Source organism: Bifidobacterium oedipodis (assembly GCF_012932425.1).
GTDB lineage: Bacteria > Actinomycetota > Actinomycetes > Actinomycetales > Bifidobacteriaceae > Bifidobacterium > Bifidobacterium oedipodis.
The window spans coordinates 115,344-173,014 of the sequence record NZ_JAAIII010000006.1 but is presented as its reverse complement, the minus strand read 5'-3'; the positions used below and the strand labels follow the sequence as shown (position 1 = coordinate 173,014).

General features: G+C 58.5%; 49 protein-coding genes and 1 tRNA gene (2 of these 50 cut by a window edge). 35 read left to right on the top strand and 15 right to left on the bottom strand.

Annotation, left to right across the window (positions count from 1 at the left end; all coding sequences use genetic code 11):
• Window positions 1–1,400: the 5' end (the start) of a beta-glucosidase gene (locus tag G1C95_RS10185; RefSeq protein WP_169172830.1), read on the bottom strand. Its footprint begins 1,483 nt before the window's first position; only the first 1,400 of its 2,883 coding nucleotides appear in the window; it begins with the start codon at window positions 1,398–1,400; the stop codon falls past the left edge of the window.
• Between the two features lie 315 nt (window positions 1,401–1,715).
• Here G1C95_RS10185 and G1C95_RS10180 point away from each other — a divergent pair, with 315 nt between their 5' ends.
• Window positions 1,716–2,432: a LytR/AlgR family response regulator transcription factor gene (locus G1C95_RS10180; RefSeq protein WP_169172829.1), complete on the top strand. Its 717-nt coding sequence runs from the start codon at window positions 1,716–1,718 to the stop codon at window positions 2,430–2,432.
• Window positions 2,429–3,766: a sensor histidine kinase gene (locus G1C95_RS10175; RefSeq protein WP_169172828.1), complete on the top strand. Its 1,338-nt coding sequence runs from the start codon at window positions 2,429–2,431 to the stop codon at window positions 3,764–3,766. Before G1C95_RS10180 ends, G1C95_RS10175 begins: the two co-directional genes overlap by 4 nt.
• Here G1C95_RS10175 and G1C95_RS10170 read toward each other — a convergent pair.
• Window positions 3,763–4,983 (bottom strand): MFS transporter, encoded by a 1,221-nt coding sequence (locus G1C95_RS10170; protein WP_169172827.1) that lies wholly within the window; start codon window positions 4,981–4,983, stop codon window positions 3,763–3,765. The two genes, G1C95_RS10175 and G1C95_RS10170, sit on opposite strands and share 4 nt — an antisense overlap.
• Before the next feature lie 167 nt (window positions 4,984–5,150).
• Here G1C95_RS10170 and G1C95_RS10165 point away from each other — a divergent pair, with 167 nt between their 5' ends.
• The 7 genes from G1C95_RS10165 to G1C95_RS10135 all read left to right on the top strand — a co-directional run bounded on the left by G1C95_RS10165 (window position 5,151) and on the right by G1C95_RS10135 (window position 13,354).
• Window positions 5,151–7,406: a serine/threonine-protein kinase gene (locus G1C95_RS10165; RefSeq protein ID WP_169172826.1), complete on the top strand. Its 2,256-nt coding sequence runs from the start codon at window positions 5,151–5,153 to the stop codon at window positions 7,404–7,406.
• A 167-nt stretch (window positions 7,407–7,573) separates the two neighbouring features.
• Complete coding sequence (locus tag G1C95_RS10160; protein WP_169172825.1) at window positions 7,574–8,542, top strand: DsbA family protein; 969 nt, start codon at window positions 7,574–7,576, stop codon at window positions 8,540–8,542.
• A gap of 203 nt (window positions 8,543–8,745) precedes the next feature.
• Window positions 8,746–8,819, top strand: a tRNA-Thr gene (locus tag G1C95_RS10155).
• Window positions 8,820–9,156: 337 nt separating this feature from the next.
• Window positions 9,157–10,692: an aggregation-promoting factor C-terminal-like domain-containing protein gene (locus G1C95_RS10150; protein WP_169172824.1), complete on the top strand. Its 1,536-nt coding sequence runs from the start codon at window positions 9,157–9,159 to the stop codon at window positions 10,690–10,692.
• Window positions 10,693–10,752: 60 nt separating this feature from the next.
• Complete coding sequence (gene rsmA, locus G1C95_RS10145; protein ID WP_169172823.1) at window positions 10,753–11,748, top strand: 16S rRNA (adenine(1518)-N(6)/adenine(1519)-N(6))-dimethyltransferase RsmA; 996 nt, start codon at window positions 10,753–10,755, stop codon at window positions 11,746–11,748.
• A gap of 17 nt (window positions 11,749–11,765) precedes the next feature.
• Entirely contained in the window at window positions 11,766–12,683 is a 918-nt protein-coding gene (locus G1C95_RS10140) for a 4-(cytidine 5'-diphospho)-2-C-methyl-D-erythritol kinase (protein ID WP_417852272.1), read from the top strand.
• A 41-nt stretch (window positions 12,684–12,724) separates the two neighbouring features.
• A complete protein-coding gene (locus G1C95_RS10135) occupies window positions 12,725–13,354 on the top strand; it encodes a LytR C-terminal domain-containing protein (RefSeq protein ID WP_169172821.1) in 630 nt (209 codons plus the stop codon).
• 158 nt (window positions 13,355–13,512) lie between these two features.
• Here the strand turns inward: G1C95_RS10135 and G1C95_RS10130 are convergent, their stop codons facing one another.
• The gene (locus G1C95_RS10130) at window positions 13,513–14,934 is read right to left on the bottom strand and encodes a CCA tRNA nucleotidyltransferase (RefSeq protein WP_169172820.1); all 1,422 of its coding nucleotides are present in this window, start codon (window positions 14,932–14,934) and stop codon (window positions 13,513–13,515) included.
• Window positions 14,935–15,021: 87 nt separating this feature from the next.
• Between G1C95_RS10130 and G1C95_RS10125 the strand changes: the two genes are divergently transcribed.
• The 5 genes from G1C95_RS10125 (at window position 15,022) to G1C95_RS10105 (ending at window position 23,303) form a co-directional block, all read left to right on the top strand.
• Entirely contained in the window at window positions 15,022–16,056 is a 1,035-nt protein-coding gene (locus tag G1C95_RS10125) for an NUDIX domain-containing protein (RefSeq protein WP_169172819.1), read from the top strand.
• A 65-nt stretch (window positions 16,057–16,121) separates the two neighbouring features.
• Window positions 16,122–18,326, top strand: a complete 2,205-nt coding sequence (locus tag G1C95_RS10120) for a DUF6049 family protein (protein WP_169172880.1) — start codon at window positions 16,122–16,124, stop codon at window positions 18,324–18,326.
• Window positions 18,323–19,981, top strand: a complete 1,659-nt coding sequence (gene murJ, locus G1C95_RS10115) for a murein biosynthesis integral membrane protein MurJ (RefSeq protein WP_240947532.1) — start codon at window positions 18,323–18,325, stop codon at window positions 19,979–19,981. Before G1C95_RS10120 ends, murJ begins: the two co-directional genes overlap by 4 nt.
• Before the next feature lie 143 nt (window positions 19,982–20,124).
• The gene (locus tag G1C95_RS10110; protein ID WP_169172818.1) at window positions 20,125–22,179 is read left to right on the top strand and encodes a protein kinase family protein; all 2,055 of its coding nucleotides are present in this window, start codon (window positions 20,125–20,127) and stop codon (window positions 22,177–22,179) included.
• Window positions 22,180–22,301: 122 nt separating this feature from the next.
• Complete coding sequence (locus tag G1C95_RS10105; protein WP_169172817.1) at window positions 22,302–23,303, top strand: NAD(P)/FAD-dependent oxidoreductase; 1,002 nt, start codon at window positions 22,302–22,304, stop codon at window positions 23,301–23,303.
• 127 nt (window positions 23,304–23,430) lie between these two features.
• Here G1C95_RS10105 and G1C95_RS10100 read toward each other — a convergent pair whose 3' ends face one another.
• The 8 genes from G1C95_RS10100 to rpmH form a co-directional block, all read right to left on the bottom strand.
• The gene (locus G1C95_RS10100; protein ID WP_169172816.1) at window positions 23,431–24,822 is read right to left on the bottom strand and encodes a ParB/RepB/Spo0J family partition protein; all 1,392 of its coding nucleotides are present in this window, start codon (window positions 24,820–24,822) and stop codon (window positions 23,431–23,433) included.
• Window positions 24,822–25,796 (bottom strand): ParA family protein, encoded by a 975-nt coding sequence (locus G1C95_RS10095; RefSeq protein ID WP_169172815.1) that lies wholly within the window; start codon window positions 25,794–25,796, stop codon window positions 24,822–24,824. Before G1C95_RS10095 ends, G1C95_RS10100 begins: the two co-directional genes overlap by 1 nt.
• 269 nt (window positions 25,797–26,065) lie before the next feature.
• A complete protein-coding gene (rsmG, locus tag G1C95_RS10090) occupies window positions 26,066–26,731 on the bottom strand; it encodes a 16S rRNA (guanine(527)-N(7))-methyltransferase RsmG (protein ID WP_169172814.1) in 666 nt (221 codons plus the stop codon).
• 141 nt (window positions 26,732–26,872) lie between these two features.
• Window positions 26,873–27,412, bottom strand: a complete 540-nt coding sequence (locus G1C95_RS10085) for a Jag family protein (protein WP_169172813.1) — start codon at window positions 27,410–27,412, stop codon at window positions 26,873–26,875.
• A gap of 128 nt (window positions 27,413–27,540) precedes the next feature.
• The gene (gene yidC / locus G1C95_RS10080) at window positions 27,541–28,551 is read right to left on the bottom strand and encodes a membrane protein insertase YidC (protein ID WP_169172812.1); all 1,011 of its coding nucleotides are present in this window, start codon (window positions 28,549–28,551) and stop codon (window positions 27,541–27,543) included.
• A complete protein-coding gene (gene yidD / locus G1C95_RS10075; protein WP_169172811.1) occupies window positions 28,548–28,865 on the bottom strand; it encodes a membrane protein insertion efficiency factor YidD in 318 nt (105 codons plus the stop codon). The genes yidC and yidD overlap by 4 nt, the downstream gene beginning before the upstream one ends.
• Window positions 28,862–29,215: a ribonuclease P protein component gene (gene rnpA / locus G1C95_RS10070; RefSeq protein WP_169172810.1), complete on the bottom strand. Its 354-nt coding sequence runs from the start codon at window positions 29,213–29,215 to the stop codon at window positions 28,862–28,864. Before rnpA ends, yidD begins: the two co-directional genes overlap by 4 nt.
• 31 nt (window positions 29,216–29,246) lie before the next feature.
• Window positions 29,247–29,381 (bottom strand): 50S ribosomal protein L34, encoded by a 135-nt coding sequence (gene rpmH / locus G1C95_RS10065; protein ID WP_007054596.1) that lies wholly within the window; start codon window positions 29,379–29,381, stop codon window positions 29,247–29,249.
• A gap of 311 nt (window positions 29,382–29,692) precedes the next feature.
• Here rpmH and dnaA point away from each other — a divergent pair, with 311 nt between their 5' ends.
• From dnaA to ureC, 16 genes are all read left to right on the top strand, one after another.
• Window positions 29,693–31,201 (top strand): chromosomal replication initiator protein DnaA, encoded by a 1,509-nt coding sequence (dnaA, locus tag G1C95_RS10060; protein ID WP_169172809.1) that lies wholly within the window; start codon window positions 29,693–29,695, stop codon window positions 31,199–31,201.
• 549 nt (window positions 31,202–31,750) lie between these two features.
• Window positions 31,751–32,875 (top strand): DNA polymerase III subunit beta, encoded by a 1,125-nt coding sequence (gene dnaN / locus G1C95_RS10055; protein ID WP_169172808.1) that lies wholly within the window; start codon window positions 31,751–31,753, stop codon window positions 32,873–32,875.
• Window positions 32,876–32,988: 113 nt separating this feature from the next.
• Window positions 32,989–34,128: a DNA replication/repair protein RecF gene (recF, locus tag G1C95_RS10050; protein WP_169172807.1), complete on the top strand. Its 1,140-nt coding sequence runs from the start codon at window positions 32,989–32,991 to the stop codon at window positions 34,126–34,128.
• Window positions 34,125–34,598, top strand: a complete 474-nt coding sequence (locus G1C95_RS10045) for a DciA family protein (protein WP_169172806.1) — start codon at window positions 34,125–34,127, stop codon at window positions 34,596–34,598. The genes recF and G1C95_RS10045 overlap by 4 nt, the downstream gene beginning before the upstream one ends.
• A 153-nt stretch (window positions 34,599–34,751) precedes the next feature.
• Window positions 34,752–36,842 (top strand): DNA topoisomerase (ATP-hydrolyzing) subunit B, encoded by a 2,091-nt coding sequence (gene gyrB, locus G1C95_RS10040; RefSeq protein ID WP_169172805.1) that lies wholly within the window; start codon window positions 34,752–34,754, stop codon window positions 36,840–36,842.
• Window positions 36,843–36,934: 92 nt separating this feature from the next.
• Window positions 36,935–39,637, top strand: a complete 2,703-nt coding sequence (gyrA, locus tag G1C95_RS10035) for a DNA gyrase subunit A (RefSeq protein ID WP_169172878.1) — start codon at window positions 36,935–36,937, stop codon at window positions 39,635–39,637.
• Between the two features lie 71 nt (window positions 39,638–39,708).
• A complete protein-coding gene (locus tag G1C95_RS10030) occupies window positions 39,709–40,281 on the top strand; it encodes a DUF3566 domain-containing protein (RefSeq protein WP_169172804.1) in 573 nt (190 codons plus the stop codon).
• A gap of 274 nt (window positions 40,282–40,555) precedes the next feature.
• On the top strand, window positions 40,556–41,848 hold the full coding sequence (gene urtA / locus G1C95_RS10025; protein WP_205832807.1) for an urea ABC transporter substrate-binding protein: 1,293 nt from the start codon (window positions 40,556–40,558) through the stop codon (window positions 41,846–41,848).
• 21 nt (window positions 41,849–41,869) lie between these two features.
• Complete coding sequence (urtB, locus tag G1C95_RS10020) at window positions 41,870–42,754, top strand: urea ABC transporter permease subunit UrtB (protein ID WP_169172803.1); 885 nt, start codon at window positions 41,870–41,872, stop codon at window positions 42,752–42,754.
• 12 nt (window positions 42,755–42,766) lie between these two features.
• Entirely contained in the window at window positions 42,767–43,894 is a 1,128-nt protein-coding gene (gene urtC / locus G1C95_RS10015; protein WP_169172802.1) for an urea ABC transporter permease subunit UrtC, read from the top strand.
• The gene (urtD, locus tag G1C95_RS10010; protein WP_240947531.1) at window positions 43,891–44,814 is read left to right on the top strand and encodes an urea ABC transporter ATP-binding protein UrtD; all 924 of its coding nucleotides are present in this window, start codon (window positions 43,891–43,893) and stop codon (window positions 44,812–44,814) included. Before urtC ends, urtD begins: the two co-directional genes overlap by 4 nt.
• Window positions 44,811–45,527 (top strand): ATP-binding cassette domain-containing protein, encoded by a 717-nt coding sequence (locus tag G1C95_RS10005; protein WP_240947530.1) that lies wholly within the window; start codon window positions 44,811–44,813, stop codon window positions 45,525–45,527. Before urtD ends, G1C95_RS10005 begins: the two co-directional genes overlap by 4 nt.
• A gap of 207 nt (window positions 45,528–45,734) precedes the next feature.
• Window positions 45,735–46,952 carry a DNA cytosine methyltransferase gene (locus G1C95_RS10000; protein WP_205832806.1) on the top strand — a complete coding sequence of 406 codons (1,218 nt, stop codon included), beginning with the start codon at window positions 45,735–45,737 and terminating at the stop codon, window positions 46,950–46,952.
• Window positions 46,939–47,577 (top strand): Eco29kI family restriction endonuclease, encoded by a 639-nt coding sequence (locus tag G1C95_RS09995; RefSeq protein WP_169172801.1) that lies wholly within the window; start codon window positions 46,939–46,941, stop codon window positions 47,575–47,577. Before G1C95_RS10000 ends, G1C95_RS09995 begins: the two co-directional genes overlap by 14 nt.
• A 331-nt stretch (window positions 47,578–47,908) precedes the next feature.
• Window positions 47,909–48,628 carry an urease subunit gamma gene (ureA, locus tag G1C95_RS09990; RefSeq protein WP_169172800.1) on the top strand — a complete coding sequence of 240 codons (720 nt, stop codon included), beginning with the start codon at window positions 47,909–47,911 and terminating at the stop codon, window positions 48,626–48,628.
• Window positions 48,625–50,346, top strand: coding sequence for an urease subunit alpha (gene ureC / locus G1C95_RS09985; RefSeq protein ID WP_169172799.1), 1,722 nt, complete (start codon window positions 48,625–48,627; stop codon window positions 50,344–50,346). The genes ureA and ureC overlap by 4 nt, the downstream gene beginning before the upstream one ends.
• 109 nt (window positions 50,347–50,455) lie before the next feature.
• Here ureC and G1C95_RS09980 read toward each other — a convergent pair whose 3' ends face one another.
• The 4 genes from G1C95_RS09980 to G1C95_RS09965 all read right to left on the bottom strand — a co-directional run bounded on the left by G1C95_RS09980 (window position 50,456) and on the right by G1C95_RS09965 (window position 53,797).
• Entirely contained in the window at window positions 50,456–51,415 is a 960-nt protein-coding gene (locus G1C95_RS09980; RefSeq protein WP_169172798.1) for an urease accessory protein UreD, read from the bottom strand.
• A gap of 14 nt (window positions 51,416–51,429) precedes the next feature.
• On the bottom strand, window positions 51,430–52,038 hold the full coding sequence (ureG, locus tag G1C95_RS09975) for an urease accessory protein UreG (protein WP_169172797.1): 609 nt from the start codon (window positions 52,036–52,038) through the stop codon (window positions 51,430–51,432).
• A gap of 125 nt (window positions 52,039–52,163) precedes the next feature.
• A complete protein-coding gene (locus G1C95_RS09970; RefSeq protein ID WP_169172796.1) occupies window positions 52,164–53,051 on the bottom strand; it encodes an urease accessory protein UreF in 888 nt (295 codons plus the stop codon).
• 44 nt (window positions 53,052–53,095) lie between these two features.
• The gene (locus tag G1C95_RS09965) at window positions 53,096–53,797 is read right to left on the bottom strand and encodes an urease accessory protein UreE (RefSeq protein WP_169172795.1); all 702 of its coding nucleotides are present in this window, start codon (window positions 53,795–53,797) and stop codon (window positions 53,096–53,098) included.
• Window positions 53,798–54,172: 375 nt separating this feature from the next.
• Between G1C95_RS09965 and G1C95_RS09960 the strand changes: the two genes are divergently transcribed.
• The 5 genes from G1C95_RS09960 to G1C95_RS09940 all read left to right on the top strand — a co-directional run.
• Window positions 54,173–54,583, top strand: coding sequence for a hypothetical protein (locus G1C95_RS09960; RefSeq protein ID WP_169172794.1), 411 nt, complete (start codon window positions 54,173–54,175; stop codon window positions 54,581–54,583).
• Between the two features lie 43 nt (window positions 54,584–54,626).
• Window positions 54,627–54,935 (top strand): hypothetical protein, encoded by a 309-nt coding sequence (locus G1C95_RS09955; RefSeq protein WP_169172793.1) that lies wholly within the window; start codon window positions 54,627–54,629, stop codon window positions 54,933–54,935.
• Between the two features lie 154 nt (window positions 54,936–55,089).
• Entirely contained in the window at window positions 55,090–55,539 is a 450-nt protein-coding gene (locus tag G1C95_RS09950) for a MarR family winged helix-turn-helix transcriptional regulator (protein WP_169172792.1), read from the top strand.
• Window positions 55,540–55,689: 150 nt separating this feature from the next.
• Window positions 55,690–57,531: an ABC transporter ATP-binding protein gene (locus G1C95_RS09945; RefSeq protein WP_169172791.1), complete on the top strand. Its 1,842-nt coding sequence runs from the start codon at window positions 55,690–55,692 to the stop codon at window positions 57,529–57,531.
• Window positions 57,531–57,671, top strand: the 5' portion of a protein-coding gene (locus tag G1C95_RS09940; RefSeq protein WP_169172790.1) for an ABC transporter ATP-binding protein. 1,728 nt of this gene lie beyond the right edge of the window; only the first 141 of its 1,869 coding nucleotides appear in the window; its start codon is at window positions 57,531–57,533; its stop codon lies beyond the right edge, outside the window. The genes G1C95_RS09945 and G1C95_RS09940 overlap by 1 nt, the downstream gene beginning before the upstream one ends.

Sequence of the window (57,671 nt, the reverse complement as noted above, 5' to 3'; positions counted from 1 at the left end):
ACCAGGTTGGCGGAGGCCTTCTCGATGCCACCGTTGGTGTACGGCGGGTTAACGTAGGTCTCGACGACGTCCTTGCCGGCCACGTCACCGGTGTTGGTGACGGTCACGTCGAAGGAGATCTTGCCGTCCGCATAGGTCACGTCGCCCATCTCCTGGGAGAAGGTGGTGTAGGACAGGCCGTAGCCGAACGGATACTGTACGACGGCGTCGTAGTCGATCGCACCCTCGTCGGCGGCGGTCTCGTAGTACTTGTAGCCCACGTAGATGCCTTCGACGTAGTTGACGAACGCCGGGGTGGTCTCGCCTTCCTCGAAGTTCTCGGTCGGGAACTCGGTCATGTTGTCGTACAGGAAGTCACCGAAGTTGTTGTAGCTCGGTGCCTGGGTCAGATCCTTGATGAAGGTGTCGGAGGTCTTGCCGCTCGGGTTGGTCTCGCCGGCGAGCACGTCGCCCAGGGCGGAGAAGCCGGTCTGGCCTGCGGGCGGACACCACAGCACGGACTTGATCTGCGGGTATTCGTCAACGAAACCGAGCTCGAAGGTGTTCGCGCCGTTGTAGACCACGGTGACCTTGTCGAAGTTGTCGGTCACCAGCTTGATCATGTCCTTCTCGGTCTGGGAGAGCTCCAGGAAGCTTTCGCCGTCCTTGAAGTCCTCATAGTCCTCGGAGTTGTTGGTGTAGGTGATGCCGTCGGCCTTCATGTTCATCGGCAGGTCGGCGCCTTCGCCGCCCACGCGGGTGATAACGACCATGGCCTCGTCGGAGAAGGACTTGGCGTCGGCGATCAGGGAGTCGGAATACTGGCTGGCCGGAACCTCGGGCAGGGTCCAATCCTGCTCGGCCATGGCCACGACCGGGCGATCGGCGCGGTAGTCGGTGTACAGCTTGCTCAGGTCGGCGTTGGTTTCGATGCCAGCTTCCTTCAGGCCGTCGAGAATCGAAGTGGTCTCATAGTTCTGATTCATCGAGCCGGAGCCGGTGCCGCCGTAGACTGGGTTGGTGGAGCCCCAGCCGAACACGTTGAGCTTCTTGTTGGCCAACGGCAGGTTGGCATCATCGTTCTTCAGCAGGGTGATGGCTTCCGACTGGATCTCCTTGGCCAGATCGCTGGCGTTGGAGATGGTGGTTTCGGACAGCGTGTACTTGACGGCCGTGGCACTGTTGAGCAGCGAGGCCAGCGGGCCGAACAGCATCATCGAAACGGCGACGACGGCGGCCACCAAGGCCACCAGCCACGACTCGGAATGGACCAGCTTGCGGACGGCGACGTCCTTCACGGTCTTCTTGTTGATGCCGATCGTCAGTGCGAGCGCAAGCACCAGTACCACGGCGATGGCGATCAGTTGCGGGGCAACCGACTGGATAACGGCGATAACATCGCCCCAGTTAATACCTAACATAGGTTGTCTCCTCCATTTCTCATTGCATTGCAAGGGCAGAAGGAAGCTGCATCTTCGCTTGTCTCTCATGGAAGTCAATGACGACACATCCTTATGCCTTGGTTTGATTCAAACAGATATCGTCCGGATATCGCGACCGGCACGCCCAACCTGTCGGTTCTCGTGCATAATCTGTCGTGAAAACGACCGTTCGTGTCATTTCACCGCGTGTTCGCACAACGTTGTGCTAGAGCAGCGCTACCACGTTCCGCAATCGTTGACGCCTATACTTGACACGGCATGGCTTAGGCTTGTGGTGTTGTCGAAAGGAATGCTATGCGCGCGATACGAATTGGTGTGGTCGAGGATGATCCCACGCATTGTCAGCGTCTGTTGGATTATCTCAACCGCTATCAGAGCGAATCCGGCGAACAGTTTGCGGTGACGGTGTTCGACGATGGTGCGGCAATCGTCGAGAATTACACGCCCACCTACGATATTTTGCTCATGGATATCCAAATGAAGCAGATGGATGGTATCGACGCCGCCCGTGAGATTCGCAAGCGCGACGATTCCGTAGTGATTGTGTTCATCACTTCCGCAGCCCAGTACGCCATCAACGGCTATGAGGTGGGTGCGTTGAGCTTCCTGTTAAAGCCCGTGCCGTGGTTCGGCTTCCAGCAGGAGCTGAAGCGTTCGATTGCGCAGGTCAAGCGCAATACCGACGATTCCATGCTGGTGGATACCGGCAGTTCATCGATGCGATTGGCACTCTCCGACATCTTGTATTGCGAATCGATTCGTCACACCATTGTGATTCACACTTTGAATGGCAAACTCTCCATCACCTCCAGCCTGAAAAAGCTGGAAGAGCAATTACAGGGGCACCATTTCTTCCGCTCGAACTCCTGTTATCTGGTCAATCTGGACCATGTGACGGCCGTACAGGATTCCGATTGCGTGATGTCGAATGGTGAGGCGCTGCGCATCAGCCGCCCACGCAAGAAGGATTTTCTTACCGCGCTGACCAATGTCATGGGAGCCGGCCGATGAGCGGACAGATCACCAACGCCCTGCCCGATATCCCCCGCGTCTATACGGCAATCTGCGAATGGCTGGCCTGCATGATGTATGTGGCGGCCGTGCCGCGCACGGTGCCGCTGCCGCGCACCTTGGGCGTGGGTGCCGCAGGATTGGTGGCCGTGGTGGCCCTGCAGTATCTTGCTGGCACGTTGCCGTTAACGTTCTGGATTCTCGGCATGTGCCTGGCGTTCGGAGCGATGTGGCTGATCATTCTGTTCGCATCGGGCAACGGCAAACGCACTGCCCTATTTTTGACGGCGCGCGCTTTTGTGCTGGCTGAATTGGTCGCATCCTTGCACTGGCAGATCGACTCATTCATCAGACCGGATGATGCGCCGCGCTTCGGCGTGTGGCCGATTCTCGTGCTGGTGGTGATTTATGGCGTCTGTTTCGCCGTTATCTGGCTTGCGGAACGCCATAATTTCAGCGGCGGCGAGCTGGTGGCACCCACCGCGCGCGAGGCGCTGACCACCATCATCATTACGTTGATCACCTTCGCGATGAGCAATCTGAGCTTCATCTCCACCAACACCCCGTTCTCCGGCACCGTGGGCCAGGAAGTGTTCTATATCCGCACGTTGGTGGATTTGTGCGGCTTCGTGATGCTGTACGCACAGCAGGAGCAGATTCGCCAGACGCGCGCCTCTCTGGAGCTCGCGTCGATTAACGCAAGCCTGCAAAGCCAGCATGCGGAATACCTGCAATCCAAGGAAAACATCGAGGCGATGGGGCGCCTGGCGCACGATCTCAAGCATCAGATCGTGGCCTTGCGCGCCGAACTTGACCCGCAGCAGGCGTCGGCGCAGTTCGAGCGGCTTGAGGCTTCGGTGAACGAATACAGCGCCCAGCAGCATTCCGGCAACCCGGTGCTCGACGTGATCCTGACCACCAAAACCCGCACCTGCAACGATCGGGGCATCACCTTCACCATGGTGGCCGACGGCAAACTGCTTGACGGCATGGATTCCATGGATATCGCCACCCTGTTCGGCAACGCGCTGGACAATGCCATTGAGGCGACGAGCCGCCTGGCCGACCCTGAGCAGCGTCTGATCAAGCTGGCGTTGCACCGCCATGGGCAGTTCGCAGTGGTGCGTGTGGAGAATTACTACGATTCCACGCTGCGCCACGCGGCAGACGGCTCCCTGCGCACCACCAAGCGCGACACTCGCTCGCACGGCTTCGGCGTCAAATCAATCCGTCATATCGCCAGACAATACGGCGGCGAAGTGACCATCGACCCCCACGATCACTGGTTCGACCTGCACATCCTCCTGCCCCTCCCCCTCACCAAAGTGGATTAGGCATCTTGCCGGGACAGGTCTGCGTTTCCTGTAGTGATTACCGCACGATCTTCCGCCAACGTCAATGGCACCACGCATACTCCGGCCACAGCCATAACAATGGCCGAAACCGCCATCACCACTGGCATAGAGGACCGCACCAGCAATCCATACAGCGCATAGGCAAACGGTATGCATCCGAAGCTCAAAGCGTAATCGATGGATGACACACGGCCCATATGCGCCTGATCCACGCGCGACTGGAGCACGGAACCCCATAACGCTCCCGATATTTCCAAACCCATGCCGGCCAGAAAGGTGACGATAATCCAGACGACATAGTTGTTCCACAGTGCCACTACCACCAACTGCACTGCAGCAAGCAGTGACCACAGCACTGAGCCTGTGAGCAACCAGCGTTTCATTCCATATCGCAGCACCACGATGCTGCCCGTAATATATCCCAATGACAGCACGGCAGTCATTAGCGACCATGCCGCCTTGCCATGTCCATCAACGACGTACAGCGGCAGCAGGACGTCGGCGGCACCGGACTGTACGCCCAAGAACAGCGCCCAAAACACCACCCCAACCGCCAGCCAATGGTAGGTGGCAAACACCTGCGGGATGGCCAGCAAGCTGCTGCCGATACTTTCCTCCGACCCATCGTGCTCATCAACACGCTCGTCACGCATACGTAGTCCAAGCAGACAAAGCGCGGCAGCGGCTTCAACCGCTCCCGAACAAAGGAACAGCGCCGCGCTCGACAGCCAATTGGCAATACCGGCGGCCAACAACGGGCCAATAATCGAACCAGCATTTCGCAACGTACGCACCACACCGTTGCCATGCACAATATCATCAGCATCAACGATGGATGGCAGTAGCGCATATAATGCCGGAGCACCAAGCGCGGAGGCAAATCCCGCCAATAACGACAATGCTTGGACTTGCCACCCTAATCCATATGGACCAATCAGCAGCGCGTCGACAACATACGTACAGGCTACACATGCCAAAGAGACAATGGCGATATGCTTACGCGACCATCTATCCGCAAACACGCCTCCCACAAACGCCAAAATCATGGTAGGCAAAGTGCGCAAGGCCAAGGTAATAGCCAGCCCCATTCCATCCGATTGTTCAGCACCGGCAAATACCAATCCGACTGCGAACATGGACGAGGCCAAGGCCATTGCCCCTTGCGCCGCGGCAAGATACCCCAGTCCCCTTGACATGCTTTTGCTTCATTCCCCTACTGTTTGAACTACACAAACTTTGCTTCTGGTTGTTCATGTTTGAGGACTGCGTGTCAAATATTGAGACGACGAGATTCCGCGATGACTGACGACAAGCTTTGCTTGATATGTAATCACAGCATTTCCGTCACGGATCGATAGCTAGGATGGGAGGCATGAGTGATCTGAGCACGTTGAATCTTGAGCCGGGCGAAGTGGTGGGTGGCTACACGCTGATCTCGCGGCTCGGCTCGGGGGCCATGGGATCGGTGTGGCGCGTGCGCGACGACGGCGGGCAATCCTATGCGATGAAGATTCTGCGTGATTCGCTGGCCGACGACACGGATTCATCGGCCGGCAACCAGGGGGCTGCCGCAGACCCGGATCTGAAAGAGAATGTGACACCGCGCGAGCGACTGCGCCGCGAGGCCTTGGCATTGAAGAAAATCAACCATCCCGGCGTATGCGGCATTGTGGATATGGAGCTCGACGATTCGCTGGCGTTCATCGTCACCGAACTGATCGACGGCAAGAATCTGCGCGACGATGTGGCAGCTAACGGGCGATATACGGGCGACGATCTGGAGCGTTTGGCCCGCAAACTCATCGAAGCGGTGCGGGCCGTGCATGCGGCCGGCATTGTGCACCGCGACATCAAACCCACCAATGTGATGGTGAGCGCCTCCGGGCCGGTGCTGGTGGATTTCGGCATCGCCATGGGCGAGGGCGAAAGCCATGTGACCCGCACCGGGCTGGTGATGGGCACACCAGGGTTCATCGCCCCGGAAATCATCGAGGGTGCCGAATCCGATGAGACAACCGACTGGTGGTCGGTGGCCTCGGTTCTGGCGTTCGCGGCTACCGGCGCACCCGTATTCGGCACGAAGCCGATGATGGCGGTGTTGGAACGCGAGGCCCGCGGCAACGCGAATCTCACCGGTCTGCCAGCCGGCACGATGGCCGCCTTCCGTTCGGCGCTCAGCCCTGATCGCACCCAACGCTGTTCGCCGGATCAGCTTTTGCAGGCCATCGCATTCGACGCATGGCACAGCCAATCCAATCCGTTGGGTGGTGCTGCCGCCGGCGCGCCCACTATTGCGACCCTAAGCGCGGCCAATGGGGAAACAGAGGCGATGCCCCCTTTTGGTTTGGCCGGTTCAGCCGGTTCCGCTGACACTGTCAGGTCCGCTGGCACTGTCGGTTCCGCTGACACAACCGGTACTGCCAATATCGTCGATATCGACAATCCACGAACCCTATGGCGTGCGTCTGATGCACTGCACGGCACCGGCGCGCCTGTGTCAACGCTTGACGCAGGACCAACGCAGGTGCTCGCCGACGTCACAACACCGCTGGCTGATACCACCACACCAATGGCTGGCACTACCTCCTCCCCCGATGCCACCACACCATTAGCTGACGCCACCGCACCGCTAACCGGCGCTACCACACCCCTGACCAGTGCCACCACACCACTGGCCGAGCGCACAGCAGTAATGCCATCCTTCACGCCGCAACCAGCCCAACCCGCTATGTCACAGGCCACACTGCCGCTCAACCCGCAGCAACCGTACCCCGGTTTCCCCGGTGCCCCGCAGCCACCCGCCGTAGCGCCTCAGGTGCGCCCGGCATTGCAGAACATCATCGACCACACCGCCCAAGTGGCACCCACCGAGGCGATGATCCAGCAATCCGCGCCCAACCCCGCCGATCTGAAACGCGGCTCATATCTTCAACGCGCCACGCTGCCGATACTGCTGCTGGCTCTTCCCCTGGCCATTCTTGCGGCCATCATGCCACTGGCCGCCGTTACGGCATCCGCTGCAATAACCTGGCTGCTACTCACGCTGGGATGCAATGCCGAATCCCAGCTGGAGAGAGAATCGCGCCGTGGCGGCACGCGCAAATCCGACACCTGGATTCGCGCGGCATCACTGCCTTGGCATGTGGTCAAAGCCCTGCTGATGACGATTCCGCGCACACTACTGGCAGTCATCATCGCACTGCTCTGCGCGGCGGCCGGCACACTGGTGCTGAACCTGCCCACACAAATCCTGCTGTGGCCCATCAATCCCAGCGGCAGCTGGACGATTCCCCTCCCTCTGCTTACCGATATATCCAACTCTTTTTCGGGCATAACCCTAGGTTGTGCGATGGCCGTCGGCTGGCTGGTCTCCTCATTCGGCCCGCAATCGATGCTGCTGCGTCTGGGCGCAGGCGTGATGCGAGGACTCGCGCGCAAACAGCCGGCGGATAATCCTTCACCGCTCACCTTCGACGGCGCTCCCGCACCAACGCCCCAACCCACACCCCGACATAGCGGCCGCAGCGCCATGCTGCTGACACTGTGGGCTATCGTTACAGCGCTGCTGGGTGCGATGATACTGCTGGGAACATCAATCAGCTGGGCCCCTTTGATCTGACTCCTGCGGCCTGACTTCCCCGCGAACCGGCTCCCCTAGCCTGACGTCACCTCGACTGTATCCTGACTTTTACATGGAATTCACGTTCAATCCGCTCTGAGCAGACCTAGGCTCAGGGCTGGTCGTTATTATTGGGCCACAGCATATTGCTTACCAAAGGGGATCACATGGCAGATCAGAAACGCCAAGTCAAGAGAACCACGCGCGCCGAACGCCGCGAGGCCGAAGCCGCCGCGGCACGCGCACGTGCCGAGCAGGCCGCCAAGGAGCGCAAGCAGCAGACCATCATCGGCTGCATTGTGGTGGCGTTGATTGTGGTGCTGGTGGCCATCGCCGGATTCTTCGTATGGCGGGCCATACAGCCAAGCGGCGACGATCAGTCCAGCGCACAAAGCGTCGACGAGGCATACACCGCCATGCAGCAGGTTGAGCTCAAACCAGCCAAGGCCAATGACAAGGCGGGATTCGTCATTTCCAAGAACGGCTACGACGACAAGGTGAAGGACGCTCCCACCGTTGCCATCTATATGGAACCGTTGTGCCCCGGCTGCGCCAGCATCAACCGTCAGCTCGACCCCACGCTGATCAAACTCATGCAGGCCGGCCAGCTCAATATTGAACTGCACTTCCTGAACTTCCAGAACAACAAGAGTTCCGACGACTATTCCAACCGTGCGTTCAACGGTGCCATCTACATCGCCGAGCATGACGACGACCCGGAGCATCTGCTGGAATACATCGCCAATATCTACGCCGAGGACTTCCAGCCCGGCGAGCTGTCCAATTACACGCCCACCGACAACACCAAGCTTGAGGAGCAGGCCGTTAAGGCCGGCGTCAGCGAGGAAGTGGCTGCCCAGGCCTTCAGCGGCGACAACGAGTACGTGGAATGGCTCACCGCCTCGAACAACTACACGATTCGTCGCCCTGAGCTGTTCAATTCCAGCGGCAACTTCTCCTCGCCCACCCTGACCATCAACGATCAGTATTGGAAGACCACGGACGTGTCGTTGGCGGATATGACCTTGGTGGATGGCTTCCTCAAGTCCATTGGTCTGGATGCTGACCAGGTCGGCAAGGAAGGTGCTATGCCCTCGATCGGTGCGGATGGCAAGCCGATCTCACTGACCGAATAGCACTTACCAATAACCTCCAAACAACCAACGGACACAAAAGAATCTATGTGCTTTATCGCACCCAGTGGTCATTCAGCGACCATTATTGGCGTGATAAGGCACACCGTGTGGTCAGTTGAATTGACCAACCGCAACCAGCTGGTAAGCTGGTCATGTTTGAAAACAGCGCATCATTATCATGATTACGCTGTGAGAACAAACAAGCCTCTTTAGCTCAGATGGCCAGAGCGGCCGCCTTGTAAGCGGCAGGTCGTCGGTTCGATCCCGACAAGAGGCTCGTCGCGCATGAAAAGGGCGTATTATGTGTGATACGTAGCTTTTCTACGCAAGAGTCTTACCTTGGGTAAGTACTCCAGGAGCCTTCCCCCCAACTACGGGCTTCCTGGAATGAGGGCGGAGCGTCCCCCAACCAGCTCCGCGCCTAAGGGGGCGGGAACATCCCCTTCTCTCCCGCCCCCTTTTTCTTTACCTTGTTGAAGGGTATAGACCATCTTGCAGGTGTTGGTGTGGTGATGGTGGCGAGAGGGAAAACCACTATTCCTCCTGAGCCGATACGATGGAGCCTTAGCATATTGGCAATTCAGACTCTATAACAGCCCAATCAGGGAGGGACTATGACAAGGCGTTGGACACCGCAGCGGTTCGCGATGTTGCGGCGCATTCGCGTAGCCGCGTGCGTGATTAGTCTGAGCGCGGCAATGATCGGCAGTTTCGCCTTTACCGCCCGCAAAACCGTGGCGTTAACCGTCAATGGCGAAACCACCACTGTCAGTACCTATGCGATGACTGCCACCCGCTTGTTGCAAGAGCAGGGCATCGACGTCAAAACACATGATCTGGTCGAAACCTCGTCCGGCGACCATTTGGCCAACCATGCCGTGGTTACCGTGCGTTCCGCTTATCAGACCACCATCACCATCGACGGCGTTCAGGTGCCGTTCTGGACCGTGGCCACCAGCGTCGACCAGCTGCTTGGTTTCTTTGAAGAGAACGAAACCAACGCCGCCTCCATCACCGTGGATATCGATAACGTCTACAATCAGCTCACCGGCGGCCTGGTGATTAACGCCAACGGACCGGTTACCGTCATTGCCGACGGCAAAAGTTCCGTGGCCCCCAACGGCAAGCTGCCCGCAGCCTCGATTCTTGATTCCAAAGGCATCACGTTGAACAAGGAGGATCGCGTCAGCGTCGAAAAAGATAATGGCACCACGATTCTGCGCGTGCAACGCGTCACCCATGGCCAAGAAACACGCACGGTTTCCGTGCCGTTCTCCACACAGACGATTGTCGACTCGAGCTTGGCGGCAGGTCAGGTGGAGATTCGCCAGCAGGGTGTTAACGGCGAGAAAACCCAAACGCTGAACGTCACCTATGTGGATGGTGTGGCGGAATCCGAAACAGTGGAGTCCGAAACCGTCACCACCATGCCCGTCGATCAGATCGTCGCCGTGGGGCCGTCTACATCGGGCAGCACCGGTAATTCCGGCACATCCGGCAGCCAGTCCGGCAGCGCTTCGGGTAATGGATCCACCGCAGGTTCGTCCGGTACCACCTCAGGCAACAGCAGCACCTCCGGCAATTCCGCTGGAGGCACGACGGGCGGGTCCACTACCTCGCCCAATGCATCCGGCAATACCGGCAATAGCAATACCGGCAACAGCGGCAATAGCAATACCGGCAACAGCGGCAACGATAATACCAGCGATAACAACGCAACAGATACGCCGTCCGACACCCCCAACGCCGATACCAACGACACTCCATCAGACAATACCGGATCCGGCGACACCGGCGGCAGCACCGGCAATACCACAACACCTTCCGGCCGCCTCTGGCATCCGACACCGGCCCAAGCGCAGGCCTATGCGGCAGGAGCGGCGGCCCAGCGCGGCTGGACCGGCAACGAATGGGATTGCCTGCTTAAACTCTGGATGCGCGAATCCAGCTGGCTGTGGTACGCGGAAAACGCCAGTTCCGGCGCCTACGGCATTCCTCAGGCGTTGCCGGCCGACAAAATGGCCGCCTTCGGCGCGAACTACCGGGACGACGCCGCCGTGCAAATCGACTGGGGATTGTCGTATATAGCCCAGCGGTACGGCAGCCCATCCGAAGCATGGCGTCATTCCGAAGAGGTCGGCTGGTATTAGCGCGACGCCGCCGCACAAGACAGCACAACACAGGTCATTGAAGAGAAGTTGAGGATAGTCATGGTCACCGATACTGCCGAACAGGTCGCCGTTCCAGCCTCCGGTCAGCCGCGAGAGACCGCACACCTGCTGGGTGCGGCGGATATTCGCCGTATCGCAGCCGATGCGGGCATCAGCCCCACCAAGAAATTCGGGCAGAACTTCGTCATCGATCCTGGTACCGTGCGCCGTATCGTGCGCGAAGCCGGTGTCACAGCCGACGATCATGTGATGGAAGTGGGGCCGGGCCTGGGCTCGCTCACCCTGGCGATTCTCGAAACCGGTGCCACGATGACCGCCGTGGAAATCGATCCGCCGCTGGCCGAACGCCTGCCGGGCACCATCGCCGAGTTCATGCCCGATGCTTCGGATCGTTTCACTGTGGTCAATCGCGATGCCCTGACCGTCTCCCCGGCCAATCTGCCTGATTTCAACGATGATGACTCGTTCACGCTGGTGGCCAATCTGCCGTACAACGTGGCCACGCCAATCCTGCTCACATTGCTGGAACGCTTCGATAATCTCGGCTCGTTCCTGGTGATGGTGCAAAAGGAGGTGGCCGACCGTCTGGCCGCCAAGCCCGGCTCCAAAATCTACGGCACCCCAAGCGTCAAACTCGCTTGGTACGGCACCGCGGAGCGCGTGGGCACCATCGGGCGCAACGTATTCTGGCCGGCACCGAATGTAGATTCCGCTCTGGTCAAATTCACCCGCTACACCGCCGATGATGCGCAAGCACCCTGCAATGGCCCCGATGCGCCCGATCGTGAACTGGTGTTCCGCTTGATCGATGCCGCCTTTGGCCAGCGACGCAAAACCCTGCATGCGGCACTGAAAACCATAGTGAGCGCCGAAGCCTTCGAATCGGCCGGAATCGACCCGACCCGACGCGGCGAGACGCTGACCATCGACGAATTCGCAGCATTGGCCCACGCCGTCGCCGCACATACCACGGCGTCGGCAGACACTGCAGATACTGCCGACACATCCGAAGCCGACGGCGAGGTGGCCCGATGACTCCCGTAGCCACCCGCATGCGTCCCCTGCCTGTTCAGGAACAAAGCAGCCAATCGCACACCACTGCCACAGTGAGCGTCGATTGCCCTGCCAAAACCAATCTGACGCTGCATGTGGGCCCCACCCACGACGAGTGGGGCGGCAGACATGAACTCGATACCATCTACTGTGCCGTGGGCGTCTATGACACCGTAACAGCCACCGCCAAAATGCCGGGCGCTGGTTTTTCGCTGGAATTGGAAGGCGCGCATCTGGGTGATTTGGCCTCATCCAGCAGTGATATGCGCCGCAATCATGCGGTGCTGGCCCTATTCGCCATGGCGCAGGCCGCCGGCCGCGATCCGGATGTGGCCCTGACCATCACCAAGCGCATCCCCGTAGGTGCCGGCTTGGGTGGTGGATCGGCCGATGCCGCCGCCACGCTGCTGGCCGTCAATCAGTTATGGGGACTGAACTGGACCATCGAACAGTTGCGCCCCATCGCCGCCACCCTAGGTGCCGATATGCCGTTCTGCTTAAGCGGCGGCTACGCCCAGGGCACTGGCTTTGGCGAACGCATCACAGCAATCGACCCACAGCAGCTCATCGACCAGGGGTTCGCCGGTGATGTGCTGGTGGGTGCCTATCAGTCGCAGCTGAGCACCCCTGAGGTGTATCGCACCTTTGATGTGGTGGGTGCGGGAGCAGACGACCGCAATCATCTGCAGGCGGCCGCAATCAGCTTGCACCCACGCTCCGGTCATGCCATCGACGCCGCCCGTGAGGCGGGCGCACGACATGCGTTTATCTCCGGTTCCGGCCCTTCGGTGGTGGCATTCGTTCCGGATGACGCCACAGCGCAACGTGTTATCGAAGCCTGGCGAACAGCCGAGCTGGTGGATCGCATCATTCGCGCCAAGGCCCCCGCACACCCCATTATCGGCGTCACGCAGTGACGCTAAGGTAACAGCAAGCCCACAATCGAAGGGAAACAACGATGATGCAGGTTGATGAACGCGAGGCGCGCAAGGCGTATGTTCGCCGCAAGCAGACAATCGTATTCTCCATCAGCGGTGCCGTAATGGCGGTGGTGTTCGTCATCGCCTTGTTGTTCAACATGCACGTGTTCGGACTGGGATTGGTGTCCACGCCTGTCGCCGAACCGAACTACGGCAACACCGCACCCTGCGCGGTCAAGGGAGAAGACGGCAAGGCCAGGTATGTGGCCAACGGTTCCGTAGGCGTGCGCGTGCGCAACGGCACCAATCGCTCCCAGTTCGCCAAGGCGGTGAGCGAGGCGCTGGCCAACCGCGGTTTCACCATCACCGTGGTCGATAGCTACTCCTCCACCACCGTAGAACGCACCATCATCTATTTCGGCAAGAACGCCATCAATCAGGCCTACACGTTGGCCGGCAACTTCACCGATGCCACGATGGTGATGACGGCGCGCGAGGATCAGCTGATCGACGTGGTGCTGGGTGCCACATTCAGCGATTTGAAGGAATTGTCGTCCTCGCCGCAGGAAGGCAAGGAAATCACCGAGATCAGCAACTGCGTGGCTGCCGATTCGATGACCGATCTGCCGGCTGACGATGAGCACGACGTGTATCCTGCCGCTCAGTAAGTAAGACACAGCCATACATACAACCAACCATACCTGTGTACGAAAAGCCGGGGATTCTTGTTCAGGAATCCCCGGCTTTTCGCATGTATCCCACGTTGGTTATTGCATGATTATGGTTCCGCGGACCGGCTCGCGCAAGCTCGCACCATCACGCACCATCACGCCGGTTGCTGCTCGGCATACCAACGTTTAAGCTCGGCCACCGCCACATCATGCTCTACCGGCCCATTATCCAGACGGTATTCCAGCATGTGCTTATAGGCGCGCCCGACCATGGGACCGGGCTCCAGACCCAATAGTTCCATGATTTCATTGCCGTCCACATCAGGGCGAATCGCGTCGAAGTCTTCCTTCTTCTTCAGTTCGCGAACGCGCTCCTCCATCTCATCCATGGCCTGGGAGAACACCAGTGCCTTGCGCTTGTTCTGGGTGGTGGCGTCCGCGCGGGTCAGGCGGTTGAGCCGCTCATAGAGGTGGCCGGCGTCCTTGACGTAGCGCCGCACGGCCGAGTCGGTCCACGGCTCATCCACATAGCCGTGGAAGCGCAGATGCAAATCCACCAGTTCGGACACATCCTCGATGAGATGGTGGTCGAAGCGCAGGGCGCGCAGACGCTTGCGGGTCATTTTGGCGCCCACCGCGTCATGATGGTGGAAGCTCACCTTGCCGCCCGGCTCGAAACGTCGCGTTTTCGGCTTGCCAATGTCGTGCATGACAGCCGCCAGACGCAGCGTCAGGTCAGGGGCCGGCACCGGGCCGTCCGGACCGGTTTCCAGCGCGATGGCGCGTTCCAGCACAATCATCGTGTGCTCGAATACGTCCTTATGACGATGGTGCTCGTCGATTTGCAGCTGCAGCGCCGGGATTTCCGGGAAGACAATATCCGCCAAGCCGGATTCGACCAACGCCTCCAGTCCGGCGCGCGGACGGTCGGAAAGCAGCAGTTTGGTCAGTTCGTCGCGTACGCGTTCGGCGGAGACGATATCGATGCGATCCTTCATCTCGCTGATGGCAGCGGCAGTGTCGGGCACGATGGTGAAGCCAAGCTGGGCCACAAAACGCACCGCACGCATCATGCGCAGCGGATCATCGTCGAACGACTGATAAGGGTCGACCGGGGTGCGCAACACACCCTTGGCCAGATCGCTGGCACCGCCGAAAGGATCCACGAATTCCAGGTCGGGCACGCGCAGGGCCATCGCGTTGACGGTGAAGTCGCGGCGTGACAGGTCGCCTTCCAGCGTGTCGCCGTAATTGACCTCGGGTTTGCGTGAATCGGGATCATAGGTATCCGAACGGTAGGTGGTCACCTCCACCTTGACCTCGGTGCCATCCTTGCGCCGGCGCATGGCACCCAGCGTGCCGAATTTACGGCCCATGTCCCAAAAACCGTCATGCCCCCAACGGCGCAGAATCGGTTCGAATTGTTCGGGTCTGGCGGATGAGCAGAAGTCCAGGTCGTGACTGGGCCGGTGCAGGAGCAAATCCCTGACCGGACCGCCGACCAATGCCAGCTCATAGCCCTGTTCGGCGAACATTCGGCCAAGTTCGATGGCTTCGGGCCATACTTCGAAAACCAAGGCACACCTTTCCGTCATAATACGTTTTTCTGCCCTACCAGCATACCGTTACCCCACCTGCACACAGAATTGAGTAAGGTGGAGAGCATGATTACACCCGCCGACCTTGCCCGCATGCTGGGGCAAACTGCCAACTCGGCGGATAACCATACCCAAGCCCAGTTGTTCTATACCTCGGAAACACCGCGGAAATCCGCCGATTCTGAGCCTATTGACGCTGCTGGGAGCGCACATCGAGACAGCACTGAAAGCGATGAGCAAGACGCCCACACTGCCGCGCCGGCATCTTATGCGCATGATCAAGAAGAGCTTTCTGAGGCTGTTCAGCACTCGGCGACGCGCCCGGCGCACCCGACTCCGGCAACCGTATTCGGGATGCGGGCCACGGTGACCATCGCCACCGCCAGCGAAACCATCGAGGGACAAAGCGATGACATCGCCGCCGAAGCGGATGCCGATACGGTCGCAATCGCAGTATCGGCCGCGATCGAAACCTCCATCACGCAACCGGTCGAACAACAATCCTCACCGGCACATCCGACTCCGGCGACGGTGTTTGGCAGGCGTTCGCAGCATACACTCACACGTCGCACGCCACGTGGCCCTTCCCCCGCCATGATGCCGCAGCGCCGCAAGTCGGATAATCCCACCACGTTCGCCTCGCTGGATGCGCAGGAACTGCCCGTGGTGCGCGAATATTCGGCTGGCGGGCTGATTTTCGATGATCAGAATCGTGTGGCGATTATTGCCCGGCACTCACGCTCCGGGCATTTGGAATGGTGTTTGCCCAAGGGCCATATTGAACGCGGAGAGACGCCCCAGCAAACCGCTGTGCGCGAAGTGCATGAGGAAACCGGCATTCTGGGCGAGGTCATCGATTCGATAGCCACCATTGACTATTGGTTCACCGGCAGCACGCAGCGCGTGCACAAGCTGGTGCATCATTACGCGCTTCGGCAGATCGGCGGCTCGCTGACTGTGGAGGGCGATCCCGATCATGAAGCAGAAGACGCCATCTGGGTGCGTTTTGAAGATCTTGACGACGTGTTGAGCTACCCGAACGAACGCAAAATCGCATGGCTTTACGCCAAAAAGAAGAAGAACAGGCAGGCAAACGAGTGAATCTACCCGCACGCCACGGTATTCGCATCATGCGCGCCCTTGCGGCGGGCCTCGCCCTTGTGGCGATGCTGGCTGCCCCCTTAAGCGCCCGCGCCGAAGATGCCAACGGCACAGACACGCAAACCGCAACCTCCGAATCCCAGTCTTCAACGCAGGCTGCAACACTGACCATCACGCAGACCACGCCTGTGGTCACCAGCACGTCGGGGTTCCATATCAAGGTTTCCATAACCAATAACAGCAACGAAACCACACCTGCAGGCACATTGAAGGTCAGCACCAATACGCTGTTCACCTTCGTGTCCCGCTCCGACATCCAAAACTGGGCCGAAGGCAACGCACCCATCCCCACCCCTGATGAACTGGGTTCCGCAAGCGTGCCGGCCATGCCGGCCGGTGATTCGGTTACCGTCAGCGTAGATGTGGACAGCAACCAGCACACGCTGGCTTCCATCCCCTCATGGGGCCCAAAGCCGCTGCTGGTGTCTTATAGCACCACAAACGAGCCACAAGGCGAACAACAAGCGGAGACACAAGCCGAAACACACAGCTTCCTAACCCGCTCAGGCGACGGTCTGACCACCGCCAAAACCCCGGATATGAACCTCACCGTGGCTTTGCCGCTTACCGCAGACAGTTGGCAGGTCGACGGCACGGTGATCAACGAACTGGTCGCCGATACCGACGAAGGCACCACTTCGGCACTGGTCGCCGACGCTGGCGATCATTCCCGCACCCAAACGCTGTCCAAACATCAGCAGCTGCAGGTGGTGGCCGATCCCAGCTATCTGGAGGCCATACAAACATCTCAGACGCAGGCGACGCAGACAACAAACGCGCACAATGCCAAGGAATCTGTAAACTTTGCCGGTTATGCCGGCATCATGCAGCCCTCTGATTTCGACATCACCACCTATGGTTCGCTGAACGACGCTGAGGCTTATGAGAGCGCCGGCATCTACACGGATCAGTGGTCCGCCAAACAGGCGTTGAGCAGCTACCGTTCCGCCATAGGCGACAATCAGGCTTCGACCGACACCTACGCTTGGCAGGGCGATTCCGGCTGGTCAATGGAAGCGCTAACAGCGGCGCGTGAGCAAGGCTATAGCACAGTGATCGCCGATTCGTCCTTTGATGAGGAGCGCACGGCCACCGTGCATACCGGCACCTATGTGGTCAACACCGAGGCGGGCGACGTCACCGTGCTCAAGGAGCAGCATGAGCTCAGCACGCTGACCCACGGCCAGGCCACCAGCGATGATGCCACAGCGGAAACCAGCGATGCCGGCCGACTGGCACGTCTGCTTGCGCAAAGCGCGTTCTATCAGATGGAGCAGCCCTACACCGAACGCTATCTGCTCACCACCTTCGACCGCAACGCTTCCGCCGAATGGATCGAGCAGGTGATGAGCGCGCTGGAACAGGCCGACTGGCTCAACCTCACCGATTTGCACACCATGGCGCAGGCTGATCCCTACAGCGTAAGTGACAGCGTGAATCTCGCGCAGGATGATCAGGATGCGCAAAGCGAAAGCTCCGAGGATACCGAAAACGCCCGTTCCGATGTCGGTGACACGCGCTCCGCACTGAAGCAGCTGACCGCCAGCCGTCACGACATTATGCGCATGGCTACCTCCGTGCTGAAAAACGGTGTGGATGTGGATGCCTTGTCCGATCCGCAGGCATTGGCACGTCAGGATGCCAGCAGCACCGCCCAGCATGACACCGACCCCACCGCATGGATAGGCTCTCTGCTGGCCGCGCACGATGCCATGGCCCTGTGCGCCATGGATGGCGACAGTGATACCGGTAATCGTCAGCAGATGGTCACCGGCGCACGCACGCTGGCTGACACGCTGCTCAGCGGCGTGGTGATCACGCCGTCCGAATCGGTGTCCGTGTTCAGCGAATCGGCACAGATGCCGGTGACGGTAAGCAACGAACTGCCGTATGCGGTGGGAGTGCAGGTGAATTCGATTACCGATTCGATGCAGATCGTCACGTCCAGCACCAACGAACTGGATATTCCGGCACGCTCCGACGCCCAGGTGGCGTTCACCATCCGCGTGTCTACCTCCGGCTCCACCGTTGCGCATGTATCGCTGGCTGACCGGCAGGGGCAGCCGTTTGGTGCCACGCAGGACACACCGATTACCAGCGTGCTGCGCATTAGCGATATGTCCGGCTTTATTATCATCGGCTTTGCGGTGCTGCTTGGCATCGTGGGCCTGTGGCGTCAATTCAACCGCACAAAGGATCCCGACGAATGAGTTCCACGGTAGGGCGTAATTCCCTGATCATGGCCAGCGGCACGGCCGCCTCGCGCGTCACTGGCCAGCTGCGCACCATACTGCTCGCCGCAGCCATTGGCACCACCGGTTTGGCGGCCAACGCCTATCAGGCCGGCTCCATGATTCCCCAATCGGTATTCACGTTGGTGTCCGGCGGCATTTTCAATGCGGTGCTCGTGCCGCAGATCGTACGCACCATGAACGAGAAAGACGCCCAGGAGCGCCTTAACCGTCTGGTCACGCTGGCCATCGCCATCCTGCTCGGTATGACGGCGATTATGGCCATCGCCACTCCCCTGCTCACCCGGTTGTATGTGGGCAGCACCAATCCGGATATGATTGCGCTCACCAACGCCTTCACGCTGTGGTGCATGCCGCAGATCTTCTTCTACGGCCTGTACACCGTGTTGGGCCAGATATTGGCGGCCAAGGATCATTTCGTCACCTACGCGTGGAGCTCCACCGGTGCGAACATCATCAGTTGCGCCGGCTTCGGTGCGTTCATCCTGCTGTTCGGCAAAGCCAACGAACAGCCGTTGGGATTCTGGACGACGGATAAAATCGCTCTGACCGCCGGCGCCTGGACGTTGGGCGTGGCTTTCCAAGCTCTGATCCTGTTCGTGCCGATGGCCCGCGTCGGATTCAAGTACCGTCCGCAGTTCGGGCTGGGCGGCTTCGGTTTGCGGGCTATGGGCCCGGTTGCGTTGGGCTCATTGGGCGTGGTGGCCGTCAGCGAAATCGGCGGTATCATGCTCACGCGCATTGCCACATCCGCTCCGGAACTGGCGCAGCTTTTCAATGGTGCCAACCCATCCGGCATCGCAGGCAACGCCACCTATCAGAATGCCTATACGCTGTTTATCCTGCCGTATTCGCTGATTGCGGTATCGGTATCCACCGCAATGTTCCCGAAAATCTCACGCTCCATCGCCGACCATAATTTGGACGAAGCCGCTCACGATCTGACCGGAGCACTGAGCACTGTGGGACTGATGATCTGCTTCTTCGCCGCCGCGATGGTGGTGTATCCGGAGGCCATCATCCGCGCACTGCTGCCGTCGGTATCCATGCAGGAAACCATGCTGATCTCCTACGCGCTGACGGGCCTGTCATGGGCGCTGCCGCTTGGTTCGGCCGTGCTGCTGGTGCAACGTACCTTCTATGCCTTCGAGGATGGTCTGCATCCGTTCCTGACGACGCTGGTCCAATACATCGTCGTTATCGCGCTGATGATCGGCGTTTCTCAAGTATTGCAGCCCGAACACTGGGTGACGGGCATCTCCTACTGTGTGAGCATCGGCAGTGCCGTAACACTGGTGACGATGATGTGGATGTTACGTAGAAAATTCAACCGTCATATGGGAGGCGCCACGGTTGCCCTCACCTATGCGAAAGCCTATGGCGCCGCCGCCGTGGCCGGAGCGGTGGCCTGGTTGCTCAAGACCCCGATCGCCACCCTGTTCGGTGCGTCCATCACCCCTCAAGACGGCCATATAAGCTGGTTTGCCGCGATAGGTATCGCCGCCGTGCTCACCATTGTGCTGGCTGTGGTCTATCTGGCTGCGCTCTGGCTGCTGCGCGTCAAGGAACTGGCTGACATGCTTACGGTTGTGCGCAGGCGTTTGGGGCGCTGAATAACGACTGTATAACGCGCGAATCGCCTCTGAGCGGGCCCGTTCGCAAGGACAGCCCCGAAGCTAGAATGTCAACGAACACTGCGAACACCACCGTGGCCAACCCCCATAGCCACCATCGACATTACGGAGCCGGACAGCATATGAAACCGCAACTGGGTGATACCATTCTCAACCGATACACGCTGGTGTCAACTTTGCGTCATGCGCCGGGACTTACGGTGTGGAAGGCCAGCGATCGTGTAATGGCCAAGGATTGCCAGTTGGCCATTGTCACCTCAGGCCAGGCGCTGGCACCGGTGAATTCCCTGACCGGGCGTATCGCGGCCAGCCGCCCCGCTCATTTCGTGCCCGTGCTGAAGTATCGTCCACAGGCCGAGGTGATGCTGGTTATCACCCCATTGGATGAGGGCCTGTCCCTTACCGATTATTTCGCCGGCGCTGCGGGTTCGCTGCTCAGCTATGACGCCATGCGTTCGATTGTCGGCGAAACCATTGAGGCGATTCGCCCGATTATCGACGGCAATAACCCCGCGGAAATCATCCTGTCCACCGACACGGTGCGCATCACTGCGTCCGGAGTGCAGATTGCCGATGCCCCATTCTCGTGCCTGCTGGCAGATACGTCGGGCACGGCACCGTACACCCCTATCGAACGTCATGCCGTGCGCCAGTTGGCAGCGTTGCTGTATGCCATGCTCACGCGCACGCCGAGCACCACCGACACCGCATTCTCCATGGATCGTCTGCCGGCCGATACTCCGATGGAATTCCAGGTCATTGTCAAGCGTGGTTTGGCGCTGATGGATGACGACGATTCGACGCTGCCTATGGCTGCACTGATCGAGCTTGAGGCATTGCTGGGCGATTGGAAGCCCCTGACCGACTTGGCGGACACGGATATTGCGCTGCCGCATGTCAGCGGTGAATGCTCAATTGCTACTGCCATGTTGGCATCCGTTGATGAACAGGATGTCGCCGATATCCCGGATACGCTGATCAGCAGCGAGAAGCTGCCCAATCTGGCCATCAACCAGTCATTACCCGCCCTCGCTTTCGTGGGCGACACTGACGAAGACGCTGCCGATGCGCACAATCATGCTGGCAATGCCGCTTCCGGTCAAGCGGGTGACAAGGAACGTCGACTGTTTGATTTCAATCTCAGCGATAATCTCTCCGAAGCATGGCGCGACGAAAATCTGTCCGGTGAAGACACCGGCGATTGGTTCACTTCGATGCACCCGCATACCATGCCCGCTGGCGACAATATCCACCCCACGGTGCCGATTTCGACCGCCGAGGCTGGTGTGGGAGAAACCACCAGTCGTATCCCGGTGTTTGATGCCGATGGTCGTCCGATTGCCCCCGGTGAGGAGTCCGAGCGCGCGCTGGAATATGAGCAGGAGCAAATCGCCGCCATGAATCCGGTGCCGCCCAGCTTCACTCCGCAGGATCATGCGCACACCGAAGAAAACGACAAGCTTCCCGACGAGCGGCTGTTCGGCAGCTTGTCCACCAAAGTGGTGGCCATCGTGGTGGCTGTGCTGGTGGTGATTGCGGCAGCGATCTGGGCGATGAATGCGTTCCAAGGCAGTTCGTTGAGCCCTGCCGATCGTTCCAATAATGTTTCCGAGGGCCAGTGGCCTGAGCTTGATGTGGACGATGTTCCCTTCGGCAGCTCCACCGGCGGGCAAACGTCGGATTCCGAGGAAGAGAACGACGAGAACACTCAGTCGTCGAACACTACCAGTAGCAACAGCGACAGTGATAGCAGTAGCACGAGCAGCAGCGACAGCAAGAACACCAAGGATAAGGTCAAAACTGGCGACAAGGATTCCAAGGCCGTACCTGATCCCAAACATGTGAACACAACAGCCTACACTGTTGCTTCCAGCAATTTCCTCACCAACCCCGGTGGACAGTCGGGCTACGCCTATTATCTGCATTTGGATCAACCGCACGACGTGTATCGCATGACCATCACCATCCGTACGTCCGGAGGCAAGGGCTATATTCGCGCAAACACCACGGGCGACCCGACGCAGGGCGATCAGGTGGCCGAATTTGAATTCGCCGAAGGTGGCACCACGGAAATTCCGTTCACCCGCGTAATCAATACGCAGGATCTGATTCTGTGGGTGCCGACTGACAGCCTGCCGCAGAATCAGCTCTATATCGAAAAGGTAGAGGTGTTCTAATAGAAGCTGATTAGACTCACGATCATTCGCAGCACGCCGGTATGTTTCACGTGAAACATACCGGCGTTGTTTTTGCGCTCTGTGCGTAGAGCATAACCGTGCATGGTATTACAGTGGACGGCATGACTCAATTGCATGACGTACTGATTATCGGATCTGGACCAGCCGGCTACACTGCGGCGATATATCTGGGGCGTGCCGGTTTGCATCCATTGATGATCACCGGTTCCCTAGCTCCCGGAGGTCAGCTGGTGAACACCACCGAGGTGGAGAACTTCCCCGGTTTCCCGGAGGGCATTCTTGGCCCCGAACTGATGGATCGCATGCGTGAACAGGCCGAACGATTCGGACTGGAATCGATTGCGGAGGACGTTACCAGAGTGGAGCGCATCGACTCAATGTACCGCGTGCACTTGTCGGATGATTCCACCGTAGATACCCGCTCGATTATCGTATCCACGGGTTCCAAGTTCCGCACCTTGGATGTGCCCGGCGAACGCGAGCTATCCGGACATGGCGTGTCATACTGCGCCACCTGCGACGGATTCTTCTTCAGGAACAAACCGATTGTTGTGGTGGGCGGCGGCGATTCCGCATTCGAGGAGGCGCTGTTTCTTACCCGCTTCGGATCCAGCGTCACGCTGATTCATCGTCGCGACCAGTTCCGCGCTTCCCAGATTATGGTGGATCGTGCCAAAGCCAACCCGAAGCTCACACTGCTAACCAATACCGTAGTGACTGCGGTGCATGGCAGCGCTGCCGAGGCAGCGCCAGCCAAGCCTCGCATCGGACTGACTCTGGCGGGCAACTCCCCCGCCGCCCCGGCTCATGTGACCAGCATTTCCACGCGCAATACACAAACCGGTGAGGAAGGCACGTTGGACACGAATGCCGTATTCGTGGCCATTGGGCACACGCCGGCCACCGACTTCCTGAAGCCCTTGGTTCAGACGGATGATGATGGTTATATTGTGGTCGATGGTGACAGCACGCGCACCAACCAGCCCGGCATCTTCGCCGCCGGCGACTGCGTGGATCGCACCTATCGACAGGCCATTAGCGCCGCCGGCATGGGCTGCCGCGCAGCTTTGGACGCACAGCACTACCTCGCGCAGCAGCAATAACCAGTAAGCACAGTGGCTAGTAGTCGCATAGCCACACTAATGTGTTGGTTGGTAACGGCAATGGCGCCGTCACCAACCAACACACATCATGACTGCGATATGCGATATAGGTATCGCGATATACAGCTCAGACCCAGCCCTGTTCCGGCTTGGTTTGTGCAGGAACCAGAAGCTGGAGAATACGATCCATATCCTCAGGCGAGGAGAACACAATTTCAATGCGTCCATGTTTGGCGGAACCCTTAATGGACACCTTGGTATCGAAGTGATTCTCCAGGCTCTGCTGGATTGCGGAGCCGACCCAGGGATTGGTTTTCGAGGTCTTGGGTTTCTTGGGCTGCTCCCCCGAGGCAATTTTCATCGCCACGATTTCCTCGGTGCTGCGCACCGATAATCCTTCGGCGATAATACGTGACGCCAGCTTGTCCATCTCCTCGGCACTGCTCAGACCGAGCAAGGCGCGCGCATGACCGGAGGACAGCACACCGGCGGCGACTTTCTTCTGCACACTGACCGGCAGGTTAAGCAGTCGCAAGGTGTTGGCGATTTGCGGCCTCGATTTGGACACCGATTTGGACAGTTGCGCCTGAGTCAGTCCGAATTCCTCAATCATCTGCTGATAGGCCGCAGCCTCTTCCAACGGATTGAGGGCAACGCGATGCAGGTTTTCCAGCAAGGCGTCACGCAGCATATCGTCATCGGCAGTGGTTTTGACGATTGCAGGAATGGTTTGCAGACCAGCCAGTTGTGATGCACGCCAACGACGCTCACCCATGATCAATTCATATGGGCTATCCATATGACCAGCGAAGGGATTGGCACTGGCAGACTGATCAGTGGATTGCGCCTTTTTAGCGGCTTCGATCTGCGCAGCCGGACGCTTACGCACTACAATCGGTTGCAGTACACCGACTTCGGTAATCGACGCAGCGAGCTCATTGAGCTCATCTTCATCAAAAATGGTACGCGGCTGATGTACGTTCGGACCGATATCGCTGAGCTTCAGCTCAGCCAGATAACCACCTTCGACAGGCTTCAATTCCTCAACTGGCTTGTCTTCGCCGGCAGATGTTTCACGTGAAACATGCTTCTGCGAAGCCTTGGATGACGTGTTCGTGGCAGTGGTTTTTACAAGCTGAGATTTCTTAGCATCAGCAGCAACCGGTTGCACACTGGCCTTCGGAGCGATGGTGGGATCTGCCTCTCCCCCGAAGAACAGGTCGCTGGGGTGAGCCATGGTGCCGATGGCAGGCATGGCCGCACGTTTGGTTGGCTTTGCCTTAACTTGGGGTTTGTTGACCTGGGGCTTGTGTTCGGACTGTGCAGCAGAAGCAGTGCTCGTGGCGTTGTCGGTCTTCTGAGTGCGCGTATCCTGCTGTGTTTTCGGTTCAGCGGATTTCGATGCGCTGGTCAGCGTGCCGGTCGCTTCCTCCAAGGTTGACTGCGCAGGTTTTTCATCACCGGGCAGCGAGGGGAACAAAGCGCCAAGGCCTTTGCCAAGTCGTGATTTCGATGCCATTAGTGTGCCTTTCTCCTCGCATCAATCGCTTCCAAGACATTCGGGGATCGTTTGGCGAATTCCAATGCCGCCTCACCATAGGCGATGGCGCCGATACCACGCGGATCATAGGCGATAACAGACTGTGAAAAACTGGGGGCTTCTGATATTTTCACCGTGCGCGGGATCGTGGTGTCCAGCACGATGTTCGGATAATGGCTTTTTACTTCGCCATATACTTCGCGGCTGAGCAGGGTGCGACGATCGAACATCGTCACCAGCATGGTGGATACCAGCAGCACGGGATTGAAATGCTCCTGCACCAATCCGATGGTGTTGATCAGCTGCCCCAAACCTTCCAGCGCATAGTATTCCGCCTGAATGGGAATCAGCATCTCGGTGACCGCGCACATGGCGTTGATCACCAGCAAACCCAGGCTGGGCGGGCAATCGATAAACACATAGTCATAGTGTTTGTCGGACTGCTGCAGGAACTGCTCCAGCGCCTCCTTGAGCAGGGTATTGCGATTGGGCAGATCCGCCACTTCCAGTTCGGCACCGCTCAAATCAATGGATGCAGGCACGACGTCAAGAGTCGAAAAATCAGGGCATACTGAAATAACATCGCCCAGTCCACAACGCCCTTCGATCACATCGTATACGGATGCGCTGCCGGAGGCATGCGGCGCTCCCAATGCAGTCGAAGCGTTGCCCTGCGGATCCATATCGATAACCAATACTTGGGCACCATGGCTGGCCAGGGCGGCGGCCATATTCACTGTGGATGTGGTTTTGCCCACTCCCCCCTTCTGATTGGCCACTGCAATCAGCCTAGTACGTTTCGGATGCGGGAAAACAACCTTGCTTAATGCCTGATAGCGCGACGATTCATCAGTGATCTGCGCACCCAGCGCCGAGCTGCCGTCGCCAAAAATACGCTGAAGCGTATCCGCTGCGGATTCGATCCGTTCGGACTGATGTTCCTGATCGGACATCGCTCCTCCTTGTACAGACGTATGTTCCATTGTCTCTCTCATACGGACACTGGTTTCCGATATTGCAAGTTATCCACCAAAAACTCATTCAATGTGGATAACTGTGGATAACCGCAACCAATCATGTCTTTCTGGCCTCAGAATTAAGCCCCAAAACCCTTGAAAAATCAATGATTGTGACTTCTCCACAGTTTTCCACAACAAATGTGGATAATTTTGAGTGTTGTGATGAAATGTGGATAACTGAGCATACATTGGCGATTCACCAATCATCGTTTATCCACAAGAACCACATGCGTGGACTCCAGGCCAGGGCCCACGGCAGCTTCAACAACCCGTGCGTTGCGCCCGCCAAAGCGCGTGATCTGATCGGCGGCCTTCTCAAGCTCGGCCTGTGCAGACCGACCTTTCAGCGCGACCAGACGACCGGAGGGCTTCAGCAACGGCAATGTCCAACCAGAAAGTTTGGTCATCGGCGCCACCGCTCGGCATGTCACCACCGCGTATGGATGGATGGCATGCTTCCGCACTTTCGCAATCACTTCTCCAGAGCGGCCGCGAATAATACGCACATTGGGCAATTGCATCTCACGCACGCACTCATCCAGCCATTCAACACGTCGCTCCATGGGTTCAATCAATGTGAACTCATGATCCGGCAAGCATGCGGCGGCCACCAATCCAGGGAAGCCACCGCCACTGCCCACATCGGCCACGGTTTTGTAGCGTGCACCACGCGCGGCTTCCTGCACATATGGCACAATGGCTGCGGAGTTGAGAATATGCCGTTCCCAAATAATATCGACATCTCGCGGACCAATCAGACCACGAGGCTCCCCCTCTTGCTCAAGCTTGGCATGGAAGCGTTCCAGTTGCGGCAACGCATCCCCCAATACTTCGGCAAGCACCGGTGAATCTTCCAGCTGATCCGTCATGCTAGACCCCCTCGCTTTGTTTCACGTGAAACACGCACCCATACACAACACAGCGTCATGTCAAACGAATCGCAACATCTCGCCAACTAAGCCGGATGTTGCGATTCGTTCAGCATGACGCCACGCACAGAGGAATGCGAATTACTCCTGCTCATCCTCAATGTCGACGTCCTCATCGGCCGCATCGACATTCGCCTTGAGATACACCGTGACATAGCGACGAGGCTCTTCGCCATGGGAACGAGATTTCAGCCCCTCCTCGCGCACCACATCATGAATCACCTTGCGCTCGAAGGAATTCATCGGCTTCAAGTCAACCGGATCGCCGGTTTCCTTCACCTCATCGATGGCATCCAGCGCCAAATCACGCAGACGCTGGCGCTTGCGCTTCAGGAATCCATCCACATCCACAATCAGATGGGAGCGCTCACCTGTTTTCTGCTGCACGGCAAGACGGGTCAGCTGCTGCAGTGCGTCGACCACTTCACCGTTGCGTCCGATCAGATGCTTGATATCCGTGTCATCGTCGGCGACGATTTGCACGGTGGGTCGGTTGTTGCGCACGCCCATCTCAATATCGCCTTCATAGTCGGCTATATCCAGCAGACCTTCAAGATAGTCGGCGGCAATGTCAGCTTCTTCGTTGAGCTGATCGATGGTCTTCTCATCGTCTTGTGCCATGGGTTCTCCTTAATCGCAGTGATACCTGTCAAGTCTAGGCTATGAAACTCCGAATCCAAGTCAGCGAGTCCAAAGCAAGTTGGGGTGTGATGTTTCACGTGAAACATCACACCCCAACCAATGTCACATTATTTCTTTTTGCGCTTGCGCTGAGGCTGCTGTCGCTGATAGCCCTTCGTCTCGCGAATCGCAGCTTCTTCCTTGGCTTTGATCAGCTCCTCTTCTTCGAGGGAAGGCAGACCGGCTTTCGCGCGACGCTCGTTTTCACGAGTATGGTCTCGCTTGGCCTTATCCTCGGCGGCCGGCGATCCCGGAGTCGGGAAGCTGTACACCTGCCACATGGTGCGGCACAGGTTGCATACGTTGTTGGTCAGCCAGTACACCAGCACGGCGAACGGCATCATGATGCCGGAGAAGATGTACATGATGGGGAACACCCACAGCATCATCTTCTGCATGGTCTCGGTCTGCTTGTTCATTGCGGCCGCGGCCATATTGCGTTTCATGCTGAAGAACTGCATGAACCACAGGCAGAAGCACATGAGGAACACGAACACGCCGATGACGATTTTGCCGCCCATCGCCGCGGAATTGAAGTTATCGGTGACGCTGACGATACCGAACACATCGGTTTGCGCGAAGGACTGCGCCGTATCCACATTGAAGGCACCCAGCGGCGCGCGCTTTTCGCGGGCGATATAGGGAATGGCCGACAAGGTGTAGAACATGGACATGAACACCGGGCCCTGAATCAGCGCCGGCAAGCACGAACCGGCAGGGTTGGCATCGTTGTCCTGGTACAGCTTCATCATCTCGCGGCTTTGCGCTTCGCGGGATGCCTGATCTGTTTTGCCCTTGTATTTGTTCTGGATGCGCTGCATCTTCGGGGCAAGGGCCTGCATCTTGCGCATCGATTTGATCTGCTTGTAGAACAGCGGGAAGATGCACGCCTGCACCACCATCACCAGCACGATGATGGCGATAACCCATGAAATGCCGGACTCGCCCAAGCCGAGCATCACGAAGAAATCGTGTACCAGCTTCATGATCCAAGTCTGCAGCCATTCCACGGGGGTCAGGATTTTGTACAGCCACCCCCAGAAACCACTATCCAGAAGGAACTGATCTTGGTTCGTCATCGTCGGGCCTCTCCTTTAGTTGTGGCCAATGGCGTCAGTCGAGGCTCTTCATGGGCCTTCGACCAAGAAAAACGGTAAAACAGGGAATAACGTTGCGGCACATCGTCGATACCCCCTCGGCTCCATGGCCTGCACCGCAGCAATCGCAGCACAGCAAGCAGTCCCCCCTTGAAGGCGCCGTATCGTTCCAACGCTTCGATGGCATAGTTCGAGCAGGTTGGATAATACTTGCAGCAAGGCGGCGTGTTCGCCGAAATGTGCCGCTGATACCAGCGCACACCACGAACCAGCACCGCCTTGATGGAAGCAGTCATACCTGTGCCGCCTTGCGGGCCACGGTGTCGAATGCCCGAGCGATCTGATCGTCCAATGATTGGAACGACGCCGATGCCGCGCTGGGTTTGGCGCGCAGCACAATATCGCAATGCGCAGGAAGGTTGTGCTCGTATGTGCCGGCCAGCACTCTGAACCTGCGCTTCACCGTATTCCGGGTAACCGCCTTGCCCACCGATTTGGAAACAGCCAGCCCCAAACGGCGCGAAACCGTTTGATCATCCTGAGTGTCGCCGGTCACCAGATAGTGCACGACGATATCCCTGCCACCGACTTTGCGCCGACGTTTGAGCACGTTGACGAAATCGCGGTGGCTTTTCAGCCGTTCCACTTCGACTACGCCGTGAAGGCTATAGGGAAAATCAGGCGGACAGGGACTTGCGGCCCTTGGCGCGACGACGGTTGATCACCGCGCGGCCGGAACGGGTGCGCATGCGCAGACGGAAGCCGTGCTTCATGTGACGACGACGGTTGTTCGGCTGGAACGTCCTCTTCATAATTGCTCCTAGGTCTATTCGGCAACGCTTCGCGCTGCCCTCACGTGAGTCAAGCTCTATTAAGCTACCCTCACCCCTACCCACAAGTCAAAACGAGACGCGATATTTCACATTTTGTTTTTACGGCGTGTCCCGCGTAATACTCACAAAAATGGCGGAAAATCAACCTTTTATCTAACAAAGTTATCCACAAATTACATGCCTGTTATTCACATTCCAATGATTTCAACACGCGAGACGGTGGATAACTTCGTGTATTCGGAGTAACAATTGTATGTTGTATATTTTTCGCACGAAAGAAGGGGTGGCCCATGGTTGAATCTTCCGGCGACCCTGCTCTTGAGGCCGCCCGCATCTGGGCGGATGCGTTGACCGTACTCAAGCATAATGCCTCGTTGAGCTCGCGCGAAAAAGGATGGCTTGAGGGAGTCGTGCCCGAAGCGGTGTTCGGATCCACCATCGTGCTATGCGTGGAAAACAACATGACGCTCGGCGAATTGCAAGGCAATCTCAACGGTCCGCTGATGCAGGCGCTCCAAACCGTCACCGGGCAGGCGATGTTCCCGGCATTCAAAGTCGCGCCTCGCCCCGAACCGGAGCCCAAGTCGATGGCCACGCCGTTCGCCATCGATGCCTCCCCCACCGTCGCCGATTTCGGCAAGGAGTCGTACGGTTCGAATCCCGTCAGGGAACGCAAATCACAACCGGCGCCGCCGATGCCCAGCCCGGAGACGACCTATGCGGTCGGCGGGCAGAAGATGAATCGCGACCCCGAAACCCATCTGAATAAAAACTTCACCTTCGATTCCTTCGTGCCCGGCGATTCCAACCGTTTCGCCCGCACGGTCGCACTGGCCGTGGCCGAAGGATCGGGCCAGGACTTCAACCCGTTGTGTATTTATGGTGGATCGGGTTTGGGCAAAACCCATTTGCTCAACGCCATCGGCAACTATGCGCTGGTCAAGGATCCCGGCATCAAGGTTCGCTACGTCACCAGCGAGGAATTCACCAACGAATTCATCGATGCACTGCAGAATCCAAACCAAAGTCAGGGCCAAATCGCTGAATTCAACCGTCGATACCGCGAAGTCGACGTGCTGCTGATCGACGATATCCAGTTCCTCGGTGGCAAGGAAGCCACGCTGGATCAGTTCTTCCATACGTTCAATGCGTTGCATCAGGCGAACAAACGTATCGTTATCGCCTCCGATGTGGCACCCAAGAACCTGAAGGGATTCGAGGCCCGACTCATTTCGCGCTTCGAATCCGGTCTGACCGTAGATGTCAAACCGCCGGATTTGGAGACGCGTATCGCCATTCTGCGCATGATCGCCTCGATGAACGGCTCGAAAATCCCCAATGACGTGCTCGATCTGATCGCCGAACGCTTCACGGAGAACATTCGTGAGTTGGAAGGCGCGCTGACCCGAGTCACCGCCGTCGCCTCGTTGAGCAACCAGCCGGTTACTCGCGCTTTGGCGGAGCAGACGCTGCAGGATTTCTTCACCACCGATGTGGAAATCAAGCCCACCGACATCATCGGTCAGGTTGCCAAGTACTTCCACCTGACCTTCGATGATCTGGTGGGGCGTTCGCGCACCAAAAATGTGGCGTTGGCTAGGCAGATCGCCATGTACTTGGCCCGTGAAATGACCAGTATGAGCCTGTTGGACATCGGTGAGGTGTTCGGCGGACGCGATCACACCACGGTGATGCACGCATATACGCGTGTCAGCGACGAAATGCAGCAAAAACAGGAGATCTATAACTACGTTATGGAGCTCACTGTGCGGCTGAAGCAGAACAACGGCACTGACTGACCGAACTGCCGGCCGAAGCCGTCATCCAGCACAATCGTTTCTGAGGACCGTTTTCGGTCCTTTTTTCGTATGCTCGGAAAAACCGTCAAAAACGGTCTCCAGAATCGATTCTCCCAGCCGACTAGTGCCTTCAACACGCCGGTGAACTACCGTTTTTCGAAAAAAGTTATCCACATAGTTGTTCACAAATGTGGGTAAACTCTGCGGATAACTCGTGGATTACCCATCCTTTTACTGTGGATAACTCGTGTACAAACCAGCCTCGCATGTGGATAACTCCAGCAAGTCGATTTCACGGTGGATAACTCGCCTACTTATCCACCGTCCATCCAGAAGTTATCCACATTGTGCATAGGGTTATCAACCGTTGCGCCAGTAGCGTTCAGGCAACTTATCCACACTATCCACCGCGCTTATTATGACGATTACTTACTTGACTTACGTAAGGGTCACCGCCGTAACGATAACGGTCCTCACCTGCCGCACATTAGGTCACCGAACGCCGGTTAGAATGATTTCATCACACCGACGAAGGGAATCTGGAACACCATGAAAGTCGAAATCAATACCTCGGCACTGGCCGACGCCGTAGCTTGGACCTCACGCGTCATCGACGCGCGCCCGTCCAACCCGATTCTCGCGGGCATCAAGCTTGAGGCCATTGACGGAACCCTGCAGTTTTCCGCATTCAACTACGAAATCTCCGCACGTCACCACATCGAAGCTGGTGTTGACGAATCCGGCACCGCTTTGGTGCTGGGCAAACTCCTCGCCGATATCACCAAATCGCTGCGCAGCGAGAAAACATATCTGACCACCACCGATTCGACTCTGACCATCAGCTCCGGCAAATCGAACTTCACGATGCAGCTGATGCCTGATACCGAATACCCTGATCTGCCGGTGGTGCCGGCCGCGCTCGGTCAGGTCGATGCGCCGACCTTCGTGCAGGCGGTCAACCAAGCTTCCGTTGCGGTGTCCCGAGAAGAGAACCGCCCGGTGCTGACCGGTGTTCGCATGCAATTCCAAGGCGACAAGGTTGTGATGACCTCCACTGATCGCTTCCGTTTGGCGCGTGCCACCTTCACTTGGACCCCCAATGATGCGAATGTTGAAACCACAACGCTGGTTCGCGGCTCTCTTCTTAAAGATGTGGCCCGTTCTCTGGACGAACATCAGAACGTCAAGCTTGATTTTGATGCCGACTCCCCCACGCTGCTTGGCTTCGAAAACGCCGGACGCGTCTCCACTTCCCAGCTGATCGATGGCGAATTCCCCGCGGTCGATCGTCTGTTCGCCGACGAATATCCGATTCATGCGGTGGTCGCCAAGCAGGAATTGCTTGATGCGATCAGCCGCGTGGCGCTGGTTGCCGAACGCAACGCTCCGATTCGCATGACCTTCTCCGGTCAGGAGCTGGCACTGTCCGCCGGTTCGGTGGACGAAGCCCAGGCCAACGAAACGTTGGATATTGATATGGATGGCGATGACATCACCGTCGCATTCAACCCGGCTTATCTCAAGGAAGGTTTGTCCGCGATCACTGAGCCGTTCGTTCGTATGAAGATGACCACCCCGGTTAAGCCGGTGGAATTCAACGGCCAGCAGGAAGCCGATTCCGACGAGTCGATGGACTACCGCTACCTGCTCGTCCCCATGCGCTTCAACAACTAAAGACAACTAAAGCAGATATTTCAAACTTGCAACCATGAAAATTACGTAGGGTTTTTACGGATTGCAAGTTTGAAATATGACTCAACAACAACGTTCAAAGGGAAGCTGGCATCGTGCACATTTCGCGTCTGGCGCTTGATCATTACCGCTCATGGCAGTCGGTGGTGGTTGATTTCGAGCCGGGCGTCAATGTTCTGATCGGTGCGAACGGTCTGGGTAAAACCAATATCGTGGAGGCCGTCGAAGTGCTTTCCACCGGCTCCAGCCACCGCACCTCATCCACGATGCCGCTGATCGAACGTGGCGCCAACCGGGCCACAATCCGCGCCAACGTCGATGACGGCAGCGGACAGGTCACCACCTTGGAGGCGACCCTGACCACACGTGGCGCCAACCGGGCCCGGCTGAATTCGGGATCGTCGCTGTATCTGCGCGACATCATCGGCCGCGTTCCCTCAGTCAGCTTTACCCCTGAGGATCAGCGTCTGGTATCCGGCGACCCGGCGGCCCGCCGCATCATGCTTAACCAGGCCGGTGCCCTGCTGGAGCCGGGATATGCCGCTGCTGCGGCCCAGCTGACCAAAATCGGCAAGCAGCGTGCGGCACTGCTCAAACAGCTCGGCACACGCGACGGCATGCCACAGGACGCCACGCTCAGCGGTCTGGAAATCTGGACTGGCCAGTTCATCGAAGCTGGCGTGGCCCTGACCCGGATGCGCGCCAAAGTAGTGAAACTGCTGGCCGAACCGTTCGCCGCAATCTACCGCGATCTGGCCGGTCAGGACGAGACCGCGACTTTGACCTACGTCCCCTCGTTCGACGAAGTGCTGGCCTTCGATGACCCCAGAAGTGCCATCAGCGAGCATTTCCAGCGCATCTATCCGGGCGAGGTGGCAAGGGGCGTGAATCTCATCGGCCCCCAGCGCGACGATCTGAGCCTTGACCTAGCTGGCATGCCGGCCAGGGAATTCGCCTCAAACGGTGAAATGTGGACGATGGCGCTGGCCTTGAAAATGGCATTGTTCGCCGTGGTGCGCGAACGGCTGGGCACCACCCCCATCGTTATCCTCGACGATGTATTCGCCCAGCTTGATAACAATCGTCGCACTCAAATCCTCGACTTCGCTGCCCGGCAGGATCAGGTGTTGATCACCGCCGCCGCGGACGGTGACGTGCCTGCAGGTCAGGCGCACCGCATTGATGTGGGCGAGCTGCGTGAATCAAGCCTGAACGGCAACTGGGGTATGGCATGAACCCGCCGGTTGCCGAACGGCTTAAGCTTGACCAGACCAAACTGCCCGCCGACGTGTTCGAGCGGCTTTCGCATCGCGGCGCGATCTTAAAGGACCGGCGGCGCAGGCGTGAGGAGGCCATCGAGAACTTCGGCAAACCCGGTCGCGATCCGGCAGAACTGGGCAGCGTGATGACGGCGATCGCCGGCAACGGCGTCTGGACTACCAATATGCAGCTCGCCAGGCTGCGCAACCACTGGGATCAGGTGGTGGGGCAGGCCATCGCCAATCATTCCCAAGTGGCGGGGTTCACCGATGGCGTGCTCACCATTCGCGCCGAATCCACGGTGTGGGCCACCCAACTGACCTATCTCATTCCGCAACTGAGCGCCACCATTCGCGAGCGTCTTTCCGGCCTTGATATCCGCGATATCCGCGTTACCGGACCGGCCTCGGCGCGCTTCACTCGCCGATGGGCCCCAAGAACGTGAATTATGGCGTCTCTGCGGCCGTAGTCGTGTGAAACGAGTAGAATCACATGCAGTATGCTCAAATGGCTACACGCCCCCTTTACGGGCGTCAGAGGCCATGTCGTTTGTGCAAACGGCCCTCGCAGAGAGGTTGTTTTGCGGGAAGGAAGCCTGTTGGCAGAGGAAACCAGCAAGGAAGAACAGCTGAAGGCGGCTGCGGAACACATCAGCACCGCGGAATTAACCGAAGGCGAACTCGACGAATCCATGTCGCCCGAACATTATGAGGCCTCCGATCTGAAGGTGCTGGAAGGCCTTGAAGCCGTGCGCATCCGCCCCGGCATGTACATCGGCTCCACCGGCCCCAGAGGCCTGCATCATCTGGTCTATGAGATCGTCGACAACTCGGTGGATGAGGCTCTGGCCGGGTATGCTAGCCACATCGAAGTGTCGATTCTGGAAGACAATGGCATCCGCGTGGTCGACGACGGCCGCGGCATCCCGGTTGATGTGGTCGAATCGACCGGCATCTCCGGCGTGGAAACCGTGATGACCAAGCTGCACGCCGGCGGCAAGTTCGGTGGCGGTGGCTACGCGGTTTCCGGCGGTCTGCACGGCGTGGGCATTTCCGTGGTCAACGCCCTGTCCACCCGCGTGGACATCGAAGTGCGCCGCCAGGGCTTCCACTGGACCCAGACCTACATCGATCAGCATCCGGTCGCTCCCCTGAAGCAGGGCGAGCCGATGGCCGAAGGCGAGGCCACGGGCACCACCGTGACCTTCTGGGCCGATCCGGCGATTTTCGAAACCACCGTATACGACTTCGAGACGCTGCGCAGCCGCTTCCAGCAGATGGCGTTCCTAAACAAGGGACTGAAGATCTCGCTGACCGACGAACGCTCCACCGACCAGGCCGGCGACGAGGTAACTGGCGACGAAGTGCCTCAAGCTGGTGCCACGCACCAGTCCGTCACCTACCAGTACGCCAATGGCATCCAGGATTACGTGGAATACCTGGTCAAGTCCCGCAAGTCCACGCCGGTGGAAGACGAAGTGATCAGCTTTGAGGCCGAAGACCTGAAGCTTGGCATCTCCGCCGAACTGGCCATGCAGTGGACCACCGCCTACTCCGAATCAGTGCACACCTTCGCCAACACCATCTCCACCACCGAAGGCGGCACTCACGAAGAAGGCTTCCGTGCCGCGCTGACCTCGCTGGTCAACCGTTACGCGCGCGACAAGGGCATTTTGAAGGATAAGGATGAGAACCTCTCCGGCGACGATGTGCGCGAAGGCCTGACCGCCGTAATCTCCGTCAAGCTTACGAACCCGCAGTTCGAAGGCCAGACCAAGACGAAGCTCGGCAACTCCGAGGCGAAGACCTTCGTGCAGCGCGTGATGACCGATAAGCTCGGCGACTGGTTCGATGCCCACCCGGGCGAGGCCAAGAACATCATCCAGAAGGCCATCGAGGCCTCCCGTGCGCGCCTGGCCGCCAAGAAGGCCCGCGAGAACACGCGTCGCAAGTCGATTTTCGAATCCGCCGGTATGCCCGACAAGCTTAAGGACTGCCAGTCGAGCAATCCGGAGGAATGCGAGCTGTTCATCGTGGAGGGTGATTCGGCAGGCGGCTCCGCCATTCAGGGGCGCAACCCAATCACCCAGGCCATCCTGCCGTTGCGCGGTAAGATCCTCAACACCGAGCGCGCCAGCCTGGATCGCATGATGAAGTCCGACACCATCGAATCGCTGATCACCGCCGTCGGCGGCGGCTACGGCGAGGACTTCGACATCTCCAAGGTGCGCTACCACAAGGTCATCATCATGGCCGATGCCGATGTGGACGGTGCGCACATTGCCACCCTGAACCTGACGCTGTTCTTCCGCTACATGCGACCGATGATCACCGCCGGCTATGTGTATGTGGCCATGCCGCCGCTGTACCGACTCAAGTGGACCAAGGGCCCGCACGACTTCGTCTACACCGACGCCGAACGCGACCGTGTGCTCGCCGAAGGCAAGGAGAAGGGCCGTCAGCTGCCCAAGGGCGAGGGCATCCAGCGTTACAAGGGCTTGGGCGAGATGAGCTACCAGGAACTTTGGGAGACCACCATGGACCCCGAACACCGCATCCTGAAGCAGGTGCATATCGAGGATGCGGCCGCGGCCGACGAGACGTTCTCGATGCTGATGGGCGACGAGGTCGAACCCCGCCGACTCTTCATCCAGCGCAACGCCAAGAACGTGCGTTGGATCGACGCGTGATCTCCTGATCTTTCCGGAACATAACAACACTTCAGCACACAAGCCAGCGATAAAGGAAAACAGTTTTGGCAGACGAAACCACCAATGACGGTATGACGCCGAACGAATCGGGCGACTTCGGCGAGCAGTTCAACCCCGATGGCTCGATGGAACCGTTGAGCCCGCAGGAGGCCGACAACACCGACTACGGCCTGATGGCCGGCGAACGCATCCAGAAGAAGGATCTGCAGCAGGAAATGCGCGAATCCTATCTGGCATACGCCCTGTCGGTAATCGTCGAGCGCGCCCTGCCGGACGTGCGCGACGGCATGAAGCCGGTGCATCGCCGCGTGGTGTACGCGATGTACGACGGCGGCTACCGCCCCGACCGCGGCTACAACAAATGCTCGCGCGTGGTCGGCGACGTGATGGGTAAATACCACCCGCACGGCGACTCCGCCATCTACGACACCCTGGTGCGTATGGCCCAAAGCTGGTCGATGCGCTACCTGCTGGTCGACGGCCAGGGCAACTTCGGCTCCCCCGGCGACGATCCGGCCGCCGCCATGCGTTACACCGAATGCCGTATGGCCCCGCTGGCCATGGAAATGGTGCGCGACATCGACAAGGACACCGTCGACTTCGTGCCCAACTACGACGGCAAAACGCAGGAGCCGACCGTGCTGCCGGCCCGCTTCCCGAACCTTCTGGTCAACGGTTCCGCAGGCATCGCCGTGGGCATGGCCACCAACATCCCGCCGCATAACATGCGCGAGGTGGCCGAAGGCGTGCACTGGGCGCTTGATCACCCGGACGCCAGCCGCGAGGAACTGCTGGAGAACCTGATCCGCATCATCAAGGGGCCAGACTTCCCCACCGGCGCCACCATCCTGGGCCATAAGGGCATCGAACAGGCCTACCGCACCGGTCGCGGCTTGATCACCATGCGTGCTGTGGTCAACACTGAGGAAATCAAGGGCCGCATGTGCCTGGTGGTCACCGAGCTGCCCTACCAGGTCAACCCCGACCGCTTGGTTGTCTCGATTCGCGAGGCCGTGCGCGACGGCAAGATTCAGGGCATCGCCGACATGCGCGACGAAACCTCCGGCCGCACCGGCCAGCGCCTTGTGCTCGTGCTCAAGCGCGATGCCGTGCCGAAGGTGGTGCTGAACAACCTGTACAAGCATTCCGCGCTGCAGCAGACCTTCGGTGCCAATATGCTGGCACTGGTTGACGGTGTGCCGCGCACGCTGTCGCTGGACGCTTTCATCCGCCACTGGGTGAGCCACCAGATTGATGTGATCGCCCGCCGCACCGCATATCTGAAGCGCGAGGCCGAGGAACGCGACCATATTCTGCAGGGCCTGCTCAAGGCACTGGACGCCATCGAAGAGGTTATCCGCCTGATCCGCTCTAGCCAAGGGCGTGAGGATGCCCGCCCCAAGCTCATGGAATTCCTCGACATCGACCAGGTGCAGGCCGATGCGATTCTGTCGATGCAGCTGGTGCGACTGGCCAATATGGAAGCCCAGAAGATCATCGACGAGCACGAGGAACTGCAGCGCAAGATCGCCGACTACAACGACATCCTCGCCAAGCCCGAACGCCAGCGCAAGATTGTGGGCGACGAGCTTGACGAAATCGTCACCAAGTATGGCGACGAGCGTCGCACTCGAATCCTGCCGTTCTCCGGCGAAATGAACGTCGAGGACCTGATCGCCGAAGAGAACGTGGTGGTTACCGTTACCCACTCCGGCTTCATCAAGCGCACCAAGGCCGACGAATACCGCGCCCAGCATCGCGGCGGCAAGGGCATCAAGGGCACGCGCCTGCGCGAGGACGATGTGGTGGATCACTTCTTCCTGACCTCCACACACAACTGGCTGCTGTTCTTCACCAACAAGGGCCGCGTCTACCGCATCAAGGCCTACGAACTGCCCGAAGGATCGCGTGACTCCAAGGGCCAGCATGTGGCCAACCTGCTGCAGTTCGGCCCCGACGAGACGATCCAGACCGTGTTGTCTATCCCGAACTATGAGGTGGCCAAGTATCTGGTGCTCGCCACCCGTTCCGGCAAGGTCAAGAAGACGCCGCTGGCCGAATACGATTCGCCGCGCGCCGGCGGTCTGATCGCCGTGCGCCTGATGGCCGACGAGAACGGCGAGAATGCCGACGAGCTGATCGGTGCCGCACTGTGCAACGCCGAGGACGACATCATCCTGGTCTCCAAGCTCGGCATGAGCCTGAAGTTCCGCGCCGACGACGAGCAGCTGCGCCCCATGGGCCGTCAGACCGCCGGCGTGCAGGGCATGAAGTTCCGCGACGGCGACGAACTGCTGGATATGGACGTGGTCTGGGGCGACAGCGACAAGGATCTGTTCGTGGTCACCAACGAAGGCTTCGCCAAGCGTACGGCCATCAGCGAATACCGTCTGCAGGGACGTAACGGCTTCGGCGTCAAGGCCGTGCAGCTGGTCGAAGGCCGTGGCGCCCTGGTCGGCGCGCTGGTGGTCTCCGAAGACGATCAGGTGATGGCCATTATGAAGTCCGGCAAGGTGGTGCGCTCCGACGTGGCCGAAGTCAACCGCACCGGCCGCACCACGCAGGGCGTCACCTTCGCCAAGCCCGACAAGGGCGACGAAATCCTCTCCATCGCCCGTAACGAGGAGAAGGACGATCCCGAAAGCGACGACACCGAAACAACCGAATCCGCACAGACGGAAGCAGGTGCAGTATCCGGTGAATCCGCACCGGAGACCTCCGGCTCGGATGCGTCGCAATCTCAAGAGAATGTGAACAACCCAGACCAGGCGTGAGCCGAGTCGTGGAACACTGGTAGTCTCTGCTTCAAAGCAGAGGCTACCGATAAGCCCGTGAAGGAGCAACGATGAGCGAGAACCTCGAGGACAACGAGCCTGTGACGATCGAGCCCAATGTCGACGACAACGCACACGATGTGGTTGATCCGCTGATCGAGGAGAAGCCCGAGACAACGCACGCGCCGCGTGTGGCCCGTTCCGTATCCAGTGGTTCGGAAGAATCCGGCACCACGTCTGGTACCACCACCGTGCGCCCGGCCAAACGTCGCAGCATTCCCCGCGCCCGCCGCATGAGCCTGTCCCTGACCCGTGTGGATGCATGGTCCGTGGCCAAGGTGTCGTTCATGCTCTCCATCGCCGGCGCCATCATCCAGATTGTGGCCGCAACCCTGCTGTGGCTGCTGCTGGACGTGGTCGGCGTATTCGGACAGATCACCCAGATCGTCTCTTCCACCGGTCTGGACGCCGGCGGCTTCGATCTGACCAACGTGCTGTCCCTGACCACCGTGGTCTCCGCCGTAACCATCTTCTCCATTATCGAAGTGATACTGATTACCCTGCTGGCCACTATCGTCGCGCTGATCTACAACGTGGTCAGCTCGCTGGTGGGCGGCATCCACGTCACCCTCGGCGACGACTGATGCCCAGCATCTGATGCCGTAGCGCATCGCAAAAATTCCTCAACGGCCTCTGCCTTTCACGGCAGGGGCCGTTTTGTTATGCGTTTGCCTTCCGCAACCTAATCGTCCGTAATAATCGTCCGTAACCTGATCGTCATGCAAATGCAGTCGCCTGAAACATAAGTGCAACCAGACTGGTCGTTTGTTTTGCGACAGTGCCTTGTGTTATCCACCAGTGCCGGTGCGGCATCGATGGATGGCCGTGCCCGCTGAACCGTGAGGGAGGGACAGGCGTATGGGCATGTCGCGAATCAGAAGATTGGGAGCTGCGGCCTGCGTCGTCGTGGCGCTGCTGGCCACCAGTGGCTGTGGCTGGGGGCGCACCGTGGCCGACAAGGAGGCCTTGGACGCCTCCGACACAGGATCATCCGCGGCATCCAGCTGCGTGGACACGTCGGGCGATTCCATCAAAATCGGCTTCGTCAACTCCATGTCCGGCACGATGGCGATCTCCGAAATGACGGTGAACAAGTCGCTGCATATGGCCGTTGACGAAATCAACAGCAATGGCGGCGTGCTGGGCAAGAAGCTCGACGTGGTCGAAATGGATGGCAAGTCCGAGCCGGCAGTATTCGCCGAAAAAGCCCGCTCCCTGATTGAAAAGGAGTGTGTGGCCGCGGTATTCGGCGGCTGGACCTCATCTTCCCGCAAGGCCATGCTGCCGGTGTTCGAAGCGGACAATGCGCTGCTGTTCTATCCGTTGCAGTACGAGGGTATGGAATCCTCCCCGAATATCTTCTATACGGGCGCGGCGCCGAACCAGCAAATCGTGCCGGCCCTCGACTATCTCAAGGAACAGGGGCATAAGAAACTGTTCCTGGTCGGCTCTGACTATGTGTTCCCGCAAACCGCCAATCGCGTGGTCAAAGCCTACGCCGAGGGCAACGGCATGGAGGTCGTCGGCGAGGAATACACGCCGATGGGCTCCACCGACTTCACCACCATCGTTAACAAGCTCAAGTTCTCCGGCGCGGATGCGGTGGTCAACACCCTGAACGGCGATTCCAACGTCGCATTCTTCAAGGAATACAAGGCCTCAGGTTTGACCGCCGACCAAGTGCCGGTGATCTCCATGTCTATTGCTGAGGAAGAAGTCGCCGCCATCGGCGTGGACAACGTGCTCGGCCAGCTCACCGCCTGGAACTACTACCAGACGCTCGACAGCGCGGAAAACAAGAAATTCGTCAAGGACTTCAAAGCCAAGTACGGCGCCAACAAACCCACCTCCGATCCGATGGAATCGGCCTACACCTCCGTCTACCTGTGGAAGGGCATGGTGGAGAAGGCCAAAAGCTTCGACGTGGATAAGGTCAAGGCTGCGGCCGACGGCGTCACCTTCGACGCCCCGGAAGGCACGGTCAAGGTGGACGGCGAGAACCACCACATCTACAAAACCTCATACATCGGCAAAATCGGCGAGGATTCGCTGATTCACACCGTCTGGCAGTCCGATGGCCCCATCGCGCCGGATCCGTACCTCAAAACCTACGACTGGGCCGCCTCGCTGAGCGCCAGCGTGAACAAGTAAGAACAGGAAGAAGGGTTTGACATGGGTATGATCTTCCCCCAAATCGTCGCCGGCCTGTCCAACGGTTCGATTCTGCTGTTGGCCGCGCTCGGCTTGTCACTGACGTTCGGCCAGATGGGCGTGATCAACAACGCCCACGGTGAATTCATGATGGCCGGCGCCTACACGGCCTACGTGATGAGCTCCATCATCGGCTCCAAAACCGTGGCCTTGGCCGTGGCATTGGTGGTCGGTTTCATCGTCGCCGGCCTGCTGGGCCTGCTGCTTGACGTGACATTGCTCGAACGCATGCGCACACGTCCGCTGGACACGCTGCTGGTCACCTTTGGCGTCTCATTGGTCTTGCAACAGCTCGCACGCGACATCTTCGGCTCCTCCGGCGTATACGCTCAGGCACCGGCGGCGCTCACCCAGCCGGTCACACTGTTCGGCTACAGCTTCTCCGCCGCGCGACTGTTCATCTTCCTGCTGTCGATTGTGTGCGTGGCCGCGCTGTATGCGGTGCTGAAATTCACGCCGCTCGGCCGTCAGATTCGCGCCACCGGCGAGAACCGTGATCTGGCCGAAGTCTCCGGCATCTCCACCAAAACCGTTGATCATGTGACGTTCTTCTTGGGCTCCGGCCTGGCCGGTGTGGCCGGTGTGGCGCTCAGCCTGCTCAACTCGATCAGCTACAACTTCGGCACCACGTTCATCGTGCAAGCCTTCCTTGTAGTGGTGGCCGGCGGCGTCGGACAGCTTAAGGGCGCGGTAATCGCCTCCTTCGTGCTGGGCCTCGCTCAGTCGTGGATCGAATTGCCTACTTCGGCATCGGTCGGTCAGGTTGCGGTGTTCCTGATCGTCGTGCTGTTCCTCCAGTTCCGCCCGCAGGGACTGGTTTCCATCCGCTCCAGGAACCTGGCGTAAGGGAGGCCTGCAATGAATAATCTCAATCTCAGCGAACTGTACGCCAAGCACAAGGTCTGGTTTGCGGTGGTCATCGCCGTGGCACTGATTTTCCTCGCGCCGGCTGTCTTAAGCTCCTACAACCTTGGTCTGCTGGCCAAATACCTGTGCTATGCGATGGTGGCCGTGGGTATCGGCCTGGCCTGGGGCCAAGGCGGCATGCTCACCCTCGGCCAGGGCCTGTTCTTCGGACTTGGTGCCTACGTGATGGCCATCCATATGAAACTCTCCGACATCGGTGCAGGCCAGGTGCCCGACTTCATGGCGCAGTACGGCATCGATCAGGTGCCCGGTTTCTGGGAACTGTTCCGCAACCCGGTGATGGCGGTAATCGGCATCGTCGCAGTGCCCGGCATCATCGCCGCGGTGCTCGGCCTGCTGGTGTTCGGCCGTGGCGTGCGCGGCGCATATTTCGCCATCCTCTCGCAGGCACTGGTGGCAGCCTTCGCCGTGCTGCTGATCGGACAATCCAAAACTACCGGCGGCACCAACGGCCTGAGCGATTTCAAGGGCTTCTTCGGCTACGATCTGACCGACCCGGCCAACAAGCAGATGATCTACTACATCTGCGCGTTCTGCGTGCTCGTGATGATGCTGCTGACCTATTGGATTCGTCACTCCTTCATGGGCGAGCTGGTGATCGGCGTGCGCGATCAGGAGAACCGCATGAAGTTCCTCGGCTACAATCCTGCCTCGATCAAGGTGTTCGTCTTCTCACTGGCCGCGATGTTCGCCGGCGTGGGCGGTGCCATGTTCGTGCCGGTTGTCGGCATCATCTCCCCTTCCGATATCGGCGTGACACCCTCCATCCTGATGCTGGCCGGCGTGGTAATCGGCGGACGCACCACCCTGCTGGGGCCGGTTGTCGGCACGCTAATCGTGCGTTTTGCTGAAACCCAGCTTTCCGAGGCGTATCCGAGCGCATGGACCTATATCGAAGGCGCGATGTTCATCCTGGTGATCGCCTTCGTGCCCATGGGCTTGGGACAGTTCAAAGGCGTGTGGCCGTGGCTGAAAGACAGGATCGGCATCGGCAAGTCGGGTGTCGGTGCGGGCGCGGCTAGTGCCGTTCCTACGTCGGCGAAGGCGGTGAAGGCATGAGTGACAATCGTCAGGAGCATACGATGAGCGAAACCGAACTGGAACAGTTGCGCCGTGACATGCAGCAGATGCGTGACGAAGCCAAACAGATGCGCGACGAAGCCGCGCGGATGAAGGCGGAAATCGCCGAGGAACGCGAACGTCTGGCCACACAACTGGCCGCATTGGACGATCGTGGCGGGCAATGGAACGACTATCTGGAAATCCGCGGGCTGCACGTGCAATTCGACGGATTCGTAGCCGTCAAAAACCTTGATCTGACCGTGATGCACGGCGACCTGCGCTTCCTGATCGGCCCCAACGGCGCCGGCAAAACCACCATCATCGATGCGATCACCGGCCTGGTGCCAGCCACAGGATCGGCCACCTTCCGCGGCGAACAGCTGCTGGGCAAAAAGCCGAACGACATCGTCAAACTGGGCGTCGGACGCACCTTCCAGACGGCCTCCGTGGTCGAGGAATTGAGCGTGCTGCAGAACCTGCAGATCGCCGAAGGCTTCCGCAAAAAGGGGCGCGAACTGTTCGCCAAGCCTACGGGTGCCTCCCAGAATGTGGAATACATGATGGAAGTGTGCAACCTCAAGGACGATGCGAACAAGCTCGCCGGCACCCTGCCACACGGCAAGAAGCAATGGCTGGAAATCGGCATGCTGCTGGTGCAGGACGCGCACCTGCTACTGCTCGACGAGCCGGTCGCCGGCATGACACCGGCCGAACGCGAAGCCACCGGCGAACTGCTGAAACGCTGCTCGCGCAACCGCACGGTCATCATCGTCGAACACGACATGGATTTCATGCGCCAGTTCGCCGATTCCGTAACCGTGCTCAACCAAGGCGAGATACTGGCCGAAGGATCGGTTGAGGACATCCAGAACAACGAAGAGGTAGTGCGCATCTACCTGGGAGGTGAACAGCAATGACGGACGCGAATCAGCCGATGCTGTCGGTGCAGGGACTGAGCACGGGCTATGGCAAAGTGACGGTGATTAACGACATCTCATTCGCCGTTGACCCTGGGCAATGGGTGAGCATCGTAGGCAACAACGGTGCCGGCAAAACCACACTGCTCAAGGCCGTGCTCGGCCTGCTGCCGGTTTCGAGCGGCAAGCTTGTGTTTGATGGCAACGACATGACCAAAGCCGCGCCGAATCAGCGTATCCGCGCCGGCATGGCGTTCGTGCCGCAGGGCCAGCAGTCGTTCGGCACCATGACCGTGGATGAGAACCTGCATGTGGTGGCCGACCGCTTCGGCGTCGAATCCGCCGAACGCTACGAGGAGGCCGTCGAAGCTTTCCCGGTGTTGAAGGAATTCCGTGATCGCCGCGCTGGTCTGCTTTCCGGTGGCCAACGTCAGCAGCTGGCCATCGCACGCGCCCTGATCACGCGCCCGAAGCTCATGATTCTGGACGAGCCGACCGAAGGTATTCAGCCGAATATTGTGGCCGATATCCAGTGTTCGATTCGTTCGATGTCTGAAGACAAGGGCATCGGCGTGATTCTGGTCGAGCAGAAGGTGCAGTTCGCCGTCGAACGCGCGGACCGCTACTATGTGCTCGCCGCCGGACGGTTCATCGCCGCCGGTGACGGTGGTCCGGCGGCCGTGGCCGAAGCCAAGGAATCCATGAGAGTGTAGGCGGAACAGTGAGGCGAGCGGACATTCGCCATCAGCGGATGTTCGCTCACTTTGTATTCGATTTGGTTGTTATCAAAGCAAAGAAGGCTCAGCAATTCGGATTGATTGTCTCGAATGAGATTTGGAGAGGGCCCACGAGACGTTTGCTTCTCCCTGATATATTTGAAGAGAGTTGAGGTGCATGCCTGTATTGGGATGGAGTGTGGCGTGAGAAGTATAGAGCTGTTTGCAGGCGGCGGCGGCTTGTTGTTGGGATCCGCATTAGCAGGTTTCTCTCATGATGCCGCTATTGAGTGGGAGCGAAACTCCTGTGATACGTTGCGGTTGAATCAGGGTCGCGACTATCCGTTGTTACGCGGTACCTCAATTATCGAAGGCGATGTGCGCACAGTGGATTGGTCGCAATTTGGAGATGATCTGGATCTGCTGGCCGGTGGGCCTCCATGCCAGCCATTTAGTCTGGGCGGCTTGGCTCGTGCGGCGCTAGATCCTAGGGATATGTTTCCCGCCATGACTCATGCTCTGGCTGAGCTGCGTCCCCGGGCATTCATCGTCGAGAATGTCAAGGGGCTATTGCGCTCATCATTCGCTGATTATTATGCGTACATTCTATTGAGGCTGCAGCACCCGTTGTTGACCGCGAACGAGGGAGAAAGCTGGAAGGACCATCTCACTCGATTGTCTAGGGAACACACCAATGGTGTGCACGATGAACTTCGATATGAGGTTGTGCCGACTCTGGTGGATGCTGCCGACTATGGTGTGCCGCAGCATCGTCATCGGGTCATTATGGTCGGTTTCCGTTCGGATGTTAATGCGCAATGGGCTTTCCCTGAACCCACTCATTCAGGGGCGGCTCTTGCCGCTGCGCAGCAGACGGATGATTATTGGGATGTTCGTCAGGTCTCTCGGCGGCAGAGGCATCCATTGTCATGTCGTCAGGGGAATCCCGGCTTGAAGCCTTGGTGTACGGTGCGTGATGCGCTGGAGGGACTGCCGGCTCCGAAGGATGCGGAAAATGCGGTTTGGCCCAATCATATTGCCCAACATGGGGCAAAAATGTATCCAGGACACACCGGTTCGGTTTTGGATGAGCCATCGAAGGCTATCAAGGCTGGAGTGCATGGCGTGCCCGGCGGAGAGAACATGATTCGGTACCCGGACGGTCGAGTCCGGTATTTCAGCACTCGTGAGGCCGCTCGTATTCAGACTTTTCCCGACGCGTATTGTTTCTCGGGGGCATGGGGAGAAACCATGCGGCAGATCGGCAATGCCGTGCCAGTTCGTTTAGCGCAGGTCGTTGCTTCGTCAGTGGCTATTGCGCTGCGACAAGACGAGATTTCTCATTCCATGGATGAGGATTTGTTTGCGTTGACCCATTCGACAACGAATATAGTGGAGGTGAATGCGCATGCAGCAGCCTGATTTGTTTAATCCTTTGGCATACGAATCAATTTCAGCTTCGATATCAGATGCTTTGATGAGATCGGAGAATGTGCCATTGGCCGAGCTTGAATCATTCGACGGGCCGGGTGTGTATGTGCTGTTTTATGAGGGGGATTTTCAGCCCTATCGATTACTGGGCGATCAGAACAGGCGTAAGGCAGGATCATGGCCGATTTATATCGGCAAGGCTGCTCCCTCGACACGTAAAGGCAAGGATATTGCTCCTGATGATTTTTCCGGCAAGGAGCTTTATACAAGGTTGAAGGATCATTGCAAGTCGATTCGGCAGGCGACGAATCTGGACATTGCTGATTTTTCGGTAAAAATGCTTATTCTGTCCTATATCTGGGTGCCGATGGCGGAAACTGCCATGATCACCATGTACCAGCCGTTGTGGAATACGCTGATTGACGGTTTCGGGAATCATGATCCTGGGAGTGGACGCGCTAACGGTAGACGATCTCGGTGGGATACTTTGCATCCAGGGCGTCCTTGGGCCTCCAAATATCCAGCGAGAGAAGAAAAGCCCGAGCTGGTTGTCCAAGAGGCGGTTCAGCATTTGAAGATGAGTATTGGCGGTGGAATTGGCTACGTGGTCTTGTAAAGCAAGGAAGTTTTTCGATTGTTTTTCACAGACTGCGTGTGAAGGTACGTTACTGTATCGTTGACATCCGAATCCGTCGATCTGCGTTATCAGGCTGTGCATTGGTCGGCAACGATTTTCTGAGACTGACGGGACGAATTGTGTGCGATTGTAAGCATCTCGTGCCCCGTAGACGGTTGATTTCTACGCAATTGTAACCTGTGTATTTCCTCCGGTCATCTTGTCGAAAAACAGTGATGCAACAATACTCGCTGGAACGACAATCGTGGCAATAACCATGACCACATGGTGCAGGCCATGTTGCATCAATTGGCGGAATGAAGGGAATTGCATGAGACTGACGCCGAGGGAAACCGACAAACTGCTCCTGCACTTGGCAGGAGAGCTCGCCAAGGAGCGGCGGGCACGCGGAGTAAAGCTCAATTATCCGGAAACGGTGGCGCTGATCAGTTCCGAAGTGATGGAACGGGCGCGCGAAGGCCATACGGTGGCCGAACTCATGGCCTACGGGCGCACCATCGTAAGCGCGGACGACGTGATGGACGGCGTGGCCGAAATGATTCACGAGGTCGAGGTTGAAGCCACCTTCCCCGACGGCACCAAACTCGTATCCATCCATGATCCGGTGGAAACCACCGAAACGCTTGTGCCCGGCGAATACATGCCGGCCGATGGCGATCTGGTGCTCAATCCTGGCACTGAAGCCATCGAAATCGACGTGACCAACACCGCCGACCGTCCGATTCAGGTCGGATCCCACTATCACTTCTTCGAAGCGAACAAATACCTGCGCTTCGACCGCAAAGCCGCGTGGGGTAAACACTTGGACATCGCCGCCGGCACTGCCGTGCGCTTCGAGCCGGGCGAATCGCATCGCGTGCAGCTGATTGACTTTGGCGGCACTCGTGAGGCACATGGCTTCGCACAGTTGGTCGAAGGGAAGCTGGACGATTCTGCGGTGCGCGAGGCGGCGTTCCAGGCCGCGCGCGAACGGGGATTTTTGGGCATGGATGACGAGGACTCGGCGCATAACGGGGAGGACGCACGATGAAGACGATTTCCAGACGTGACTATGCAGGCATGTTCGGTCCCACCACGGGCGATCGCGTGCGCTTGGGCGACACCAGCCTGATTATCGAAGTGGAACGTGACTGCACTCGCTACGGTGACGAACTGAAGTTCGGTGGTGGCAAATCCTTCCGCGACGGCATGGGACAATCCTCGGTGCAGTCCGACGCCGAATCACCCGATACTGTGATCACCAACGCGCTGATCGTGGACTACACCGGCATCTACAAAGCCGATATCGGCATCAAAGACGGCAAAATCTCCGCCATCGGCAAAGCCGGTAACCCCCAGACCATGGACGGCGTGACGCAGGGATTGGCGGTGGGATCCGGCACCGAGGCACTGGCCGGCGAAGGCCTGATCGTCACAGCCGGCGGCTTGGACACCCATATCCACTTCATCGCCCCACAGCAGATTCGCACTGCGCTGGCCGGCGGCACCACCACCATGGTGGGCGGCGGCACCGGCCCTGCGGACGGTACCAACGCCACCACCTGCACACCGGGTGCCTTCCATATGGCCCGCATGATCGAGGCGGCCGAAGCATTGCCGGTGAATATCGCGTACTTGGGCAAAGGCAACGACTCCTCCCCCGAACCATTGCGCGAACAGGTGCGTGCGGGTGCGGCCGGCCTGAAAATCCACGAGGATTGGGGTGCCACACCGGCCGTAATCGACACAGCCTTGTCTGTTGCGGACGAAATGGATGTGCAGGTGGCGATCCACACGGACACCCTGAATGAGGGCGGCTGTGTGGAAGACACCATCGCCGCGCTTAAGGGGCGCACCATCCACACCTACCACACCGAGGGCGCGGGCGGTGGCCACGCGCCGGATATCATTCGAGCGGCCGGATTCCCGAACGTACTGCCTTCGTCCACGAATCCGACAATGCCGTTCACGCGCAACACCATCGACGAACATTTGGACATGATGATGGTCACGCACCATCTCGACCGCAATGTGCCCGAAGATATCGCCTTCGCCGATTCACGCATCCGCCCCGAAACCATCGCCGCAGAGGATGTGCTGCATGATATGGGCATCATTTCGATGATGAGCTCCGACTCCCAGGCCATGGGACGTGTGGGCGAGGTCATCACGCGCACCTGGCAGACCGCCGACAAGATGAAGAAACAGCGCGGTCCGCTGCCGGAGGACGAGCACGACGGCAACCGCAACGATAACTTCCGTGTGAAGCGGTACGTGTCGAAATATACGATCAACCCGGCACTCACGCACGGCATCGCGGATTATGTGGGCTCGATTGAAGTCGGCAAAATGGCTGATCTGGTGCTCTGGCAGCCGGCGATGTTCGGCGCGAAACCGGAAATGGTGATCAAGGGCGGTTCGATCGCTTATTCGCGTATGGGTGATGCCAATGCTTCGATCCCGACCCCGGAGCCGGTGATCTATCGCGATATGTTCGGCGCATTGGGTCGGGCGCTTGGCTCCTCGTGCGCCACGTTCGTCTCCCAGGCTGCCTTCGACGATGACATCAAGGGGCGGTTGGGGCTTGCGCGTCAGGTGCTGCCTGTACACGGCTGCCGCACGATCGGCAAGAAGGATCTGAAGTTCAACGATCGGATGGGTGACATTCAGGTCAATCCCGAAACCTTCACCGTAACCGTGGACGGCGAAGTCGTCACCTGCGAGCCCGCCAGCGAACTCCCCCTCGCACAACGCTACTTCCTGTTCTAAGCAGCGAACTGTTGTAACCTTCCCCATCATCCCGTTAAATGCGAAAAAATGTATTCTGACACATTTTTAAGTACGAAAAAATGTCAGAAAATACATTTTTTCGCATTTATCAATCGTGATTGGTGAGTAGGGCGGTGAGTTTGGTGATGAAGTCGTAGGCGTCGTCGCCGCGTTTGGTGAGGATACGGACGACGATGCCGTTCATGGCGCGGGTGGCACCGAATTCGCCGGGGAAGTTGGATTCTTCGGCGAATTGGCGGATGCGGGCGATGATGGCTTCCTCGGCGGATCTACGTGCGTTGGTGTTGCCTCCGACGGTTCGTGCTGAGGCTGCACTTGCACTATGTTCACTGCTGGTTCCGTTGCTTATGCCGTCATCGTTTCCACCGGTATGGTCCGCTGGATGCTCCGGCAGGTGGATGTACATCAGACCGCAATGGGTGTAGCCACGCCACATGGCCATATGGGTGTAGTCGTAGCGTGAGGGGTCCAGCAGCGTGTGATCGGCAAAGGCGAGATGGCTGATGGGCTCTTCGGGATGCTTGCGTGGTCTGCCACGGCGATGATGGTCAGTTTCGTCGGCCTGTTCGTCCACATAGACGCGCAGCGAGCTTTCGAAGCGTCGCATTAGCCACTGTTCGCCCATGCCGGCGCGGCCATTGGTGACCACGTCGGCATACACGAACGTTGATTCGGGGCTGATATGAGCGGTGGTGGCGGTGGAAAACGCACTGTTGCGAAACGGAATCACAGGAAACGGCAAGAACACGGCCTTGGCGTCGCCCTGCACCGTCAGATCGATGGTGCGTGAGGCAGAACCGTCCTTGGTGTCCAGCACCTTTTCGTAGCTTTGCGTGCTGATGGTGGAATCGGTGCCGGGAGCGAAGGTGATGTTCATCCGCGCGGTGTCGCCGGCCAGGAATCCCGGCCCCACGAAGGAAATCATGTATTCCGCATGCCGGCCGTTGACGAACGGATGCATCAGCTTGAACGGTGCGCTGAAATAGATGTCGTCGATTTTCGTACGGCCATGGCGGAACGCGGTGGTGAGGCGGAATTCGCTGTGCATGGGAAAGCCTTTGCCTACATACCTTCGAAGAGGACGGACTTTTTGATCCATGCGATGACGTCGTCCACACCCTTGTCGTTCATGAGATCGGTGAAGATATACGGCCGTCCGTTGCGCATTTTTTCGCTGTCGCGGGCCATCACGCCCAGATCGGCGTGAACCAGGTCGGCGATATCCGTTTTGTTGATAACCAGCAGATCGGAACGGGTAACGCCGGGGCCGCCCTTGCGCGGAATCTTGTCGCCCTCGTCGGTGGCGATTACGTAAATCGTCGCGTCGGCCAGATCCGGGCTGAACGTGGCGGACAGGTTATCGCCGCCGGATTCCACGAAAATGATGTCCACATCCGGGTGGGCTTCGGCCATCGCCTCGCACGCCTCCAGATTCATCGAGCAATCCTCGCGGATGGCGGTGTGCGGGCAGCCGCCGGTTTCCACGCCGACGATGCGGTCTTCGGGAAGGCGCGAGTTGGCGATAAGGAATTCCGCATCTTCCTTGGTATAGATATCGTTGGTGACGACGCAGATCGAATACTCGTCGGCCATTTTGCGGGTCAGGCGTTCGATCAGTGCGGTTTTGCCGGAGCCGACCGGGCCGGCGACGCCGATGCGTACATAAGACATGATGTTTCCTTTCTGATGATGAATGGGGTTTGTTGCGGGATAAGATTCTTCGACTCCGGCCTTCGGCCTTCGCTCAGAATGACGGTTGGGTCTTTGCTTGGGAAGGTGGGTGGGGAGTTCGTTAGTCAGCTCATATACAGCCTTGAATACAGGGTTTCGTGCTGCATGGCGGCGATGTCGAGGTAGGCACCGGAGATGCCGAGATCATCCGGTTTGAGCGTGAACGCGAGATCGACGGCGGCCACCATATCGGGGAAACTGTTGCGCACCGCAATCTGACCGGCATATTGGCTGACCGGCACGGCTTTGACCGCACATACTGTCAACGCGCTGATCAGCGAATAGCAGTAGGTGATCGCCGCCTCGCGCAGACTTGGCGCTTTGTCAGCGGCGAACAATCCCATGGCGATGGCGTGCATCCCAAAAGCTTGATTGGCGTCGATCAGTTCCTTATAGGCGTCGAGGTGCGGGACGGTGCGATTGGCTGATTTGATGGGGGTTGGCGTGCACGGCGCAATCGGCATGGTTGCTGTGCTGGTTGCGGTCGAACCGGTCGACGGTTTGGCCGGAGTGGAGCCAGCGGCCATATGCCCGGCCAAATGGCGCGAATCTGCCGGCTGCAGCGGATGCTCTTCCATCTGATCGACGAGTTTGATGAACCGCATGCACATCTTGTTCTGCCCCTCGCGGATTTCGCGTGGTGCGGTCAGGGCTGCGCACAGTTCATCGAGTTCGGCAAGTTTGCGCGCAAAACCATCAGCGCTCAGTCGCTTATCCGACGCGAGCCGACCAGCGAGCACCATATAACCGATTTCCTTGTAGGCGGCGACCTCCAGATAGTTCTCCACATACCGCGCGAAATCCTCATTGGAACGGATAATGTCGCGCTGCACGAAGGTTTCCATGCCATTCGACAATGCAAACGCTCCGACGGGAAACACACTGTCGCACACCTGCAGGTAGTTGAGGCGTTGCAGTTCGGTGACATCATCTGAGGAAAACATGCTGGCCATAGGCTGATCGATTCCGGTTGATCCGTTGCAGGGTGGCTGGCAGATCAGTGCTGATGCCAGGTGTGCCCGCCATCGTGGGAGTGCATGCCGTCAGCACGATGCAGCACGCCGTTAATCTCGTAGGTGCCATCGGCGGATTCCTCCGAGGCATCAGGGAGGTCATGGTTGTGGCCGTCATGGCTGTCATGATGATGGCCGTGCCCCACTTCATGATGATGCACGTGCGGCTGAACTGGTGCGCTCTCCTCCTCAGCCTCTTCTTCCAAGTCGCCGGTGGTTTTGCCGGTGCCGGGAACGATGGTGCCGGAGCCGGCGTGGGCCTTGACGATCAGGAATCCATCGAATCCGCCTTCGATAATGTGAGGTTCGAAGCCGATTTTCTTCGTGTATTCCATAGTGGGATGATCGTAAGGCACCAGCACGCGATGCTCCTCGACCTTCAGCGAAAGATGTCGGTTGCCCAGCTCGAAGCACAACCGGCCCATCTCCTTCATGGTCGATACCGGAATTTCAATAAGCTGCGCGGTTTTCATACGCGCGTAATAACGCTTGTCATCGGTTTCGGCCAGCACATCGCCATCCTGAATGGTCTGGCCCACCATCACACCAAGTTCAGTGCCATCCTCGGCCACTTTATGCATGCGTTTCTTGGATGCTTCGAACCATTCGAAATCAACCGGCACATTCAGTTTGCCGTCCGCAACCGGTGCGGAAATAATATTGCCGGAAATTGTTGTGGCGATCATAACCTTACTGCCGCCTTTCTTGTACGGTGTCTGACTGGACTGGGACACACGATACGAAGAAAAAGCACGAATAATGTAACGTCGATCATGCCGCTGCGCAGCGTGTATCACCGTGCGGTATCGTGCAGCGATATATCAATCGGATGCTCCAAACACATAGAAATCCGCGCAACAGCACGGTTTACGGTGCTCATCGCGCGACGCAATAGCGAATGCACGGTGTTTCGACTCTGTTACGCCACGTTATGGCGACGACATAATCGCGCGTGACCATATTTCTGGCAAGTTGGGCCTGGGGCCGATTCCGCAGCCGATGGACATTTATTCTCGTTCATCCATCATGGAATTCGGTGCCGCTGAGAAAGGAAGCCGAATATGGCATGTTTTATTGTTCCTACCGCTGAGGCCGTCGCGGTGGCTGTGGTGCGCAAACTGGTGGTCAAGAAGGAACTGGAAAGCGGCAAGGCCAAAGAAGTGGACGGTGCGATTGTGGCTGCCGAGCCTGGCGCCATTCTGCTCAGCCGCAAAATCATGTGGCTGCTCAACCTGCTGCTCGGTGGTGCCATCCTGCTTGCTGTGGAACACATCTGGCACGGTGAGGTGGTGCCGTGGCCGCCGTTCCTCACGGCAATGCGATCCGCGGCAGACACTCGCGCAATGCTGTTCGAAATGGCTACCACGGGCGTGGGCATGGCCGTGCTGGTCACTGCCGTATGGTTCGTGGCCACGCTGGTTGCCGACCGTCTGGTGGCCCGTTCCGTGGCTTCTGTCGCACTGAACGACTGAGTGTGGACTGAGCCGCAGAAACTGAGGGTGAAAGGCTGAATCGATGACTTTGGTAATCACTGCTTTTGCTGCTGTTGCCGCCACTGTGGCGTGGTATGCGACGGCACCTCGCAATCAGTATCGTTTGTCTGTGCTGGCGCTGATGTACTGGGGCGCGGTGCTGATGTGGACGGTGGACGGCATCGTCGAAGTGATCGGCGGTGGTGCGTTCATCGATGTCTCTGATCCGGCCGTTGTGTTCGATGATGCCATGCTGGGAATGGTGGTTGTGCTGACCGGATTGATCGTATGGGTTGTCACACTGCTGATCAAAGATCCGAAGCATGTGTTCAAGCACCTGTTTGCGGCATGAATTCGCAGCCAATGCATTAATACGTTAGTTAACGGCCTCTGCTGATACGGCGGGGGCCGTTTTTGCGAACTTGCGTTTGTCTGGAATCGGACTATAGTGGTCATTTGTCTGAAATCAGACGAATGTGCCGATGGATGATGACGGGAGGTGAGCCGTGGCAGACGATTCCGCAGTGTTGCTGGAACGGTTGAATCGCAAATGGAAGGAATGCGACCGCATTTACCATGAGGTTGCCCGGCGCTCCGGACTGTCCGACTGTGCCTTCTGGATCATGTATGGCCTGGTGTGCGCCGACGGACCGTTGCCGCAGAAGAATATGTCGCAGGCCTGGCAGTACAGCAAGCAGACCGTGGCCTCCGCCCTGCAACAGCTGGAGCGGCAGGGGCTTATCGTCGTGCGATTGGCCGAAGGCAGCAGGCGAGACAAGGTCATCGAACTGACGGAAACGGGCGATGCGTTCTGTGACCGTCATGTTCGTCCCGTCCTTCAGTCGGAGCGCCAGGCCCTGCAATCGATGGGTGCCGAACGCGCCGAAGCGCTGATCGAAACGATGGGTCACTACCTGCAACTGCTCAGCCAAGTGATTGACGAACGACGCGGCTGAAGCGTATCAACCTGCGCATGGTGTGGCACTCCCCCATGCTGATGCAATCCGATGCTGCAGGTACCCACTGACCTGACCGATACGGTCGAACAGTAATAAAGCAATAATCACACGCCGAATGCGGACACTATGGAAGGAGTTAATACCCGCATGAGACTGTTGTTCAGATTCCTGAAACCCTATACGGGCCTTGTCGCTGCAGCGTTGTTCGCGCTGCTGCTTGACGTCGCAGGCGCGTTGCTGGTGCCCACGATTCTGGCCGAAATGATTAACGTCGGTGCAGACGGAGGCACCGACCATATTCTGCCTATGGGCGGGGTGATGCTCGCCGTGACGGTGATCTCCGGCCTGGGCGCATTGGGCGGCAGCTATCTGGGCGCCAAACTGTGCTCGAACGTCGGACGCGATATGCGCAACGCGATTTATGATTCCTCGCTGCGCTTCGCGGACAGCGACTTCAAGCAATTCGGCACCGGCTCGATGATCACCCGCACCCTGAACGATATCAATGTGGTGCAGCAGACGCTGATGCTCAGCCTGCAGATGCTGGTTCCCGTGCCCATCATGTGCGTGATGGGCATTGCCCTGGCCTTCTCGCTTGACGTGGTAATGGGCTGGGTGCTGCTGGGCGTCGTGGTGTCGGTTGTGGCACTCACCGTGATTATCGTGGCCAAAGCCGCGCCGATTTTCGAACGTTTGCAGCGCTACATCGACCGCATGAACACCGTGCTGCGCGAGAACATCACCGGTGTGCGCGTGATCCGCGCCTTCGGCCGCGATAACCATGAGCGCAAACGTTTGGGCAAGGCGTTCTCCGACTATGCGACCAGCGCCATCCGCGTGAACACCCTGTTCGCCGGCCTCGACAGCTTCACCTTCTTCCTGATGAATATCGTGATCGTGATCGTGATGTGGCTCGGCGGCGACCGTGTGGGCGTGCACGCCATGCAGATCGGTGACATCACCGCGCTGATCGAATACGCGATGTGGATTCTGTTCTACATCATGATGGCCGGCTTCGTGATGTTCATGGTGCCGCGTGGCCTGGTGTGCCTGGGCCGCGCGCGTGAGGTGATCACTTACCAGCCTTCGATCGCCGATCCGCAACCTGGGGTGGTGAAGGCATCGCAGAATGCTGAACGTATTGCTCAGCCGGGTACCGTGCAATCGGATGGTTCGCAGTCGGATAGTGTGCAGTTGGATAGTGCGCAGCCGCCCAGCGAACTGGATGCCGCACATCCTAAGGTGGCATGCTTCGACCATCTATCCTTCCGTTTCGCCGACGGATCCGAAGACACACTGCAGGATCTCACCTTCTCGTGCCGTCGCGGACAGACCACGGCGATTATCGGACCCACCGGTTCCGGCAAATCGACTATCGCACGACTGATGCTGCGCCTGATCGACGCAACTGAAGGACGGGTGCTGATCGACGGCCGCGACGTACGCGAGATGACCCAGCGTGAGCTGCGCAACCATATCGCCTACGTGCCGCAGAAAGCGTGGCTGTTCTCCGGTACCATCGCCGATAATCTGCGCTATGGTGACTCCAGCGCTACCGACGAAGAGCTCTGGCATGCGCTCGATGTGGCACAGGGAAGATTCGTGCGTGAGCTGCCGGACGGGCTTGAATCCCGTGTGGCGCAAGGTGGCACGAACTTCTCCGGCGGTCAGCGTCAACGTCTTGCCATCGCCCGTGCTCTGGCCAAAAAGGCTGACCTGTATATCTTCGACGATTCGTTCTCCGCGCTGGACTTTGCCACCGATGCGGCGCTGCGCAAGGCGTTGGCGAGCGAGATGACGGATGCGGCGATGCTGATCATCGCCCAGCGCGTGAGCACCATCGTGCATGCGGATCAGATCATTGTGCTGGAAGATGGCAAGGTGCGCGGCCGTGGCACCCATGAGGAACTCATGCGCGACTGCCCGACGTATCGGGAGATTGCGCAATCGCAGATGAAAGCCGCCGAAGCTGGAAAGGAGGCGAACTGATGAGCCAGACGAATACTGAAAAACTCAAGAATACCGAGAATCTCGAAAATACCGAAAATGTCGAGAATAGTGAGGAAGAGGAGCTGGAGGTACCCCGCGATACCAAGGCCACCATCGCCCGCCTGTGGGGTGTGGCCAAG

Coding starts and splice junctions, on each gene's coding strand:
- yidD (WP_169172811.1), bottom strand. CDS start 28,865: ATGACTGCTTCCATCAAGGCGGTGCTGGTTCGTGGTGTGCGCTGGTAT.
- urtB (WP_169172803.1), top strand. CDS start 41,870: ATGGGTATGATCTTCCCCCAAATCGTCGCCGGCCTGTCCAACGGTTCG.
- ureG (WP_169172797.1), bottom strand. CDS start 52,038: ATGTCTTATGTACGCATCGGCGTCGCCGGCCCGGTCGGCTCCGGCAAA.
- G1C95_RS10045 (WP_169172806.1), top strand. CDS start 34,125: ATGAACCCGCCGGTTGCCGAACGGCTTAAGCTTGACCAGACCAAACTG.
- G1C95_RS09970 (WP_169172796.1), bottom strand. CDS start 53,051: ATGGCCAGCATGTTTTCCTCAGATGATGTCACCGAACTGCAACGCCTC.
- murJ (WP_240947532.1), top strand. CDS start 18,323: ATGAGTTCCACGGTAGGGCGTAATTCCCTGATCATGGCCAGCGGCACG.
- G1C95_RS10125 (WP_169172819.1), top strand. CDS start 15,022: ATGATTACACCCGCCGACCTTGCCCGCATGCTGGGGCAAACTGCCAAC.
- G1C95_RS10180 (WP_169172829.1), top strand. CDS start 1,716: ATGCGCGCGATACGAATTGGTGTGGTCGAGGATGATCCCACGCATTGT.
- G1C95_RS10165 (WP_169172826.1), top strand. CDS start 5,151: ATGGGAGGCATGAGTGATCTGAGCACGTTGAATCTTGAGCCGGGCGAA.
- G1C95_RS10105 (WP_169172817.1), top strand. CDS start 22,302: ATGACTCAATTGCATGACGTACTGATTATCGGATCTGGACCAGCCGGC.
- G1C95_RS10120 (WP_169172880.1), top strand. CDS start 16,122: ATGCTGGCTGCCCCCTTAAGCGCCCGCGCCGAAGATGCCAACGGCACA.
- dnaA (WP_169172809.1), top strand. CDS start 29,693: ATGGTTGAATCTTCCGGCGACCCTGCTCTTGAGGCCGCCCGCATCTGG.
- urtA (WP_205832807.1), top strand. CDS start 40,556: ATGGGCATGTCGCGAATCAGAAGATTGGGAGCTGCGGCCTGCGTCGTC.
- G1C95_RS10085 (WP_169172813.1), bottom strand. CDS start 27,412: ATGGCACAAGACGATGAGAAGACCATCGATCAGCTCAACGAAGAAGCT.
- G1C95_RS10170 (WP_169172827.1), bottom strand. CDS start 4,983: ATGTCAAGGGGACTGGGGTATCTTGCCGCGGCGCAAGGGGCAATGGCC.
- G1C95_RS09945 (WP_169172791.1), top strand. CDS start 55,690: ATGAGACTGTTGTTCAGATTCCTGAAACCCTATACGGGCCTTGTCGCT.
- urtC (WP_169172802.1), top strand. CDS start 42,767: ATGAATAATCTCAATCTCAGCGAACTGTACGCCAAGCACAAGGTCTGG.
- G1C95_RS10095 (WP_169172815.1), bottom strand. CDS start 25,796: ATGTCCGATCAGGAACATCAGTCCGAACGGATCGAATCCGCAGCGGAT.
- G1C95_RS10140 (WP_417852272.1), top strand. CDS start 11,766: ATGCGTCCCCTGCCTGTTCAGGAACAAAGCAGCCAATCGCACACCACT.
- G1C95_RS10030 (WP_169172804.1), top strand. CDS start 39,709: ATGAGCGAGAACCTCGAGGACAACGAGCCTGTGACGATCGAGCCCAAT.
- G1C95_RS09980 (WP_169172798.1), bottom strand. CDS start 51,415: ATGCACAGCGAATTCCGCCTCACCACCGCGTTCCGCCATGGCCGTACG.
- rpmH (WP_007054596.1), bottom strand. CDS start 29,381: ATGAAGAGGACGTTCCAGCCGAACAACCGTCGTCGTCACATGAAGCAC.
- G1C95_RS09965 (WP_169172795.1), bottom strand. CDS start 53,797: ATGATCGCCACAACAATTTCCGGCAATATTATTTCCGCACCGGTTGCG.
- G1C95_RS10110 (WP_169172818.1), top strand. CDS start 20,125: ATGAAACCGCAACTGGGTGATACCATTCTCAACCGATACACGCTGGTG.
- G1C95_RS10175 (WP_169172828.1), top strand. CDS start 2,429: ATGAGCGGACAGATCACCAACGCCCTGCCCGATATCCCCCGCGTCTAT.
- G1C95_RS10005 (WP_240947530.1), top strand. CDS start 44,811: ATGACGGACGCGAATCAGCCGATGCTGTCGGTGCAGGGACTGAGCACG.
- ureA (WP_169172800.1), top strand. CDS start 47,909: ATGAGACTGACGCCGAGGGAAACCGACAAACTGCTCCTGCACTTGGCA.
- G1C95_RS09955 (WP_169172793.1), top strand. CDS start 54,627: ATGACTTTGGTAATCACTGCTTTTGCTGCTGTTGCCGCCACTGTGGCG.
- rsmA (WP_169172823.1), top strand. CDS start 10,753: ATGGTCACCGATACTGCCGAACAGGTCGCCGTTCCAGCCTCCGGTCAG.
- G1C95_RS10135 (WP_169172821.1), top strand. CDS start 12,725: ATGATGCAGGTTGATGAACGCGAGGCGCGCAAGGCGTATGTTCGCCGC.
- yidC (WP_169172812.1), bottom strand. CDS start 28,551: ATGACGAACCAAGATCAGTTCCTTCTGGATAGTGGTTTCTGGGGGTGG.
- gyrA (WP_169172878.1), top strand. CDS start 36,935: ATGACGCCGAACGAATCGGGCGACTTCGGCGAGCAGTTCAACCCCGAT.
- rsmG (WP_169172814.1), bottom strand. CDS start 26,731: ATGACGGATCAGCTGGAAGATTCACCGGTGCTTGCCGAAGTATTGGGG.
- G1C95_RS09960 (WP_169172794.1), top strand. CDS start 54,173: ATGGCATGTTTTATTGTTCCTACCGCTGAGGCCGTCGCGGTGGCTGTG.
- ureC (WP_169172799.1), top strand. CDS start 48,625: ATGAAGACGATTTCCAGACGTGACTATGCAGGCATGTTCGGTCCCACC.
- G1C95_RS10100 (WP_169172816.1), bottom strand. CDS start 24,822: ATGGCATCGAAATCACGACTTGGCAAAGGCCTTGGCGCTTTGTTCCCC.
- G1C95_RS10160 (WP_169172825.1), top strand. CDS start 7,574: ATGGCAGATCAGAAACGCCAAGTCAAGAGAACCACGCGCGCCGAACGC.
- dnaN (WP_169172808.1), top strand. CDS start 31,751: ATGAAAGTCGAAATCAATACCTCGGCACTGGCCGACGCCGTAGCTTGG.
- G1C95_RS10150 (WP_169172824.1), top strand. CDS start 9,157: ATGACAAGGCGTTGGACACCGCAGCGGTTCGCGATGTTGCGGCGCATT.
- G1C95_RS09995 (WP_169172801.1), top strand. CDS start 46,939: ATGCAGCAGCCTGATTTGTTTAATCCTTTGGCATACGAATCAATTTCA.
- urtD (WP_240947531.1), top strand. CDS start 43,891: ATGAGTGACAATCGTCAGGAGCATACGATGAGCGAAACCGAACTGGAA.